This window comes from Staphylococcus sp. MB377, from assembly GCF_001922505.1.
Classification (GTDB): domain Bacteria; phylum Bacillota; class Bacilli; order Staphylococcales; family Staphylococcaceae; genus Staphylococcus; species Staphylococcus haemolyticus.
The window spans coordinates 1-57671 of the sequence record NZ_MAON01000062.1; the positions used below are offsets into that span (position 1 = coordinate 1).

56 protein-coding genes (1 of these 56 running past the window's edge) are annotated in these 57671 nt (G+C 31.9%); 9 read left to right on the forward strand and 47 right to left on the reverse strand.

Going from position 1 to position 57671, the window contains the following annotated elements; all coding sequences use genetic code 11:
- Nucleotides 1–200: 200 nt before the first annotated feature.
- The 7 genes from BB045_RS10825 to BB045_RS10855 form a co-directional block, all read right to left on the reverse strand.
- Nucleotides 201–1205, reverse strand: a complete 1005-nt coding sequence (locus BB045_RS10825; RefSeq protein ID WP_070581128.1) for an inorganic phosphate transporter — start codon at nt 1203–1205, stop codon at nt 201–203.
- A gap of 14 nt (nt 1206–1219) precedes the next feature.
- Nucleotides 1220–1837, reverse strand: a complete 618-nt coding sequence (locus BB045_RS10830) for a DUF47 domain-containing protein (protein WP_070581129.1) — start codon at nt 1835–1837, stop codon at nt 1220–1222.
- Between the two features lie 275 nt (nt 1838–2112).
- On the reverse strand, nt 2113–4002 hold the full coding sequence (locus tag BB045_RS10835) for an ABC transporter permease (RefSeq protein WP_070860942.1): 1890 nt from the start codon (nt 4000–4002) through the stop codon (nt 2113–2115).
- Nucleotides 3992–4753: an ABC transporter ATP-binding protein gene (locus BB045_RS10840; protein WP_070860943.1), complete on the reverse strand. Its 762-nt coding sequence runs from the start codon at nt 4751–4753 to the stop codon at nt 3992–3994. Before BB045_RS10840 ends, BB045_RS10835 begins: the two co-directional genes overlap by 11 nt.
- A 131-nt stretch (nt 4754–4884) precedes the next feature.
- Entirely contained in the window at nt 4885–5925 is a 1041-nt protein-coding gene (locus BB045_RS10845) for a HAMP domain-containing histidine kinase (RefSeq protein ID WP_070860944.1), read from the reverse strand.
- Entirely contained in the window at nt 5918–6592 is a 675-nt protein-coding gene (graR, locus tag BB045_RS10850) for a response regulator transcription factor GraR/ApsR (protein WP_011276495.1), read from the reverse strand. Before graR ends, BB045_RS10845 begins: the two co-directional genes overlap by 8 nt.
- A 14-nt stretch (nt 6593–6606) precedes the next feature.
- Entirely contained in the window at nt 6607–7530 is a 924-nt protein-coding gene (locus BB045_RS10855; protein ID WP_075140757.1) for an NAD(P)H-binding protein, read from the reverse strand.
- A 110-nt stretch (nt 7531–7640) separates the two neighbouring features.
- Between BB045_RS10855 and BB045_RS10860 the strand changes: the two genes are divergently transcribed.
- Complete coding sequence (locus BB045_RS10860) at nt 7641–8147, forward strand: GNAT family N-acetyltransferase (RefSeq protein ID WP_070441937.1); 507 nt, start codon at nt 7641–7643, stop codon at nt 8145–8147.
- A 235-nt stretch (nt 8148–8382) separates the two neighbouring features.
- Here the strand turns inward: BB045_RS10860 and BB045_RS10865 are convergent, their stop codons facing one another.
- From BB045_RS10865 to BB045_RS10930, 14 genes are all read right to left on the reverse strand, one after another.
- Entirely contained in the window at nt 8383–9429 is a 1047-nt protein-coding gene (locus tag BB045_RS10865; RefSeq protein WP_075140758.1) for an alpha/beta hydrolase, read from the reverse strand.
- A 134-nt stretch (nt 9430–9563) separates the two neighbouring features.
- Nucleotides 9564–10631 carry a YkvI family membrane protein gene (locus tag BB045_RS10870; protein WP_070860947.1) on the reverse strand — a complete coding sequence of 356 codons (1068 nt, stop codon included), beginning with the start codon at nt 10629–10631 and terminating at the stop codon, nt 9564–9566.
- 651 nt (nt 10632–11282) lie between these two features.
- Complete coding sequence (locus tag BB045_RS10875; RefSeq protein WP_070441946.1) at nt 11283–11783, reverse strand: hypothetical protein; 501 nt, start codon at nt 11781–11783, stop codon at nt 11283–11285.
- A 144-nt stretch (nt 11784–11927) separates the two neighbouring features.
- Complete coding sequence (gene dhaM / locus BB045_RS10880; RefSeq protein WP_070860948.1) at nt 11928–12308, reverse strand: dihydroxyacetone kinase phosphoryl donor subunit DhaM; 381 nt, start codon at nt 12306–12308, stop codon at nt 11928–11930.
- Entirely contained in the window at nt 12305–12886 is a 582-nt protein-coding gene (gene dhaL, locus BB045_RS10885) for a dihydroxyacetone kinase subunit DhaL (RefSeq protein ID WP_070860949.1), read from the reverse strand. Before dhaL ends, dhaM begins: the two co-directional genes overlap by 4 nt.
- 33 nt (nt 12887–12919) lie before the next feature.
- Nucleotides 12920–13882 (reverse strand): dihydroxyacetone kinase subunit DhaK, encoded by a 963-nt coding sequence (dhaK, locus tag BB045_RS10890; RefSeq protein WP_075140759.1) that lies wholly within the window; start codon nt 13880–13882, stop codon nt 12920–12922.
- A gap of 275 nt (nt 13883–14157) precedes the next feature.
- Entirely contained in the window at nt 14158–15174 is a 1017-nt protein-coding gene (locus BB045_RS10895; protein ID WP_070860951.1) for a FecCD family ABC transporter permease, read from the reverse strand.
- The gene (locus tag BB045_RS10900) at nt 15171–16175 is read right to left on the reverse strand and encodes a FecCD family ABC transporter permease (protein WP_070860952.1); all 1005 of its coding nucleotides are present in this window, start codon (nt 16173–16175) and stop codon (nt 15171–15173) included. Before BB045_RS10900 ends, BB045_RS10895 begins: the two co-directional genes overlap by 4 nt.
- 34 nt (nt 16176–16209) lie before the next feature.
- Nucleotides 16210–17007 carry an ABC transporter ATP-binding protein gene (locus BB045_RS10905; protein ID WP_075140760.1) on the reverse strand — a complete coding sequence of 266 codons (798 nt, stop codon included), beginning with the start codon at nt 17005–17007 and terminating at the stop codon, nt 16210–16212.
- 207 nt (nt 17008–17214) lie between these two features.
- On the reverse strand, nt 17215–18048 hold the full coding sequence (locus tag BB045_RS10910; protein ID WP_070860953.1) for a YitT family protein: 834 nt from the start codon (nt 18046–18048) through the stop codon (nt 17215–17217).
- A gap of 491 nt (nt 18049–18539) precedes the next feature.
- On the reverse strand, nt 18540–19772 hold the full coding sequence (locus tag BB045_RS10915; RefSeq protein WP_011276509.1) for a NupC/NupG family nucleoside CNT transporter: 1233 nt from the start codon (nt 19770–19772) through the stop codon (nt 18540–18542).
- A 219-nt stretch (nt 19773–19991) separates the two neighbouring features.
- Nucleotides 19992–22160 (reverse strand): bifunctional glycosyltransferase/CDP-glycerol:glycerophosphate glycerophosphotransferase, encoded by a 2169-nt coding sequence (locus BB045_RS10920; RefSeq protein ID WP_075140761.1) that lies wholly within the window; start codon nt 22158–22160, stop codon nt 19992–19994.
- A gap of 19 nt (nt 22161–22179) precedes the next feature.
- On the reverse strand, nt 22180–23679 hold the full coding sequence (locus BB045_RS10925) for a glycosyltransferase (RefSeq protein ID WP_070860954.1): 1500 nt from the start codon (nt 23677–23679) through the stop codon (nt 22180–22182).
- A gap of 169 nt (nt 23680–23848) precedes the next feature.
- Entirely contained in the window at nt 23849–25576 is a 1728-nt protein-coding gene (locus tag BB045_RS10930) for an ABC transporter ATP-binding protein (protein WP_070860955.1), read from the reverse strand.
- Between the two features lie 140 nt (nt 25577–25716).
- Here BB045_RS10930 and pbp4 point away from each other — a divergent pair, with 140 nt between their 5' ends.
- Nucleotides 25717–27009: a penicillin-binding protein PBP4 gene (pbp4, locus tag BB045_RS10935; protein WP_070581140.1), complete on the forward strand. Its 1293-nt coding sequence runs from the start codon at nt 25717–25719 to the stop codon at nt 27007–27009.
- Between the two features lie 254 nt (nt 27010–27263).
- Here pbp4 and tagD read toward each other — a convergent pair whose 3' ends face one another.
- From tagD to BB045_RS10955, 4 genes are all read right to left on the reverse strand, one after another.
- Nucleotides 27264–27662: a glycerol-3-phosphate cytidylyltransferase gene (tagD, locus tag BB045_RS10940; RefSeq protein WP_070581141.1), complete on the reverse strand. Its 399-nt coding sequence runs from the start codon at nt 27660–27662 to the stop codon at nt 27264–27266.
- Nucleotides 27663–27760: 98 nt separating this feature from the next.
- The gene (locus tag BB045_RS10945) at nt 27761–28825 is read right to left on the reverse strand and encodes a glycosyltransferase family 2 protein (protein WP_070581142.1); all 1065 of its coding nucleotides are present in this window, start codon (nt 28823–28825) and stop codon (nt 27761–27763) included.
- Entirely contained in the window at nt 28822–29910 is a 1089-nt protein-coding gene (tarB, locus tag BB045_RS10950; protein ID WP_070581143.1) for a teichoic acid glycerol-phosphate primase TarB, read from the reverse strand. Before tarB ends, BB045_RS10945 begins: the two co-directional genes overlap by 4 nt.
- 109 nt (nt 29911–30019) lie before the next feature.
- A complete protein-coding gene (locus tag BB045_RS10955) occupies nt 30020–30832 on the reverse strand; it encodes an ABC transporter permease (protein ID WP_070581144.1) in 813 nt (270 codons plus the stop codon).
- Nucleotides 30833–31158: 326 nt separating this feature from the next.
- Between BB045_RS10955 and tagH the strand changes: the two genes are divergently transcribed.
- A complete protein-coding gene (tagH, locus tag BB045_RS10960) occupies nt 31159–31953 on the forward strand; it encodes a teichoic acids export ABC transporter ATP-binding subunit TagH (protein WP_075140762.1) in 795 nt (264 codons plus the stop codon).
- Nucleotides 31954–32048: 95 nt separating this feature from the next.
- Here the strand turns inward: tagH and tarA are convergent, their stop codons facing one another.
- Nucleotides 32049–32813, reverse strand: coding sequence for an N-acetylglucosaminyldiphosphoundecaprenol N-acetyl-beta-D-mannosaminyltransferase TarA (gene tarA, locus BB045_RS10965; protein ID WP_070678772.1), 765 nt, complete (start codon nt 32811–32813; stop codon nt 32049–32051).
- Nucleotides 32814–33031: 218 nt separating this feature from the next.
- Between tarA and BB045_RS10970 the strand changes: the two genes are divergently transcribed.
- On the forward strand, nt 33032–33775 hold the full coding sequence (locus tag BB045_RS10970) for a M50 family metallopeptidase (protein ID WP_070581146.1): 744 nt from the start codon (nt 33032–33034) through the stop codon (nt 33773–33775).
- A 70-nt stretch (nt 33776–33845) separates the two neighbouring features.
- Here BB045_RS10970 and BB045_RS10975 read toward each other — a convergent pair whose 3' ends face one another.
- The 10 genes from BB045_RS10975 to BB045_RS11025 all read right to left on the reverse strand — a co-directional run bounded on the left by BB045_RS10975 (nt 33846) and on the right by BB045_RS11025 (nt 43949).
- A complete protein-coding gene (locus BB045_RS10975; protein ID WP_070581153.1) occupies nt 33846–34493 on the reverse strand; it encodes a metal-dependent transcriptional regulator in 648 nt (215 codons plus the stop codon).
- 172 nt (nt 34494–34665) lie between these two features.
- Nucleotides 34666–36708 (reverse strand): cation:proton antiporter, encoded by a 2043-nt coding sequence (locus BB045_RS10980; RefSeq protein WP_070581147.1) that lies wholly within the window; start codon nt 36706–36708, stop codon nt 34666–34668.
- A gap of 730 nt (nt 36709–37438) precedes the next feature.
- Nucleotides 37439–37960 carry a Na+/H+ antiporter subunit G gene (locus BB045_RS10990; RefSeq protein WP_070441980.1) on the reverse strand — a complete coding sequence of 174 codons (522 nt, stop codon included), beginning with the start codon at nt 37958–37960 and terminating at the stop codon, nt 37439–37441.
- Nucleotides 37935–38237 carry a Na+/H+ antiporter Mnh2 subunit F gene (mnhF2, locus tag BB045_RS10995; RefSeq protein WP_011276529.1) on the reverse strand — a complete coding sequence of 101 codons (303 nt, stop codon included), beginning with the start codon at nt 38235–38237 and terminating at the stop codon, nt 37935–37937. Before mnhF2 ends, BB045_RS10990 begins: the two co-directional genes overlap by 26 nt.
- Nucleotides 38234–38716 carry a Na+/H+ antiporter Mnh2 subunit E gene (mnhE2, locus tag BB045_RS11000; protein ID WP_070441982.1) on the reverse strand — a complete coding sequence of 161 codons (483 nt, stop codon included), beginning with the start codon at nt 38714–38716 and terminating at the stop codon, nt 38234–38236. Before mnhE2 ends, mnhF2 begins: the two co-directional genes overlap by 4 nt.
- Complete coding sequence (gene mnhD2 / locus BB045_RS11005) at nt 38713–40212, reverse strand: Na+/H+ antiporter Mnh2 subunit D (protein ID WP_037548242.1); 1500 nt, start codon at nt 40210–40212, stop codon at nt 38713–38715. Before mnhD2 ends, mnhE2 begins: the two co-directional genes overlap by 4 nt.
- Nucleotides 40202–40552, reverse strand: a complete 351-nt coding sequence (gene mnhC2 / locus BB045_RS11010; protein ID WP_011276532.1) for a Na+/H+ antiporter Mnh2 subunit C — start codon at nt 40550–40552, stop codon at nt 40202–40204. The genes mnhD2 and mnhC2 overlap by 11 nt, the downstream gene beginning before the upstream one ends.
- Nucleotides 40549–40974, reverse strand: coding sequence for a Na+/H+ antiporter Mnh2 subunit B (gene mnhB2, locus BB045_RS11015; RefSeq protein WP_011276533.1), 426 nt, complete (start codon nt 40972–40974; stop codon nt 40549–40551). Before mnhB2 ends, mnhC2 begins: the two co-directional genes overlap by 4 nt.
- Nucleotides 40961–43363 (reverse strand): DUF4040 family protein, encoded by a 2403-nt coding sequence (locus tag BB045_RS11020; protein ID WP_070441983.1) that lies wholly within the window; start codon nt 43361–43363, stop codon nt 40961–40963. Before BB045_RS11020 ends, mnhB2 begins: the two co-directional genes overlap by 14 nt.
- 28 nt (nt 43364–43391) lie before the next feature.
- Complete coding sequence (locus BB045_RS11025) at nt 43392–43949, reverse strand: tyrosine-type recombinase/integrase (protein WP_011276535.1); 558 nt, start codon at nt 43947–43949, stop codon at nt 43392–43394.
- Between the two features lie 142 nt (nt 43950–44091).
- On the opposite strand from BB045_RS11025, the gene sroA reads away from it, so the two are divergent.
- The 5 genes from sroA (at nt 44092) to sarA (ending at nt 47566) form a co-directional block, all read left to right on the forward strand.
- On the forward strand, nt 44092–44298 hold the full coding sequence (sroA, locus tag BB045_RS11030; RefSeq protein WP_011276536.1) for a sigS mRNA-stabilizing protein SroA: 207 nt from the start codon (nt 44092–44094) through the stop codon (nt 44296–44298).
- 34 nt (nt 44299–44332) lie between these two features.
- A complete protein-coding gene (locus tag BB045_RS11035; protein WP_016930894.1) occupies nt 44333–44554 on the forward strand; it encodes a DUF2922 domain-containing protein in 222 nt (73 codons plus the stop codon).
- Nucleotides 44555–44865: 311 nt separating this feature from the next.
- Nucleotides 44866–45792, forward strand: coding sequence for a DMT family transporter (locus BB045_RS11040; protein ID WP_016930893.1), 927 nt, complete (start codon nt 44866–44868; stop codon nt 45790–45792).
- A gap of 140 nt (nt 45793–45932) precedes the next feature.
- Nucleotides 45933–46868 carry an efflux RND transporter periplasmic adaptor subunit gene (locus BB045_RS11045; RefSeq protein WP_256262278.1) on the forward strand — a complete coding sequence of 312 codons (936 nt, stop codon included), beginning with the start codon at nt 45933–45935 and terminating at the stop codon, nt 46866–46868.
- Nucleotides 46869–47191: 323 nt separating this feature from the next.
- Complete coding sequence (sarA, locus tag BB045_RS11050; RefSeq protein WP_070441987.1) at nt 47192–47566, forward strand: global transcriptional regulator SarA; 375 nt, start codon at nt 47192–47194, stop codon at nt 47564–47566.
- Between the two features lie 243 nt (nt 47567–47809).
- Here the strand turns inward: sarA and BB045_RS11055 are convergent, their stop codons facing one another.
- From BB045_RS11055 to argS, 11 genes are all read right to left on the reverse strand, one after another.
- Nucleotides 47810–48619: an alpha/beta fold hydrolase gene (locus tag BB045_RS11055; RefSeq protein WP_053019395.1), complete on the reverse strand. Its 810-nt coding sequence runs from the start codon at nt 48617–48619 to the stop codon at nt 47810–47812.
- 276 nt (nt 48620–48895) lie between these two features.
- On the reverse strand, nt 48896–49612 hold the full coding sequence (locus BB045_RS11060; protein WP_011276542.1) for a hypothetical protein: 717 nt from the start codon (nt 49610–49612) through the stop codon (nt 48896–48898).
- Nucleotides 49613–49794: 182 nt separating this feature from the next.
- Nucleotides 49795–50301 (reverse strand): SA0570 family protein, encoded by a 507-nt coding sequence (locus BB045_RS11065; RefSeq protein WP_011276543.1) that lies wholly within the window; start codon nt 50299–50301, stop codon nt 49795–49797.
- A gap of 153 nt (nt 50302–50454) precedes the next feature.
- Nucleotides 50455–51249, reverse strand: coding sequence for an alpha/beta fold hydrolase (locus tag BB045_RS11070; protein WP_011276544.1), 795 nt, complete (start codon nt 51247–51249; stop codon nt 50455–50457).
- A 1-nt stretch (nt 51250) separates the two neighbouring features.
- Nucleotides 51251–51955: an HAD family hydrolase gene (locus BB045_RS11075; RefSeq protein WP_011276545.1), complete on the reverse strand. Its 705-nt coding sequence runs from the start codon at nt 51953–51955 to the stop codon at nt 51251–51253.
- 98 nt (nt 51956–52053) lie between these two features.
- On the reverse strand, nt 52054–53007 hold the full coding sequence (locus BB045_RS11080) for a FecCD family ABC transporter permease (protein ID WP_011276546.1): 954 nt from the start codon (nt 53005–53007) through the stop codon (nt 52054–52056).
- Nucleotides 53008–53310: 303 nt separating this feature from the next.
- Entirely contained in the window at nt 53311–54177 is an 867-nt protein-coding gene (locus BB045_RS11085; RefSeq protein ID WP_049425988.1) for an ABC transporter substrate-binding protein, read from the reverse strand.
- Nucleotides 54178–54397: 220 nt separating this feature from the next.
- Nucleotides 54398–54895, reverse strand: a complete 498-nt coding sequence (locus BB045_RS11090; RefSeq protein WP_070441990.1) for a DUF805 domain-containing protein — start codon at nt 54893–54895, stop codon at nt 54398–54400.
- A 65-nt stretch (nt 54896–54960) separates the two neighbouring features.
- A complete protein-coding gene (locus tag BB045_RS11095; RefSeq protein ID WP_075140763.1) occupies nt 54961–55725 on the reverse strand; it encodes a MerR family transcriptional regulator in 765 nt (254 codons plus the stop codon).
- 98 nt (nt 55726–55823) lie between these two features.
- Nucleotides 55824–56462: an endonuclease III domain-containing protein gene (locus BB045_RS11100; RefSeq protein WP_070581152.1), complete on the reverse strand. Its 639-nt coding sequence runs from the start codon at nt 56460–56462 to the stop codon at nt 55824–55826.
- Between the two features lie 84 nt (nt 56463–56546).
- Nucleotides 56547–57671, reverse strand: the 3' portion of a protein-coding gene (argS, locus tag BB045_RS11105) for an arginine--tRNA ligase (protein WP_011276551.1). The gene runs 537 nt beyond the window's last position; 1125 of the gene's 1662 nt are visible here — the last part of the coding sequence; its start codon lies off the right edge, out of view — the gene reads right to left on this strand; its stop codon occupies nt 56547–56549.

Consider the following 57671-nt stretch of genomic DNA (forward strand, 5'->3'; position numbering starts at 1 on the left):
CACTTCATCTGAAAAATTTAGATTTTTATCTTTAATTCTTAATGTATTTAATATAGACTTACACATAGGCGCATTACCTTTCTTTTTTATTTTGTTTGGTAGCTAATAATTATAGAGGTAATTGCGCCATTTTTGTATTCAAACATAAAAATTGGACTGATGATTTTTAGTCATCAGTCCAATTTATTATAGAGCCTATATTATAAGAAAATGTTCATAACCCAGAATATCAATGCTGCTAAAATCGCAGAGATTGGTAATGTAATAACCCATGTAATTATCATACGTTGTGCAGTGTTCCATTTAACACCTTTAGCTCTGTTAGAAGCACCTACACCAAGAATTGATGATGATACAACGTGTGTAGTAGATAATGGGAAATGTAATGATGAAGCTACAAATATTGTTAATGCTGATGATAAGTCAGCAGCAGCACCATTTGCTGGGCGAATTTTCATAATGTTTCCGCCTACTGTTTTAATAATTTTCCATCCACCCATTGCAGTACCTAGACCCATTGCAGTTGCACAGGCAACTTTTACCCATAATGCCGGCTCAACGTTTGTTGGATCTTGAATATTAGCAACGATTAAAGCTAATGTAATGATACCCATTGATTTTTGTGCATCGTTCGTACCATGTGAGAACGATTGCAATGCTGCTGTAAATACTTGGAAGAATCGGAAATTACGATTCGCTCGAGTAAGGTTAGCATTTTTAAAGATAATTTTAACAATCGTGTACATAATGAATCCAACACAAAATGCAATAATTGGTGAAATGATTAAAACAATAATAATCTTAGTAAAACCTTGATAGTGAAGTACACCAAATCCTTGTGCTGCAATCGCTGCACCAGCGATTGAACCTATTAATGCGTGAGATGATGAACTTGGAATACCATAAAACCATGTTAATAAATTCCAAATGATTGCTGCTAAAATAGCGGCTAATACAACTACTAAACCATTATGTAATTTAAATGGATCAACAATATCTTTTGTGATTGTACCAGCAACACCAGTAAATGTTAAAGCACCGATAAAGTTCATAATTGCCGCTAAAAATATTGCAGTTCTAGGCGTCAATGCACGTGTCGATACTGCTGTAGCAATCGCGTTGGCTGTATCATGGAATCCATTGATAAAGTCAAAGATTAAAGAAAATATAACGATAGCTATAGTGATAATTAATACATATTCCATAAATTAAAACTCCCTTAGCTATTTTTCATAATAATCGTTTCGAAATTATTTGCTACAACTTGACATTTATCTGCTATTTCTTCCATGCTTTCATAAATATCTTTTATTTTAATTAGTGTGATTGGATCTGTTTCACTGTTGAAAATGTGTTTAATAGATTGACGTAAAATGCCATCACAATTTGTTTCAAATTCTTTAATATTAATAGAATGAATGCGCATGTGAGATAATTTCTTCTCAACTAATAAACCAACAGCTAATTTCATTTCCGCTACTGCTTTTTGGATATTTTCTACGAATTCTGCCATGTATTCATCTGTATATTCAATTGAATACATTTCAAACATTGCTGAAGTTTCTTCCATTGCGTCAAGAACGTCATCAATTGCATTACATAAAGATAGAATGTCTTCACGTTCAATTGGCGTAATAAATGTTTGATTTAAATCCGCAATAACTTGATGCATTAATTCGTCACCATGTGACTCATATGTCTTGATATTGTCAGAATAAGCTTTTAAATCTAAGTGCGTATTGAAATCCATTTTCCCGAATTCAACTGCAGCACGGTCCAAATTAAATACCATTTCCTCTAATTGAACCATGAACTTATCCTTTTTCTTAGTAAACATTATAAAGCCTCCATTATAGCGATCGTTTCCAATCACATTTGTAAATTTTTATTATTGTAAGACAACTTTAGATAAAGAATACATTTACAATAAGAACATTCAAAGAGTCTATTTTCTGACTATTTGTAAATTTTATGTAAATATAATGTTTTACTGTTATTCACGTAATACTCCATTACTGAATTTGTCCCTATTTGAAAATATCACAGAATTTACATAACCACAATTACATTTACAAATTCTTTACAAATACGAAATATTAGATAAATATTGACTTAAATTGAGTGATTAATCGTTCTTTTAGAGTGATTATAGGCGATAACTGCAAAAATACTATAAATGATTGTATAAATACCCATTACAACGAAAATAGGAACTTTATTATCAAAGCCTATAACCTTCATAAAGACCACTGCCGCAAAGTAAGAATGTAGTAAGGCAATAATTAGTGGTATACCAAAATTAAATGCCACTTTGAGTTTTAACCCTTTTGCCATGTCTTTTTGAATAAAACCTAATTTACGTAATACAGAATAACTTTCTAACTCATCTTCTGTTTCATCAATTTGTTTAATGTAAATAATACACCCTGTAGCGATTAAAAATGCAATTCCTAAAAATGATGTTACAAATAACAATATTCCAGTCAAACTTGATACTTCGCTCACCACTTCACTACGCGTTTGAACATTACCATCAAGACCCTTTGTTATACTCTCAAGTTTTGGTATATCTCTTTTATGTTTTAAATCAAAACCATATTGTGAAACGATATATTTATTTTTCGCATGTGCTTTCAAATAGTTATAATCTGTATCATTTAAAACTAAAGTAGGACCTCCTAAGTCAATACTCTGTTTAAAATAAATTTTATCCATCACTTTATTCAATTTAATATTTGCATGATGCTTTTTAGTTCCTATAGAAGCCGTACCATGGGGTGTATGATTCGATAAATCATGAATTAACCCTTCAGGCATAATTAAATTAGCCTCACCTTTCTCTATAGAAACATTAGGGAAATATTTTTCACTCGTTACAGTAATCGCGTATGGTTGCACCTGATTTTTATCAAATAAATGATCTTTGTATAGTTGAGAATAAACAACTTGTTTAAAGTCGTAATGGTAAGGAATATGATGCCGATTTAATTCAAAACCTAATTCATTAGCTAATTTTTCTTCTTTCAGTGTAACTTCATGAGGAGATTCTAATAGAACTTCATTTGTCAAAGAGCCCCTACTAATCGCAGCGAAACACAATACAGATACAGTTATTGCTGAAATGATTGCCATTACAGTTAATGAAAATGCATTTTTTCTAATTCGAAACATGAGTGATGATGTAAAAATAACATCATTTACAGAAACATTACCACCTTTAAGATATCTAATCGTCTTTAAAATGAGAGAAATCGTACTTCGAAAGAAAAAGTAAGTTCCTAAAACAGTAAGAATTAGAATAACAAACGGTAGTATCACATCATCTACAATCTCGACAAAACGTGTCGATAAATAATAACCTGTTAATATCAATACAATACCTAAAACACCTAATATAACTTCTCCTAATGTAAGTGTGATGTGACTATCTTCTTTACTGTCTTGAGAGGCCATTAAACTTTTAATTGAAGATTTACTTAAATAAATAGACGCTTGAATAATGATAAGTATATAAGCAATGACAAGTATAAATAAAGTTTGCGCAATCGCTTGAAAACTAAAAATGATTGATACAGAAGTATGTATACCTAATAATTTTAAAACAATCATTAATAGTATTTTTGATCCTAAAATACCGATAATCATACCTAATATCGCGGTTATAATAAAAATAAGTAATTGTTCAAGCATTAGCATATAAATAATACTCTTTTTACCTAAACCAATCGTTTGCAATAATCCGAATTCATAGCTACGTCGTTTAATAAACAACATATTCGTATACATAATAAATACAACAATAATGATAAATAAAAAATAACTCCCCACTTGTGTTCCTTGTTGTATCATTGACAACGATTGATGCACATTTAAATGGTGCACATACTTAATTGTTATAAAACTAAAAAACAACACGATACTTAATACAAGTGAAAAGATATAAATCGCGTAATGAATTATATTCTGTTGAAAGTTCTTCCATATAATTTGACTAAAACTCATACATCATGCCACCTAATATACTTTGCGCACGTAAGATCTCCTTGTGAAAGACATTTTTATCGTCTTCACCTTGATAAATTTCAGTAAATATCTGCCCGTCTTTTAACATAATCACACGCTCTGAGAAGCTTGCTGCCAAAGGATCATGCGTTACCATTACTATCGTTGCGTTATAAAGTTCATTGATTTTTTGAAAACGTTGTAATAAATCGCGAGTATTTTTAGAATCAAGTGCCCCTGTTGGCTCATCCGCGAAAATAATCTTAGGATACGTAATAAATGCACGCGCTGCGGATGTTCTTTGTCGCTGTCCACCAGAAATATCTGATGGATATTTATCACTAATTTCAAAAATATTTAAAGCCTGTGTAATACGTTGATAGCGTTCATTCATTTCTTTTTTATCTAACTTTTGAACTGATAAAGGTAACATGATGTTTTCTTTAACTGTTAACGTATGTAATAAATTATATTCTTGAAAAATAAAACCAATATCTTTTTTTCTAATTTCAGACAACACTTTATTAGATAATTTCTCTAATTGTTGACCATCTAAAATAATAGAACCATGTGTTAAATAGTCAATTGAACTTAACACGTTTAATAACGTTGTCTTGCCTGATCCCGATGGCCCCATGATAGCTACAAACTCTCCCGCTTCAATTGACAGATCTATATCTTTTAAAACTTCTTGTTCAGTTTGTTTATTTCCATAAGTTTTGGCAATTTGCTTTGCCTGTAATATTGCCACGGTTTTATTCACCTCGCCATTCATTTTATCTGCATGTGCGTTTACTTTAGAAACATCTCACTACTTTAATCAGTTTAATTATAAAAGTTATCGCTTTTGATGAAATGAAGATGGAGTAACAAATCTAAGTTTTAAGGTAACATTGTTGTCACTTGGGTCATACGGGCCATCAATTCATTCTGTTTTGGAAAAGTTAATACAAAAGTAGTCCCCTGTCCCACTGTAGATTCTACTTGAACATTAATACCTAATTGATCTTTTACACTGTTAACCAGATATAGCCCTATTCCTGAAGAAGTTGTCTCATTACGATTCGCAGTCGAAGTGAAACCACGCTCAAATATACGTGGTAAATCCTTGTGACTGATACCTCTACCAAAATCTTTAATTTCTAATGCTACATGACCATCATTTGTATAAGAACGAATAATAATATCTTGTTCTTGAGAATATTTTAATGAGTTAGATAAAATTTGGCGAATCATCATGCGACACCACTTCACATCCGTGTATACATCTAAGTTTGTTTCTAAATCCAAATCATAGCCTATACCTTTGGCTTGGCTAATGTGACGTGTTAATTGGATCTCATCAATCACAAGACGCTTCAGTGATGTCTCTTCAAAATACATGTCTCTATTTTTAGACTCTAAACGCGTTAAATAAAGTTGCTTATCTAACAACTCATTAATACGTGCCCATTCATACAATAATGACTTTTTACGTGTCCCCTCTTCTTCTTGATCGATTAACAACTTCATCGCTGTCACAGGTGTTTTAATATCATGAACAAATTCTGTTAGAGATTGTTCTGTCGATTGTATGTGTAATTGTTGTTCAACAACACATTCCTTTTGACTCGTTAATTTGCGATAAAGATAATTAACAACTTCCTTTTGAAACGGATCTTCCGCTAAATCTTTATGCTTAATTTCTTCAATTTCTTTATTATTATATAAATGTTGATATAGCTTTACTTCTTTTAAAAAAGTAAAAATTAAAAACATCGCTGTAAGACCGAGATTTAAAGTTACTATAAATCCTATACTCTCGATGGAAATATCATAATCAATGTAAGCCATACCTAATAAAATCACATGTAGAAACACAATCCAAAAAATCCAGTTACTTCGCGTTTTGAGGAATAACCAAAACCACTTCAAGTTACTCATGTGCCATGTAACCTTTACCTACTTTAGTTTCGATCTGTGTATCCATACCGATATCAGATAATTTTTTACGCAAACGGTTAACGTTAACAGTTAACGTATTATCACTTACAAACGCTTCATCATCCCATAGCGCAGTAATTAAGGTATCTCTAGTAACAATTTGATTTTGTTTTTGAATTAACATTTCTAAAATAATCATTTCAGTCTTCGATAAATAGATAACTGAATCACCTTTTTGAATACTATCTTTTGATAAATCCACAAGTGCATCTTGCCAATTCAATGTTCTCTTTTCTTCTGCTCCAAATTCATAAACACGTCGATAAATGGCTTGCAATTTAGCTATTAAGACGTTTGTATGGAATGGTTTTTGCATATAATCATCGGCTCCCAATTCCATGCTCATAACTTGGTCCATCGGATTATCACGTGATGATAAGAATAAGATGGGGACATTAGATACTTGTCTAATCTTTCTGCACCAATAAAACCCATCGTATTTAGGTAATTGAACATCCATAATAACAATCTCAGGATTTGTTTCTTCATAAATATCCATTACTGCACTAAAATCATCTATACCTGTCACAAAGAAATCCCAATGTTCTAATTCTTTTTTCAATTCTTGGAAGAGTGTTTGATCATCTTCTACTAATAATACTTGCATCACTTTATCACCTATTATTTTGTATATTTCATTTTTTCCCCTGATTGAACCCGTCCGTTAAAATGTTTAATTCGGCAATCAATTTCAAACCCTCGCATAATCAAACCTTGTAATGGTGCTTGAACGAAGTAGTAAATTGGCCATAGTAATTTCGGAATATAATCATATAAATGAACAATGACCAATCTTGTCCCTTTAATTTGCCTAAATTCTAATTTACCTTGTTTCTTTTGATTAGATTTTATCATTGAACCTGAAATCAAGTGTAATGTTATAAGTCCCGAGTCGTTTTCAACTTTTTCCATAATTAATAATGGTTTAGACTTTTTTCGTGCATAAACAATGTATCTATCATTATCTTTATATGTGTGCATGAATGTACCACGTGTATCATTAAGCCATTTCATAAAGTAGTCTACTAAATAGGATAATGTCCATTTCCTAGGTAATATCATTCGCATCGCTGTTCTTATATCATCATATTTAGACATCTGTAATTCAGCATTTATATGCGGTCGTTTAATTTGTGTGTTTGTCTTTTCCACAGGAACACCGTAATTCTCTAGCCTTTGTACTGTCTCACTATCAAATCGACTACCACTTATATATACTATTTTAGACACACCTTGTTGAGCTGCTGCTCTGGCAAAGTTATCTGCGGCGATCAAATTTAAATCTCGTGCCGTTGCTTGCGTTAATTTTGCTGAATTCTTATTAGGATCTAAATAAAAAACAGCAATGTCCATACCTTCCATACCTTTTACAACATCAGTATAATTATAAATATCTCTTTTCAACCAAATAATTCGATCATTATCTTCTTTTTTAGTATTTGGATACTTTGATAGGGCATATATGTTTGCATCTTTTTCAATAACACTACTTATATACTTACCAATATAACCACTACCACCTGCTAATAGTACATTCGGTTTCATATTTAAGATTACCCCTTTAGTTTAAAAGTTTTTTATTTTATGTATATCTAAGATTTATTGCTATAATACCACGTAAGACACAATAGTTTATTAATTTGGGAGGAAGCCTTATGGCTCATATTATTCGTGAAATTAGTATAAAAGACGTTGAAGACTTTATTAAATTATTAAGTAAAATTTATGATGAATCTGAATATACATTATATAACCCGGGTGAATATACGCCCAGCATCTCAAGTGTTAGTGATCGTTTAGAACGCATTATCACTTCTCCAAGAAATACTGTTTATGTTGCAGAGCAAGATGATCAACTGGTTGGTTACGCATTCATTACAACTGAAGATTTTGAGCGCAAACGTCACGAAGCAGTTATCACAATTGGTGTTAGACAACTATATCAGAAACATGGCATAGGTATGGCCTTAGTAAATGCGACTGAAGCTTGGTCAATCAACCATGATATTAGGCGTATCGAAGCTTCCGTTGTCCCTGAAAACGCGCGCGCAGTTGAACTCTTTAAAGCTGCTGGATTTAATATTGAGGGCGAATTAAATGATAAGCTATACATTAATGGTCAATACTTCAATAAATATGTCATGGCCAAACTGCTTATTTAGTATTTAAATTTAATATCATTATATTATACTCTAGTCTCAATAATATTAAACAACATTACTAAAATGTTAGATTAAATAACAATATACCTATAGTAATTAAATAGCACTATCATAGATTAATAGAAATTAAAAAGGCTTACTTCCTTAATGATTTAACATTTAGGAAATAAGCCTTTTATTCTTAGCTATAGTGTTGTCACTAATAAAGTTTGATAATTTTATCACTTCATCGTGGTTAGTAAGGTGATAATGAGAAACTTTTATCCGAACTCGTAGAACCATCAAATGGAGATTGCTGATTTTGTTCTACACCAGATGATGAAGTATTTCTGCTTAAGAATGCGAGTACACGTTTCATATTCTCTTTAGATTCTGGCTTCTCTAAATGAAATTGATATTGATGATGTAAATGATGTGAACCATTATAGAACAATGTACTAGCAGGAATGCCTTCTTCCTTCAACTTACGGTAAAATTCAATATTTTGACTGTAGAAAGGATCAGCATCACCTACTGATAGATACGTTGAAGGATAATCTTTAGTCACTTGATTAATTGTTGACATTTGAGAAATATTTTTAAATTCTGATTCCCATTTTGTTGCACCAGTATAACTATGCATAAACATTTGAATTCTTGGGAATTCCGTTTCTCTAACTGTCTTCATATCATAAAAACCACCGAAAAAGATAGCGCCTTTTATTTGTGATGGTGTAAAACGCTGTTCAAATCCCATTTCACTTCGTAGTGAACTATTTGTTTGCATAGCAACATATTGACTTGTAAGTTGTGCACCGGCAGAGTCACCGCCTATAACAACTTGATCTAAATCAATTGGGAAGCGGTCTTTACTATGCTTAATAAATTGAATTGCATCATCAAATTGAATGAGTGGCGTAGGATATTTATAATTAGGTGCTAAAGCATAGTTAACATTCACTACTACATAGCCTTGTTCCACAATTTGCGATAGCAATGGATTTTTATATTGTTTATCACCTGCAACATAACCCCCTCCATGCATCCAGAAGATAACTGGCAATTTAGTATCCTTGTCTATATCGTCAGGCATCATAATGTCGAGTTGGCTTTCAGGAAGATGATTATTATAGGTAATATTTTGAAATAATTTGACGTTAGGATTATTAATTTGAACTTTTTCACGTTGTTGTTTTTTCTTCTCACTCTCTTGTTGATGGTGGTATAGTCCCCAAGCAACTACAACACTCACAATCACTATAATGACACCTGTGATGATCGTCCATTTTTTCTGAGTATTCATTCCCTACGTTCCTTTCAATTGATTATAGAAAGTTTGCTTATTCATTTAATAGAAAAAGCAACCCGTATAATCATACGAATTGCTTTTAAGATTAAAACATTCACTTTCAATTGTAAAGTATTGCTATTTTAAATCTATGCTATATGATCTTTATTATCACTCTTACGTACATAGTATTTAATTAATACTGCAACTACGATAAACAGACCAACAACACCCATAATGTTATATAAGAAGTTAATTAAGTCTGCGAAACCTACAAAGCTTAAAATAAATGCAGCAATCATCATAATAATGATAAAGATGTGATACTTTTTACTATATGGTTCTGTAAAACGTGCTGCGAATGAATAGCATAGCCCTAAGATTGTATTGTACATAACTGCTAACATGATGACAGTTAGAACAAGACCAATCCATGGATGAATAGCATTAGCTAATGTTATTGTTGGAATTTCAGCATCTTTGATTTTAGGATATTCAGATTGTAGTGCAAAGTTAATTAGAGCAAGTAAGATAGTGTAAATCACACCGCCAAACATTGCACCTCCACCTGAAACTTTACGTTTAGAAGCGTCGCCTCCAATTGCAACAACTGTACTAAATCCCACTGCAAAAGCTAGACCACCATACATTAATCCTCTAACTATACCCCAAAATACACTTGTTTTATCAACAGTACTGTTAACTTCATTTAAAGGAACGCTACCTGCAAATAAGTAGTAAATGGCAATAAGTATTACCATAATTATTAAGAATGGTGTAACGATACCAAGTGCCCTCACGATTTTGTTAAAGTCTAATAATAATGTTAAATAAATGACAATAGTCATAATTAAGGCACCTAACCACGTAGGTATGCCAAAACTCTCTTGGAATGTTGAACCTGCCCCTGCAATCATAGTGACTGCTATACCAAATAAGAAGAATACTAATATATAATCGAAGATTTTACTAAACTTTTCTCCGAATAAATATTTTAATGTTGACTCATGATTCGTAGCTTCAAATGCTGTACCTATTTTAGCAACTTGTCTACCTATAAAACCAAGAATCAAACCTGAAATAAGTACACCAATATAAGACCATAAACCATACGGTGTAAAGAATTGCATAACTTCTTGTCCAGTTGAGAATCCGGCACCTACTACAATGCCGACATAGGCGAAACCAATTTTTACAGCTTCTTTATTTAATCCCATGCGAAAATATAACCTCCTTAAATTTGACACATTGTGCATTATAACGCACTTCAAATAATATGCAACAGTGCATAAAGGTTACGAACCGGCGTTTATCGGCTATAAACACTATGCTATATACACTTGTTAAGGATTTAAAATTCTTTAAAAATTATTATGATTATCTTATTTCTCATAAATAAGTAACTAGTAAATCATATTTAATTTTAGATTAATGGTGAACATCATATCTACATCTTTAAACAAATAATAGCGATCATTATAGAGGAGGTAAAAAATAAGTTTAGGAGTAATTGCAGGTTTAATATTGGCTATTATCGCACTAGTCATTAGTTTTTTTAAATAAATAATTAAATTTAAAAATGACTTGAATTAAAAAGGCTGAGACAAAATTAAATGTCTCAGACTTTTTTACCAATTTGGCAATAGCTGACTGATTTGAAATTGACCTTGAATCAAGTTTTCTCAAACCTAGTCATCCTTACCTGGTAGGCGGCCCCAACAAAGAGAATTTCCTAAAGAAATTCTACAAGCTAAGCAAGCTGGGGATACAACGAAATAAATTTTGAAAAATACTATTTCTGTCCCACTACCATATATAAAATCTAGAAAGTAATTATTTGTACAATGATGCAATCATTTACATGCTGATTAATTAGAATTTCCATATTGTTGTAATTCATTAATATCAATAACAACATTATCCATACGTTTAGCTGTTTCTTTAAGTGCATTTCTTGCAACATGATTACTTGGATCTAATTTCAAAATTTGTTTAGCAACTTTGAAAGCTTCAGTATCAGTAATAACAGGTTCTGGAATGGCATGTAATAATAACATTTGTAATAGACTCTTAATTTCTTTACCATTCGTCAACTGAATGGACGCTTGTGCATGGTAATAAGCAGAATCCAATGCCCCTTCTATCTCACTTAGAGGATAGACAAGTAATAGAAATGCTAAATCATGCAATTCAGACGTTTCTTCAAATTTAATCATATCTAAAATACAAGTATAAAACATCATGCTTTCATTTTCATGTGCACATGAAATGTAGGCTTCTTCAAAATCTAAAAAGTCTGCTTTGGTCATTAGTTGTCTAACTTGTTCAAATTCTCCACTTAAAACGTATTCCTTGATGCTACTTTGCATGACCTTGTCCACCTACTCTCTCGCTTTACTATAATAATCTATTTTATCACAATCATTTGTCATTTTCATTTTATAAATTACTTAATTGTAAAATTTATTTTGCGCATTTATTTGATTATTATATTCACCCAGATTATTTAAACATTAGTCAAATGTATTTTCTTTAAATGAAGTTTGACCGACTTCTTGTATCGCTTCATCAGTTGTTCCGCCAACTGAGAGTTTCACTGCAGCAGTAAAACTACCTTCTACTATTGGTGCATCTATCTTCTTAACATGATGTGGTCCTTCATACATCTCAATTGCTAAATCTAAATTCATTTCAGAAGAACCTAGATCATAAAAGCACAATGCGTCATCATCTAAGTTATTGATAATATTTTGAATATCATCAAATGATGTACCTATACCTCCATCGACACCGCCGTGAGCTATAACGTTAACATCTTGCGCCATCTGATTAAGCAATGCTTTAGTACCATTCGCAATGTCTTCACTATGGCTGATAATTATAATTGTTGTCATTCAATCTCATCTCCAATCAGTGCACTTAATACGTAAACCATACTTTGAGCACCAGGATCGATATAACCTATTGAATCCTTTTTAAAGTATGCTGCACGTCCTTTTGTAGCTTCTATCTCTTTCGTATCAGTAGCAAATTGTTGTAGTATCTCTAATGTGATTGTTTCATCATTTTCTAAAGCTTCACGCGCTCGATCTACAACATCAAACATAGTCTTCTCATCTCGTTGTACTTTACCTCTCTGGGCAATCGCAATAGCAAATTCAGTAACAACAGCTTTTAAATTTTCTTTATCCATTTCATCATTAACAACATTAGCCATCTTAACAAAGCTAAATCCATATAATGGACCAGATGCACCACCAATATTTGACATTAATGCCATACCGGTAGATTTAAATAGCGATGACATACTACTATCATCTATCTTATCTTTCAAACTTTTAAATCCACGCAACATATTGACACCATGATCGCCATCACCAATTGCTCTATCTAAATCCGTTAATAATGTTTCTTTCTCTGAAAACACTGCCTCTAAATTTAATAATCGTTGTTTCATATCTTTAACATCCATTTTTAATCACCTCAGTTGAATGTAGTTTTCTTTTTAAAAGTAGCGAGACGTAGTAGGTGCTTGTAAAGCTTTGAGTAGTTCTTCATTATTAGGAAGTAGTGTGATTGAAAAACCTTGCATATCTAATGAAGTCATATAGTCACCAACAAACCATTGCGCTACATCTCTATTTTGTTTTTCTAAATAAAGCGAACAATATTTAGTCACAATATTTAACTCTGATAGTGGTGTACCACCCATCCCATTAACTATAACGATTAATGATTGCTCTTGATTTTCTTTAAGTAATCGGCTTAATAACCGTTCAACGATACTATCGATTTCTTCATAGTGTATTCGTTCAATTCCTTTTTCCCCATGAATACCTATCCCAATTTCTATATCCTCATCATTAATATCAAATCCATATTGGCCTGTTGTCGGAACCATTGGTGGTGTCAGTGCCATACCAATACTTTTAATTTGTGAAGCTATTGTTTCCGCTTTTTCTTTAATATCCTGTAGAACTAAACCTTGTTCAGCTAAATAGCCTACATATTTATGAACGCATACTGTGCCTGCAACACCACGTCTTTGCGTTTCTTCAGACACTGATATGTCATCTTTAACGACAACCATCTCTACTTGAATATCTTCCATTTCTGCCATTTCTTGCGCCATTTCAAAGTTCATTACATCGCCAGCATAATTTTTAACAATTAATAAAACACCATCACCAGTATCGACAGCCTTAATTGCTTCTAACACTTTATCAGGTGTTGGTGAAGTAAATACTTCTCCGCAAACCGCCGCATCAAGCATCCCTTGCGCAACATAACCTGCATGAGCCGGTTCATGTCCACTACCGCCACCTGAAACAATCGCTACGCCTTTAGATTTCTTTTTACGTCGCACGACAACAGTTTCTGCAATGATTTCGATATCATTATTTGCTATTTTTAAACCGTCTAGCATATCTTTTAAAAAGTTTTCTTTTTGTTTTATTAGCTTTTTCATATGTAACCTCCTCCTTTGGCCTATCAATTTAATTATAAATCAAGCGCAATGTATGCGCTATCATTTACATATAAATCGACTTTAATAAAAAAGTGGAAATGGAACAGAATTTGTCCTTATCCAAACACAGAGAATTTCAGCGTAAAATTCATTAATAAGGTCTGTCCACTCCCACGAAGATTACTACAATCGTAAAAAGTTTAATATTTAACTAATTAGAAACGATGTCTTACATATATTTTATCCTTCAGCATCACTATTCAATGCACCAATTTTTAAATACTTTTAGATTTATACATTAAATAAATGAAATAAGGTGCGCCTATAATAGCAACTACAATACCAGCAGGTACCCCTGTCGGTTCAAGAATAACCTTACCAATGGTATCTGATAAAACAAGTAAGAAGGCACCTATAATAATTGAAATTGGTAAAAATAGTTGATGACGCGGTCCAATAATTGATTTTGCAATGTGTGGTCCCATTAAACCAATAAATGTAATAGCACCTGCAACAGCCACGGCAATTGATGATAAAACAACAGCAATAAAGAATAAAATTACACGTTCACGTTCAACCTTAACACCAAGTCCTTTTGCAATATGCTCATGTGTATTAATTAAGTTCAGCACATTAGATTTATATAAAAGAAATGGAATAATAATGATAAGCCATGGAATAGTTGCAATTACAAATGTAAAGTCATCACCCCAGATATTACCAGCAAACCAAGTAGCAATAAATTCTGACTGATCTTCATTAAATTTAGACATAAGCGTAATAGAACCACCGTATAAGGCTGTCTGCATGCCTACACCAATTAGCACCATACTTGAAGGTGTAATGCCATCTCTCTTGTTCACACTAAATAAAAAGATAACAATTGCAGTAGCTACACCACCAATGACACTAATCACTGGTAACACATACACAAAATTATCAGGGTTAATATGTCCTATTGAAATAAATAGCGCTATGGCGAAACCACCGCCAGCATTAATACCTAAAATACCTGGCTCCGCAATTGGATTCTTAGTGACACTTTGAATAATAGCACCACTTAAACTTAACGCAGCACCTGCTAAAATAGTAATTAACATTCGTGGAAAACGAAATTCCATTAAGATTAATTGATCATAATATTCACCTTGACCTATGAGCGTCTTTAAAAAATGATCAACCGGAATTTTATATTCTCCTGAAGACACACTCCATGTACATGCGACTAATAATAATATTGAAAAAATTACTAAAGTAACGATTTGTTTTCGTCTTAATTTAGGATGAATCATATTGTGCGCCCCCCTCTTTTAACTAAGTATAAGAAGTAAGGTACACCGATAAATGAAATAATCGCTCCCACTGGCGCTTCACCTAACATTCGTGCAACAGTATCAGCTAAAATCATAAGTAAACCGCCTGTTAAAGCTGTTAATGGTAATACCTTTGCGTAGTCTGTGCCTACTAAGAATCTGACAATGTGAGGCACCATCAAGCCAACAAAAGCAATTTGTCCTACCATTGAAACGGCTACCCCCGCTAATATCATTGTTAAGAACAAACTTAATCCACGAATCAACGTGATATTTTGTCCCAAGCCCTTAGCAAGTGTCTCTCCTAAATTTAAAATCGTTAATTGTTTACTCATTGTTATGATGATAACAATAGCAATGATAATAACAGGTCCGCTCCACATAAGTTGTTTCCAAGTCGTACCTGAAACACCACCAGCAGTCCAGAAAGTAAGTGTTTGATTCAGCTTAAATGTTAAAGCAATACCTTGACTCAAAGCCGTTAAAAGTGCACTTACAGCAGCACCTGCTAAAATGATTCTCATAGGATTGAAGCCATCACGTCTAGATCGACCTATTGTTAAGACAATAAAGCCACCCAACATCGCACCTAAAAACCCTGCACACATGAGCATTAAGAATGGTGCTGACGGATAAAAAGCAAATGTTAACGCCAATGCAAATGAAGCCCCAGAGTTTAAACCTATTAAACTTGGATCTGCAAGTCCGTTTTTAGTTACGCCTTGAATAACAGCACCAGCAACTGATAATGCCATTCCAACTAATACCGCACCTAAATCACGCGGTATACGTATCTCACTAATAATATTATGTTGTTGATTTTTAGGATTATAATGAAAAATAGCATCCATAATAGTTGAAAAACTAATTTTCGCTTCACCTATCAAGATAGATACAAGCAATGCGCCTACTAACAACACAAAGACTAAAATAATATAGCCAATAAAACCTATGTTTACTTTTTTATCTTTCTCCATCATGATAAAAATTCCCTTTTCTCAGTTTATCTATATATTATGAATAATTACGTTCGAATAAGTCATAGGTCACTAACAATGGTTTACCTGTACGAGGGTCCGTACTAAGTACGACATCAATATTAAACACTTTTTCTAGAATATCTTTAGTCAGCACGTCTTCAGTAGCGCCACAAGCAATGATTTCACCTTTCTTCATAGCGATAAGATGATCAGAAAAACGAATAGCCTGGTTGATGTCGTGTAAGACCATTATGATGGTACAACCTTGTTCTTTATTTAATTGTTGAACTAATTCTAAAATTTCTAATTGATGTGAGATATCTAAATATGTTGTGGGTTCATCTAGGAAAATAATGTCTGTTTTTTGAGCCAATGCCATCGCAATCCAAACTCGTTGACGCTGACCACCACTTAAATCATTAATAGAACGATGTCTAAATTCAGATGTGCCAGTAACATTTAAAGCCCAATTAATCTCTTTTTTATCTTCAGCAGATAGACGGCCGAACCCTTTTTGATGCGGAAAACGACCATAAGATACTAATTCTCCAACTGTAAGACCATCTGCTACTTCTGGTGTTTGTGGTAATATAGCAATTTTTTTAGCAATTTCTTTAGTTGATTGCGTATGAATATTTTCACCATCTAATTGAATTTCGCCATTTTTGATTGTTAATAAGCGTGACAATGCTTTTAATAATGTAGATTTCCCACAACCATTAGGCCCAATGATAGACGTAACCTTGCCATCTGGTATTTCTACATCTAAATTGTTAATAATCGTATGATCCCCATATCCAATTTCCACTTGTTGCGCTTTTAAACGATTCATGCTTCCCCTACTTTCATAATAAATAACTTTGTGTACGATTGAGTTTGCCAATTGATAATAATTATCATAGTCAATAGAGGTATTATAACATCTTTGTAAATAACTGACTATTTGTAATCAACAAAACAAAGGTTAGGTATTTCATTAATTGATGTCGTCATATCACCTTCACCAATATATTGAAACACCTAACCTTATTCATTCTCATTATTCATCTGCTAAAAAGCCATTACCATATACATCTCTCACATCATGCACAACTAAAAAGGCTTGATCATCAATCTTTCGTATAATTTTCTTAGCTCGAGACACTTGTGTTTTTGCAACGACAACATATAATACGTCTTTTTCTTCACGACTATAATAGCCTCGACCATCTAATATTGTGAGACCTCGTCCAACTTGTTCATCTATCGCTTTCGCTACTTGGTCAGGATTACTTGAAATAATTGTCATTGCTTTTTTAGTATTTAAACCTTCTATAACATATTCCATAACTTTGGTACCTATATATAATGATATAACTGTTACTAAGGCCATCTGCAATGGTAATACAGTTAATGATATGAGTACTACAATCAAATCAAAAAACAATAACGCATATGCAGTACTTACATCTAAATATTTATTAGCAATTTGTGCTAGTATCGTTGTCCCTGCAGTTGTACCACCAGCTAAAACAATAATACCAATGCCCAACCCAACACAAGAGCCACCAAATATAGCGTTAATAATGATATTTCCAGTTTCGACGTGCCAAGACTCAGTTAAACTTAAAAACACTGAGATAAGTACAGTTGCCACAATAGTTAATAACATACTTTTTTTACTTAAAAATTTATACCCTACAATGATCAGTAGTGCATTTGCTACAAAGTTCGTGATGGCTGGAGAAATGTGAAACGCATAATATAATACAATGGCTATACCTGTTACGCCACCTTCTCCTAAATTACCTGAGATAACGAATGCATTAACTCCAGCTGAAAATATGAAAGAGCCTAGTATAACTAAAAGTAAATCTTTAATATTTTTATTCACATACACCAACCCCTTTTAATGTAATATCATTAAAAAGGTTATCACAATCACTAGTGAAGCTACAATATGCATTTTAGAAATAGTCTATATCTAGATTATTTTCAAGGTATATTTCTATTTCATCATGTTTAAGTGAACTAATTTAAAAACAAATATAAATTTTCTGAATTTTTTGTTTACTTTGTCGATTACATTTGCTATAATGTGTATAACTTCTTAATAAGAGAAGTTATCTCCTTTGTGTTGTTTATAGTAACAAAACAAATTTTGCTCGAAGTACTGTGACAGTACCTAGTCCTTACCGTTACAAGTACATTAATATTCATTTCCCATAAAAACCAAGTATATAGAGTGTCTCCTCACCCTACATACTTGGTTTTTATCATGTTAACTAAAATCTACTGAAATAATTCAAAAAAATCGTGGAACGAAATTCAAATTGAATGATGTTCCACGATCCTTTTAAATTGTCAAACATGCTATGTATCTTCTTACCAAGCGAATAATCCGACAAACGCTGCAGTAAGTAATGATACTAATATACCTGCTAATAACATCATTGGTACGTATTTAGATACAAAATCTGATGTTTTTTGATCGACAATCCCTTTTAATGTTCCGACAATCATTCCGATTGTAGAGAAGTTAGCAAATGAAACTAAGAATGTTGAAATAACAGCTCTTCTGTGAGGGCTATATGAATCAACGACTTTACTAATTTCACCCATAACTACAAATTCATTAGTAACAATCTTCTTAGCCATTTGTTGAGCAACAATCCATGCTTCTCCCCATGGCAAACCAAGTAAAAGTGCAAATGGATACATAAATAAACCTAAAATTTGATTTAAACCGAAACTTCCTTTTACGCCTATCCATCCACCGACTAGACCTGTAATTAAGTTTATAAAGCGATCAATTAAGTCTGCTAAAGCAACAAAACTAATTACAAATGCAATGATGATTAATACTAATTTACCTGCATTAAGTACAGAATCACCTAAAAATGAGAAGAAAGGTTGACGTTCTACCGTTTCATTATTTTTGATGCTATAAATGATGTCTTCTTGTTCTTCAACACTTACCGGATTCAAAATTGAAGATACAATTATCGCATTAATAATATTTAGCGGTATCGCTGTTAATACGAGATCACCCGGTATCATTTGAACGTATGCACCAACAATAGCTCCAGAGATTGAACTCATTGACATCATAGCCACTGTTAATACACGCATTTCATTCATACGTTTCAATTGTTCGTTTGATACAGCTAAAGCTTCAGTATTACCTAAGAACATCATTTCGATGCCAAAGAATGATTCAAATTTAGGCTGACGCGTAATTTTCGCTAGCACCCAACCAATACCACCTATAATTTTAGGTAAAATATTGAAATACATTAATACGTCAAATAATGGTACTACAAGCAGAATTGGGAAGAGTGCGCTAATCGCCATATCCATCTGTTTACCGCTAGTGAAACTGCTGAATGCAAAGCCTGTTCCAGTATGCGCTGATTGAATTACCCATGCAATTGCTGAAGCTAATCCTTCTACAATCGTTCTCCCGATTTGGAAATAGACGAAGAACCATGCTAAAAACAAGTTTAATACTACAAGAATTAAAATAGATTTCCATTGGATGTTTTTGCGATCTCTTGAAAATAAAACTGCAATTCCCAAAAATGCAAGTAACCCAATGATGTTAACCAATAAAAACATAAGGCACCTACCTGATTAATTTTTTTGCCATTAATATCATAGCATGTCTATACAACAGAACCGTACTTTATTCACTAATTAACCCCAAAAGTTCTGTTAATAATATATTTTTAATTATACCATGAGGTAATGTTCGAGAAAATAAAGATTTTTTAAATAGTACAATAGAAAGCACTAGAGTTAAATTTACTGCTCTAGTGCTTTCTACTTTCAATTTAATTATGATTTTTTCTCAATATCTTTATAAATATAATCACCAATATATTGAGATGCTTTTCCATTTTCTATAGAACAAAAATCATTATAAAATGATTCTATCTTATCTTGATATTTCACTTTATGTTGATCAATTTGTTTTAACTCTTCAGCTAATTTAAACTCGTCTGTAATAATTTCACCTGGTAGGTCGTTCATGTAATCCATATAGAAACCACGAAGTCCTTTATCATATTTTTCGATATCGTATGCAAAGAAAAATTGTGGACGCTTCAAGATACCAAAGTCAAACATAACAGAAGAATAATCAGTAACTAATGCATCAGAAATTAAGTATAATTCCGAAATGTCATTATAATTTGATACATCAATCGCAAAGTCATCATATCCATGTAAATCTAAAGCATTCGCAATTAGATAATGCATTCTTAATAAGATGACATACTCATCTCCTATTTCTTTTTGAAGATTAGCTAAATTAATTTTCAAATCAAATAAGTATTGTCCCTTTTTCACAAACTCATCGTCTCTCCAAGTTGGAGCATACATGATAACTTTCTTATCTGCAGGTAAATTCAAGTCACGCTTAATTTGTTCAATATATTCAGTGTCATTTTGACGGTTAACTAATACATCATTTCTCGGATAACCAATCTCCCATATACGGTCTTCATCCATCCAAAATGCTGATTTAAAAATATCAGAAGAGTATCTATTTGGTGATACTAAACGATCCCAACGTGATGCTTCAGCATAGAAGTTCTTCTTATAGTTTGCAGTTGTCGTGCCAGGCATTCTAACCACTTTCATATCATTAGCTAAACGTTTTAATGGTGTTCCGTGCCAAGTTTGGATATACATTTGATTCTCTTTTTTATTTAAATATAAAGGTAATCTAGCGTTTGTAACCCAATATTTCGCTTTAGCATAGGCATCATAATAAGCTTGAGATCCTTTTTTCACTTTAGTAGCATTACCTGGAATATTGTTATTTTCTGGTTTTGAAAAGACCCAAATATAATTTAAATGAGGATAATGTTTTTGCATGTATTCATAAATATATTTAGGACTATCGCTATAATTTTTACCACCAAACGCTTCAAATACAATTGTATTCGGGTCAACTAAGTCTTCATTATCACTCAGTTGATATTTTGAACGTTCTTTCATCTTGCTATTTAACACAATATTTTTAACTAAACGTGTTTTATTTCGTAAGTCATTAACATATTTGGCATTTTCAACATCATCCATTGATAAGAATAATATTTCTAAATTGTATAATACTTTCCCATCTTTTAGGATGTTCCATTTTAAAGCTTTAACAATTTTAATAAGCGCATCTTCAAGTGACACATATCGAGATTTTATATCTCTAAGTGCAGGATCAAATCCACTTTTAATTTCATTTTTCATTCGTTGAATGAGGAAATTTTTAATTCGCTTATCATTCGTTCTTTGCATAGCATCAAAGAAACTATTAACATGATCTTCAAATTTATTTGTAAAATCTTGATCACTTAATGTATTACCATAAAATGGATCGTATACCTCACCACGATAATAGAATGGGAAATTGGTAATTCTAACAAAACGCTCCGCATATTTTAAATACTCAAGCACAAATGACGTATCTGCATAAATATCTAATGATTCATTAAATTGAATCTGATGCGCTTTAATAATGGCATTTTTAAATAAAATATTACATGCTGATTCTTTTCTCAAAATTGCATTTGGCCTTTTTTGATGAGAAGCATATTGCAAACGTACTTTATCTTTATCTACATACTGTGGTCGTTGACTTCTAAATTTATGAATTGGTGCAATCAGTGTATCTAAACCATTCACATGTTGAAGATAGTAATCAACAGCATATGAGGCCAATTGATCATCGGCATCTAGGAATAGTACGTATTGACCATGCGCTTGTTCCAAAGCTACATTTCGTGCATGTGCATGTCCAGTATTCTCTTGCAATTGAATGAAGTGAACGTCTTTATCATATGATTTTAATGCTTCTTGTAAGATTTCTGTTGAGCGATCAGTTGAACCATCATCGACAACAATAATGTCAAAATCTTGATTTCTCTGGCTTTTTAAACTGTGAATACACTCACTAATATAATCTTCATTATTAAAATACGTAATAATAATCGATAATTTATTCAATATATTTCTCTCCAATTTTCTATTTATTCTCCGCATGTGTTACGTCATCGATGAGTGATTGATAATTATTTGATGCTTGTTCTACACTAAATTTTTCACTTAATTTTACATCTTTGAAATGAATATTTCTAGCCATTTCCATTGCATCCGCAAACCCTTCGATGTCATCTTTTTTCACAAGTATACCATTTTCATGATTAGTAATTAACTCACTCGGTCCATAACGTACGTTATATGAGATAACAGGGCAACCGCTGTTTATACTTTCCATAATCGATAACCCAAAGCCTTCATACCGACTTGTCAATAGTGAAGCTATCACTTTTGAAAAGACTTCTTTAGGATGATTAGTGTGTCCTTTGAATATTACTTTATCTTCAAGTTGAAGTGTTTTAACCAATTGCTTCAATTTGTTTAAATTACCCTCTTTATCTTTTCCATATACAAGCAACGTAGATGAATAACCTTTTTTCAAATAAATATCAAACGCTTTGATAATATGATCAATTTGTTTTTCTTGAGCCAATCTACCAATAAAGCAAAATTGATCTTCTACATCATCTCGACTATTTGATTGCGCTATGCTGACAAAATGAGGTATGACATCTATTTTATTATCATCTATGCCAAACTGTGATTGAATATCATGTTTTTGATATTCTGTTAAAACTATATATTTATCGATTATTTCTTGTTTATCTAGTGCTAATTTATATGAATGACGAACTTTATTCCCTTGTAAATGATTGCTATGAAACATTAATATGCGCTTAATGTCATTTTCACAATCAATCAATGGTCTGTCGAGTAAGCGTGCATCATTAAATACAACACTTCCATTAGGTAAAACATGGTTATAATAATAAGTAAATAACGCTTTTTCATTATTAAAGGTGCGCGTCTCACCGTGCATTGATAGATGTTGAATATCAATCAATTTGTTCTTTTCATCGTTCGTAAAATGTTTCTTTAAGTACACGTTACCCTTTTTATCATAATATTCTTCCATTGTTTTGATTGCCGTTACATCATCAAAGTAATCAATTTTATGTAATCTGCCATTTAGCGTGAATGCCTTACGTTTAGATACCTTTTGTGAATTAGGATTGATTGTATCTTCAAACTTCATAATCTGTCTATTCGCATAATATTTGCGAAATAACACATAAACATTTTCTTTATAGTATTTAACGTTATCGCCTTCTTGAATGGCCTCTAACCCACGTATTTTAACTTTAGTTTGAATTGGTAACTTTCTAAATAATCTGGGTTCAACTGGTTCCTCTAATAAATTATAATTCGCAAGCCAATCGTATATGTTGTCTAATTTTGTATTCTCAGTTATTAATTCTTTATTCCTAAAAATTCGATATACATTTTTATAATTAGCGTTATAGTTCGTCGTTAGAATTGTAGAAGTTTCTCCCAATTGAGTTTCTAAAAACTTTACTCTATGTAACAAAGATTTTGTTCTTCCACCATGTGTAGGAGGTAAAGTGGAAGTTATTGTATATAACATAATTATGCTCCAATCTTAAGTTTTAAAGTGTGAGACTGTATACTCACATACGCCATTTAATTATTGATGATTATTTCACAGTTAACTACATAAGACAAAACATATCCTTCATTTTTTCTTATTAAAAAAGTAGTTGGAACTAACATAAGTCCCAACTACCTAATATTCATTACTCGGTTAAATTTTGAGTAGTAACAAACTGATGGTATTTTTCGTGATTTCTCATTAATTCAACATGTGTACCTTCACCTGTTACCTTACCTTGATCTAGGAATATGATTTTGCCTGCTTTTTTTATAGTTGAGAGACGATGTGCAATAACAATAGTAGTTCTTCCTTCCATAAGAATTTCTAATGCCTCTTGGATTTTTTGTTCGCTCTCACTATCTAAATTTGCGGTAGCTTCATCTAATAATAAAATATCAGGATTTTTCACAAAACTGCGTGCAATATCGATACGTTGTCTTTGACCGCCAGATAACTTCAGACCACGTTCACCTACTAACGTGTCATAGCCATCATCAAACTGCATAATAAAGTCGTGACAATTCGCTAACTTAGCATACTTAACCAATTCTTCATCCAACACTTCACGGTTTATACCATATAAAATATTGTCACGTATCGTACCACTCATCATAGAATTCGATTGCATTACATAACCAATCTTGTTTCGCCAATTTGTAATTGGAACATCATAAATACTTTGCGTTCCATATTTAATATCTCCAGATTCAATGTCATACATACGTTCAATCAAATTAAAAATTGTACTTTTTCCTGAACCCGACGGACCAACAAATGCGCTCACCTCTCCTTGAGGTATAAGGAAAGATACGTTACTAAGAATCGTTTTAATATCATATTTAAAATCAACATTTTCAAATGACAATTCACCATCGTTAATTGAGATATCTTCTATAGGTTGTAAATCTTCCATTGGTTCAATAGGTTCTTGCATGATTTCAAAGATTCTACTACTTGCACCAACTGCTTTTTTATAATCTGTAACTAAGGTTGAAAGATTCATTAATGGCATCGATAACTGCATCACATAAAAAATCATCGCAATTAACGCGCCAGCTGTTATCGCACCTGTAGCTATCCTTATCGCACCGAAACCTAATATAACTGCGATCATTAATAACATAATCACACTTGAAATAGGTTGAATGACAGCTGTAATTTTTGCTTGTCGCAGACCTAAATTATAAATCTCACGTAAATTACTGTGCGCGTTGTTTAATTCTTGTCTTTCTGTATTCGATACTTTTACTAAACGCATTTCAGTTAACACACGACCTAGCAAACCACTAAAGTTAGCAATTTCAGTTTGTGTGTTCATTGATATCTTTTGCATTTTGCGACCTAATGGAATCATTATTGCCATAAATATCGGAATTGCAATAAATGTTAATAATGTCATTTGCCAGTCCATAATAAACAACATAACTATGGATCCAATGAGTGTAATTACTGCGGGAAGTAATTGTGGCAATTTCTGTGAAATAAATTCATTTATAACCTTAGTATCGTCTGTCAAACGACTCATTAACTGCCCACTTTCATTCTTATCGAAAAAAGGCATTTTTAATTTAATGATATGTTCCCAAAGTATTGATCGAATATCGTAAATCATTTTTTCACCAATTTTACTTAGTAGATAAATACCAATACCACTTAGTAGTGCATTAGCTATAAATATTCCTGCAAATAAAAGAACGATATTCCAGTTGATACTACTTGTTGAGAATTTATCAACTAATCGTCCAGTAAATAGAGGAATTAACAGACCACTAATACTCCCTAGCGAAGAAATAATGATTGCCGCAATAATCAGTCCATATGGCCACGACAATCGTTTAAATAAGAAAAATAACGGATTTTGACCTTTCATAAATTAGCCCTCTTTTTATATTCATTTTAAAAATTTAATTATATTATTTTCCAAGTATAAAGCTTTAACAAATAAATTCATATAAACAAGTTTATATGATAAAATATTTTAGTTGAAATTTTGAAAAAGGAAAGATAAGAATGAAACGAAGCTTAATAATTACCTTTGCTCTACTTTTAACCATTGTTATTATAGCACCTAACTCCTACGCTTCCGAATATGAACCAACACCTACTGAAATTGCTAGACAATATGGTTACCCGAATGTAACAGATGCCTATCAACCTGAAGGTAGCATAAATGTAAGTCAAACCGGGCAAATTTTGTACGACTATCAATCTAACCAAAAATGGTACCCCGCTTCAATGACGAAGCTAATGACAATGTATCTTACACTTGAAGCTGTGAATAAAGGAGAGCTTTCTTTAAATGACAAAGTACATATTACGGACAAGCATTATCGCATGTCAACTTTACCAGAATTAAGTAATACGAAATTATATGCTGGTGAAACATATACAATTAGCGAGCTACTCCAAATTACAGTTTCTAACTCAAGTAACGCTGCAGCTTTAATTTTAGCTGATGAGGTTTCGGGAAATGTGAATGATTTTACTGATTTAATGAATAAGAAAGCTAAAGCATTAGGCATGTCAAACACACATTTCGTAAACCCAACAGGTGCTGAAAACAAGCAATTAAAAGAATTTGCGCCATCAAAATATAAAAACCAAGACAATACTACTTCCACTGCGAAAGATTTTGCAATTTTAGATCACCATGTCATCAAAGAGACTCCTAAGATATTACATTTCACTAAACAACTTGCTCCTACACAACACGGTGTCACATATTATACATTCAATCATTCATTAGAAGGAGCCAAAATGAGTTTGCCGGGTACAGATGGTTTAAAGACTGGCTCAAGTGATGTTGCAGATTATAATCATACGATTACAACTAAACGTAACAACTTCCGCATTAACCAAGTTATTATGGGAGCAGGAGATTACGTGAATTTAGGTGGAGAAAAGCAACGTAATATGATGGGAAATGCCATGATGAACCGTTCTTTCGATCAATACAGTTATAAAAAGGTACTTTCAAAAGGCACACATAAAATCAATGGCAAAAAATACTATGTCAAAGACACCTTATATGATGTAGTACCTGAAGGTATGAATAAAAAAGATTATAAATTTATCGTTAAAGATGGTTCAATTCATCTTGACTACAATCGTCAATTTCTTACAAAAGATGATGGACCTCCAAAAGTTGAAGTAACGAAACCTCTATTGCACAAAGCAAATACCATTGCTCAAACGACGTGGAAAGAGCATCCAGTGGTTACCTTTGTCGCATTAGCATTATTAGCAATTGCAATTATACTTATTGTACGTTCAATTATTCATTTATTATTTAAACGTAAATAAAGTGATTGATAACTCTTTGACTATATAGTAACAATATCTTTTACTTTCAGTATTAATATAAAGAACCTAAGTGCTATATCACTTAGGTAAGAAATTCTAAAATGTAAAACAATTAAGAATCACTTTAAAGAACTGCTATAGAGACGTCACCTCAGGAACGCGAAGCAACTTAAGTTAAACAAAGAAGCCAGCAAATGAATTCAAAAAGTTCATTTGCTGGCTCTTTTAATAGGATTAAGACCTTATATTTTTAATTATTTAGCGTCTTTGCCATATAATTCTTGTTTAATCTTAGTTGTTGAAATACCTTCAGTACGTTTTAAGTATACGACTTCACATTTATCTTTTAAGAAGTCGAATTCACCTTGCCAGTCATGTCCCATTACAAAGACATCTACTTCAAAGCGATCCACGTCGATTTCTTTTTGACCCCAATCATTCTCAGGAATAACTAAATCAACATAACGAATTGATTCTAACATCATTTTACGTTTTTCATAATCATAATATGACTTTTTATTCTTAATTTGATTGAATTCATCTGAAGATAAAGCAACTATTAAATAATCGCCCATTTCACGCGCTCTTCTTAGTAATTCAATATGACCATAGTGTAATAAGTCATAAGTACCATAAGTAATAACTCTTCTCATAAACGCTATCTCCTTAACATAGTTTTTAACATTTTTTCATAATCTTAATTTAGCATAAATAAAATTTACATACCATTAATTTTATAAGTTATACTACACTATCTCTTTAAAGTACGCTTAACTAACTGTTTACTGCTAAAGACAAATTTTTTAGGCATAACTTGTGCTTGAAAACGAAAATATCCTGGTCTTCCAATACCAACATCGATAAGCGTTTGACGCCACTTCTCGTAAGTGTCACGTGTCCAATTTGTTGCACCTTGCTCAACTGCTTGAATGATTCTAAACAACGCATCGCCAGAGTAGTTGGTATGTTGCATATCTTTAATGTAATGCGTGACCTTATCAATAAATTCAGGTGTAACTTTACTGTATTTTAATAAGTAAGCTTGGATAAGATAACTAACAATTAAATCATCCATTCGATAACTATAGTATGCTTTCTCATTTGTTAAAAGTAGCATCTCCATGACGCGCTGACGTACTCTTCGAGCATCTTCAATATAAGATATAAATGTATCAGCTCGTTTATCTGTGATTGAACCTTCTTGCTCATTATAGCCATATATAATGAGTGGTAGTAATTGGATATCACGTGCTGTTAAATAAGCTCGTGTGACAAAGGTATGCTCTTCACAAAATACAACGTTTTCATCAAAACGTAATGCACTAAATTTAGAATTAAATAATTTTCCACCAGGCCCAATAGATTGCAAAATTTCAGGCGCTTGAGCTAAAGATACTAGTGATTCACGATTCATTTCTTCATGTGTCGGTACAATTTTCCAATCTCCTTGGACACCTCTACCAATTTGACCAATGACGATATCAATCTCTTGATTACGTTCATAGTAATCTATCATCTTATCTAGTCTTCCCGGTAAAAATTGATCATCTGCATCTAAAAACATAAATGCTTCAACATCATCAGACATTGCAGCTAATCCAAAATTTCTACTTGCAGCTGCACCTTGATTATCTTGATTGTAAATCATAATATTTTTAACTTCTTTTTGTAATTGAGTGAGCTCATGTCTCGAATGGTCTGTAGAACCATCATTCACACAAATGATTTCAGCCTCATGTGTTGTATCGATAGATTTGATTGCTCTACGTATTGTCTTTTCTGCATTATATACAGGTATTATGATAGCTATTTTCATCTTTTCACCATCTTTTCAATAAATTCTGTAACGCGTCGAACACTATCTTCACGATTATACTTATGCCAATTTTTAAATAAAGGTTTGAACATGGCAATATCATTTCTAATTTTTAAAATTAATTCTTCTTCAGTTGTTACTTTATATTGTTGTGGAATTGCTTTATAAAATTGGTTTAAGCCACGAATTTTATCATATTTATGCTCGTCGTACACATAAAATAATGTTGGTTTGTCTAATAAACTCGCCTCAATAGGTAATGAACTATAATCACTAATAATCACATCCGCCATAATCATCAATTCTTGTGTTGTGGCTATAGATTGACTTTTTGAAATAGATGGATGTAATTGATTAATCATTGTGTACTCGGGTAGCGCTTCTTCAAAGCGAGCAACATCTATTTGTCTATTGTTTTCAGAACCTTCACGATAAGTAGGAACATAGACCACCAATTTTTTATGAATATTATAATGCTTTTTCAAACGTTCTTGCTCGGCCTTAAGATTGAATTTTAAATATTTTGATAGACGTGGTAAACCGATTGGCAATAATTGTTCTTCAGTAGCTTCAAATGACTCTTTAAAACATGTTCCCATCTCTTTACCACCAATAAGATAATAATCAGTCGCTTGATACACGCGTTGATATTGTCTAACCATGGTTACATTAGTCAAATCAACTTGATGATCAGTCAGCCCAAAATTTTTCAGTGCGCCAGATGCATGCCACGTTTGAATAATCGTTTGTGTCTTCTTCTTAGTATAACCACCTAGCATTAAATAATACGTATCGATTAAAATGACTTTCGAACTACTTAATGCTTTTATATGTTTGACGATATATTTGTTTCCTGCTGGTATGAAAGTAATGTTGTTAAGATGTTTCAGCCTATATTGTTCTTCAAATTTTGCAATTACAGTTATTTTGTAACCTTTATTGTCTAATTCGTTAATAATCGGCATGACATCTTCAGGAAATGTCATGAGTACCGTAATTTGCTTTTTATCAACTTGTCTCCTTTTGTAAATAAAATTCAATAATGTAATCATCAACATATATACTTTTTTAATAATTAGTCGCATACATTTACCCCTTATATTTTCATTATAAAAATTATAAATCAAAAATTGTCATTATGCTGTATACACAAAATCCTTGATAAACGCATCAACATTTATCAAGGACTTTAAATTATAAGAAATCTGCGAAATGATCGCGATATCTTCGATGTAAAATTGAACCTAGAACAAAGAAAATTAAAATAACTATCACGTTATAAATTAATAATTTCCAATGTTCTATAAAGTACCATTCGTGGAATAAAATCGCTGCACGATATGATTCAGCTAAGAAATAAACTGGATTAAATTTAATAATTTCACCAATTGTTCCACCAATACCTGAATCTTTAGGTACCCATAGAATTGGAGACATATAGAATAAAATTCTTAGCAAAGCCTGCATGATCATTTGTGTATCCCGTACAATAATGCCGAGTGTCGATGTAAATAATGCAACAGATGCTGTAAAGAAAAATGTCAATGGTACATAAATTAATAATTGTACAATATGAATTGAAGGAAAAATACCATTAACGATACAAATTCCTATAATAATTAACAATAAACCTATATGACCATAAAAACGACTGGTTACAGTGTAAGTTGGTATGATAGAAAGTGGGAAATTCATCTTCGCCACTTGATTAAACTTCATAGATACTGATTTAGTACCTTCAAGAATACCTTGGTTTACGAAGAACCACATACTAATCCCTACAAGTAGCCAATAAATAAAAGGTATCCCATGAATAGGTTGGTTACTTCTAATCCCCATACCAAATACAAACCAGTAAACCATGATTTGTAATGCTGGATTCAGTAATTCCCATGCTACACCAAGATAGTTATTCGTATTTGTTATTTTAATTTGAAATTGTGCAAGTCTTTGCACTAAGTAAAAATTCTTGATATGTTCTTTAAAAACAGATCCTACTGCCGACATTGAAATTAACCACACTTTCAATTAAATATCCACAATGTATTTACATTTTTTATTTAAAATTAGGATAACTATATTATATATAACGTTTTCTCAAAAGTTTAATATAATTATTACGTACATACAGTATTATTTTATATTGTAGAGAAGATTACTAGAAAATAAGAACCATAACTATGGACTTAATTTTCCAAAAAAAGTAAAATCTACTTATTGTTTACAAAAAGTTATTCAAAATCTCTTATACACTTTACACTAGGTTAATAAATTTAACAACTATTGTATGATGTATTATAATCTATATAAGTATTTATAAGGAAGGAAATATCATGAGCGTATCTGTAAATATAAATAATGTGACAAAAGAATATCGCATTTATCGTAATAATAAAGAACGCATTAAAGATGCCTTAATCCCTAAAAATAAAAACAATACATTTTTCGCTTTAGATGATGTCTCTATAAAAGCTCACGAAGGTGATGTCATAGGTTTAGTCGGCATTAACGGCTCAGGTAAATCTACATTAAGTAATATGATTGGCGGTTCTATTTCCCCAACTTCTGGAAATATTGAACGTAATGGTGAAGTCAGTGTCATCGCAATCAATGCAGGTCTGAATGGTCGTTTAACTGGTGTAGAAAATATCGAATTTAAAATGTTATGCATGGGATTCAAAAGAAAAGAAATCAAGCAACTTATGCCTCAAGTTATAGAATTTAGTGAACTCGGCGAATTTATCCATCAACCTGTTAAAAATTATTCAAGTGGTATGCGTGCTAAATTAGGATTCTCGATTAATGTTACAATTAATCCTGATATCTTAGTCATTGACGAAGCATTATCTGTTGGTGACCAAACTTTCACTCAAAAATGCTTAGACAAAATTTATGAGTTCAAAGAAGCGAATAAAACGATTTTCTTCGTTAGTCATAATATTCGCCAAGTCCGTGAATTTTGTACTAAAATTGCCTGGATTGAAGGCGGAAAGCTCAAAGAATACGGAGATTTAGAAGAGGTTCTTCCTAAATATGAGCAATTCTTAAAGGACTTTAAGAAAAAATCAAAAGCTGATCAAAAAGCATTTCGCAAAGGTTTAGATGAAAAACGCTTTATTGTTAAATAGCGATAATTAAAACAAAAATTTTAAAGGCGGATTCAGTCCTCTCGACTTGAATCCGCCTTCTTCATATTTAAAATAATTAGTATCAAATTAGCTACTTATTTTTGCTTTTTCATTTTTCGTTGTACTTTAAAAACTTTAAACATAAACTTAGGAATGCTACGCATACGTCCAATACGTTTCCAATCGATTAATAAACGATATACCCATTCGATATTTAATTTAATAAATAGTTTAGGGGCGCGTTTTTTTGTGCCACTATATATTTCAAATGAGCCGCCCACACCCATCATTACAGTTCTTTTAAAGGTGTGTCGATGTTTTTGAATCCACTCTTCTTGTTTAGGGAAACCCATTCCTACAAATATATAATCAGGATTAAAACGTTTTATGCGCTTGATTACCGTCTCATCATTTAAATCTATATAACCATGATGGTAATCGAATTGCGCCTGAGGGTAGTTGTGTTGTAAATTTTTATGTGCTAGTGTGACTACTTCATTTTTGGCACCAAGTAAATATACTTTTTGATAATTTGTATGGGCAATCTTTAAACAATGTTCCATTAATTCAATGCCTGGCACACGTCGTTTCAACGGTGTTCCCAGACGATTTGATGCTTTAATAACACCTGTGCCATCCGGGACAACAAAATCCGCACTATTAATTAACTGTTTATAAGTACTATGCTCTGACGCATAATCAACGATTTCTGGATTAGCTGTCACGATAAACAAATTATCCTCAGTCTCTTGTGTGAAAAATGTTTTGACATGTTCAATCATATCTAACATGGTTACATTATTAAATTGAACACCTAAAATATCCACTTTAGTCGCTGTTGTCTCTTTTTGATCATGCATTTAAGTAATCTCCTTACTGTCTAAACAATTTTCATATGCATATATTATATGAAAATAGAACCATAATAAATAACTATGTAGCTGTCTACATATATTTTCAAATGATTTATCTTCTTTTTTTAGTTCTCTCATTAAAAGATACATCTAAAGTCTAAACGCTAAATCATCAAATTTACTTTATAATAAATACTATAATCTTACACTCGACGAGGTCAACTATGGTCTATTTAGAAAACTTTTTTACTACAACTATTAATTTAAATATATATTTAATCTGTATTATAGCAATTATCTATATTATGATTCATCAAAATAGACATCGTCAATTCAATCAATATTTAGATGTTTATTTAAACTATATTCCTGTACTTACACATGAATTCGGTCATGTATTATTCAATAAAATCAGTGGTGGACGCGCAAAAGATTTAGTCATCATCACACGGCCTTCGGAACGACTTCAAACGATGCAACAAGGCTATGCCATTACCCAATCCAAGGGGCTCATTGGACAATTCATTACTACTCTAGGTGGCTATATTATGCCTCCATTAATGCTTTTAATTGGTCTAAGTGCTGCGTATTATGGTCACCCTAGTTTGTTCTTAAGCGCTTATATCATCATTTTCATTTATTTTTTAATGCTTACATCACGCAAACTATCACCTATCATTGTACTAATTATATTTATTGCACTTCTATACTTCTTAGTACAACATGATAATCAATTATTATTTTATTATCTAGTCACATTTATTTATCACCTTATACTAGGTGTCTTATTAGGTGAAGTTTTACAATCAAGTTGTACGATATTCAAACTGACTTTTCAGCGACCAATTCCAAGTTGGGATGGACGCACATTGACAGAACTTACACGCATACCAACTTCCTTATTCAGTACATTATGGATAGCGATTAACATATTATCGATATACTTAATGCTTATCTTTACAATTTAATAAATTCATTCAAAAAATCTCCAATAAAAAGGTATTATTGAACCTTTTATTGGAGATTTTATTATCTGATTTAAACATGCTCTACGAAAATATTCATTGCATTATCATAACTTAGTATCGTTACAATATCATTTCGTTTCACAATCATTACTTTATTTGTTTCATCTTTAGTTACGATCTCAACATCATTTCCAATTGAAATATTTTTGCTAGAAAGGTATACCAAAAGTTCGGTCTTATCACGCACTCGCTTAATCGTCACTTTATCACCAGGTTCAAATTCTAATAAAGATACCGTGAATTTCTCTTCAAAATGCTGATTTCTAGGAATAATACCACCGTGTGGACATGTTTCAGGATAATCAAGTATCTTATCCAAGCGTTCTACAAATAAATCTGAAATGCGATGTTCCAAAATTTCCGCTTCTTGATGGACTTCTTCCCAATTATATTGTAAAACTTCTATTAAAAATAACTCCAACAGGCGGTGACGCTTAATGATATCCAACGTATGTTTCAAGCCCTCATCTGAGAGTTTCACACCTTTATAGTGTTTCGTTTCAACATAACCAGCCTTTTCCAAGCGTCCAACCATTTCACTAACTGAAGGAGGTTTTATATTTAAGTACTGAGATAACTTTTTATTTGAGACAAAGGATGTATCCCCATCATTGGCTAATATTGCTTTTAGATAATCCTCTTTTTCTTCAGTTAACATCATTTCACCTCACCCATACATTCACTTTATTGTATCATGAATTGATAACGAATGTTATTCACCTTATTTAAACAAACCGTACCTTAATAAAAAAAGTGAGGCTAGGATAGAATTCCATTTGAATTCATTATCCCGACCACACTCTATTATATCTTCAATCATATTTATTAAGTTAGTCAGTTAAGCTATCAACGATAACCATTTCATCATAGTTTATCGCTTCTCTTAATTTCAATGCCGTACTTTCAGTAATCTCTCCATCGTCAGTTAAATTAGATAAAACACGGCGTTGTTCTCTTAAAGCATTTAATTTTATCTTCGTAATTGAATCTTCGGCACGCGTATTAAAGAAATTAGATGGCGATAAGTTATCTATTCTCATAAGATAACCGTCACAAATCATACCAACTTCTAATTTGTTATCTTCATTCGCTTCATCTACAAGACGACTCACAACATTATAATGAACAATCTTATTGATTTTAGAAAGTTCCATTAAGTTATCAGTAACACTTAATGATGATGCCGCATTGGTACGTGTACGTATACGACGTTTTAATAGTACAGCTCTCGCACCAACAATCATACGACGTATCAATGACGCTTGACGATACACTTGTGTACGTTCTGCATAACGCATGTAGTTTTCTAATACACTCGCAGTTATTTCACCATCATCGGCAAGTCGTTCTAACGTTTTCGTTTCAACCTTAAAAGCTAAACTCTGTAATCTTTCGAGTTCTTTTGAGTTCTCATCATCCTTTTCAACAGATTTCAAGAACGTTAATTTATCGTGATACTCTTTAATAACATTACCATAACGATAACTTGTTTCAAATGATGAATGATGATTCAAGTAATCTATGACATGTTCAAGAATATATATTCTAGCTTCTTTAAAATTCATACTTCCAATCTTAGCCTTAGGTGCACTAGATGTTACAAACGGCAATACAACTTGTGCAATCACAAGACTTATAATAACCATACCTGATGAAATAAATAGTAAATCATTACGATATGTAAACGCATGATGATCTGCTAAAAAGTATGGTAATGTTAATGCGATTGCTAACGAAATAGTTCCGTGCACGCCACATAGTGTCATGATAAGCGCATACATGCTTCGTTTAGGTGGCTTCTCTTTCTTCTTGTCTTCTCCTTCTTCATTCATTAATTTTTGGAAAGGACTGACAGATAAATAGAATAGAGGATAGAGCACATACACCCATATGAATCTAAATAAGTATACCGCTAACGCGACGAGTGCTGTTATCACAACTAAGAACAATAAATTGTGTGGTTCAGTCTTTACAATATTTCCAATTACTTCTGGAACTAAAAATCCTAATATTGAAAAAACAAAACCATTCAATGCATATCCTAGAATGTTCCAAGTGTGATTGTAACTCATTTGAAGTCGAGTACGTGTTTGAGCGATACGATCACGTTCAAAACCATGTACTAAACCTGCTACAACGGCAGCAATAATACCTGACGCATGAAACATTTCAGCAACAAGATAAATAACAAATGGCGTTAATAGTTGTAAAAAAGTAAACATATTAATGTTTTCTATGCCACGTCTTGTAAGTGTTAAACGGAATCTAACAAGCGCAATACCAATAAGCAAACCAATAATCGCACCACCGATTGACGCGATTAGAAATTGTTGCACCGCTTCAAATAATGAGAATGAACCAGTAATTAAAACACCTACCGCTATTTTGAATGAGATGATACCTGCTGCATCATTAAGTAACGATTCACCTTCAAGGATAGTCATAGCACCTTTAGGTAAAACCTTACCTTTTGTAATAGCTTGCACTGCCACAGCATCAGTTGGACATAATATTGCGGCTACGGCAAAAGCTGCACCAATAGGAAGTGTCGGCCAAATCCAATGAATAAATAGACCTACACCAATAACAGTTGTAATAACGAGTCCTAAAGCCATTAACATCACTGGTTTAATATAACGACGTAAATGAGCTCTCGAAACGTTAACACCTTCCACAAAAAGTAACGGTGCAATCGTTGCTACCATAAAAAGTTCTGAATCGAAGTTAAATTCTACAGGTACTGGCGTTAAAAAGAGGAGCATTCCTAAAGCAATTTGAATGAATGCCAGAGGCACTTTGGGTAAAAAAGTATGAACAAAGGAGCTTACAATAACTACTGCTAGAAATATGAGAATCGTTTCAAATATTTCCAAACTTCCACCCCATTTTATACTTCATATTTAATTGGAGAAATAAGACTTGCCTAATATAAAAATAAGTTTTATGTCTATTTATATCCTGATAAAATACATCTTAAACTCACAATCGGTTAATTATAATTTTACCATTAAAGTTACAATGAATTAACTAACTTGCATTCATTTCTAATCTATTTTAATTAAATTGAAGACACTATAATTCACTTCTAAACCATACATACATTTTTCATTCCCTATTACAATAAAATTCAGTAATAGAAGTCATTTATTATGAATAAATTTAAATTAGTTCTTCTTATATGGTCTTTTGTACTAATGATTGCAACCTTGTTCTTTTGGACATTATTTCTGCCACCATTGTCTGAACTTGAAAGCGAGAATGCATTGGCACAAATGGTTGTGTTTGTCCCATTTATAATTGCGTACCCAATTTTATTTCTGATTATATGGCTTTTAGAAATCTTTTATCTTTTTACAACGAAACACTGGTCTTATATGGACTTATTATTTTTATTACTTAGTTTAATAACGCCAATCTTATTATTGGTTATTCATTTTATAATCGCTACATCCCCCATACCTTTCCTACTTCTTTACATTTATTTAAGTATATCGACCGTGTTAATGACACTGGTCTCTTATATAAATTTAAAAAAATGAGATTGAGCATTTCAAAGTAGTAGTCTTAACTATTACTCATTCTTGTTCAATCTCATTGATTTAATCAATCTTTAGTTTCTCTTCTAGTTTCTGATAAACTTTCGATTTTTTCTTCTTGCTGTTTTTCTTTTTCTTTCTGTCGCTGCTTTTGAACATCGTAATAAATTTTTTCACGACGCTCTTCTCGAATTCGAGCTCGATTTTTAAGTTCTTCTGTAGAATTGTATTCTTTAGAACTTAATAAAATGGAAGATCGACTTAGTGCATCATCTTTGCGATACATGTATGCACCTGTCCGATATGCTGCTCTGGCAACTAAATGCATACCTACCGGTGATGTTAAATTAATAAAAACAATTGATAATAATAATCTAACACTAAAGAAGCTTTGTTCATTCGTAAAGTAAATTAATACACCCACTAATGTTAGTAAGACAGATAGCGTAGAACTCTTGGTAGATGCATGACTTCGTAAAAAGACATCTTGAAATTTTACAATTCCAATTGCACTAATTACGGCAATGATACTGCCTAGAAATATGAGGAAAGCGGCAATCAAATCAATGATTTCGTTTATTTGTGCCATTGAATACTCGACCTCCCCCTATAAATCTAGAAATAGATACAGAACTTACAAATGAAATAATTGCAACAAGCATTATGGAATCAAGGAACGAAACAGTATTATAAATAACACTAACTATACCTATAATGCACATGATGACAGCACTGGAAGCATCGAATGCCACAACCCTATCAGCTGTAGTAGGTCCTTTGATTAAACGGAATAATCCAATTATGAACGCTATGCCAAATAATACTAATGCACTTGTAATAAAAAAATTCGTGAGCGTTTCAATCATTGTGACACCTCCGTAATCAAGTTTTCATATTGTTTTATGCTTTTAAGCAGACTTTCTTTTTCTTTTTCTGAAACATCTATACTGTGTATAAAGAATTTATTAGTAGTCTTCGAAATACGAATAACTGTTGAACCAGGCGTAATAATGATTAGAATAGTTAAAAACGTAATTGCCCAATCATTTTTTAAATTCGTTTCATATGTTAATAACCCAGGGTTCATATGTCTCGTTTTAAATAGAATATAATTAATAATACTAATACTAGAAGTAATTAATTGGTATAAATACACACCTAAGAACTTTATAGCAATCCATATCTTCTTAGGATAAAAAGATTGCCCAAAGAAACGATGTAATATATAAATTACGATTAAACCAATGATGAAGCCAGATACGAAGGTAGAGAATTGAAATGAGTCTTCATCTTGAAACAGTACCCATAAAAATGCGATTAATATGTTCAATACAACTTGTCTCATTTATTCCCCTCCTTCAAATGTGAATTGACAATGCTATGGAAATAATTATCATCCATATTCAATTTTGTTGCATTTTCAGTAGCATTCATCACAACTGGCGCTGCAATACCCATTGCAAGTACGACTGCGACTAAAATACCCAGAATCGTTTTACGGTGCTTAGGTAGTGGATTGAAATCAACCTGTTCACCATCATTGTCTCCAAAGTACATAATAAATAAAATTCTAAACAGACTATACATTGCTAATAGACTTGTGATAATCATTAACGCTAAGCCAATGTAGTTACCATTTTCAATCGCACCTTGGAAGATGAGTACTTTTCCTGGGAAACCACTAAATGGCGGTACGCCTCCAATCGCAAATATCATAACAACAAATGCAACACCAAAGAATGGTTCTTTCTTAGCTAATCCACATAAATATTTATATTCGCGGTAACCAGACATATAAACTAAACTACCTATAATAAAGAACAACATTGTCTTCACAATAATGTCATTCGCTAGATAGAAGATAGCACCATGTACACCTGCAAAGGTATTGGAACCTAGACCTAAAATGACAAAACCTATCGATAATATAACTTGATATGAAGCCACTTTCTTAATATCACGATATGCAATAACACCGAAAGCGCCTATAAGCATTGTGATACATGACATAAATACTAACAATGGATGTGTCACACCCGTATGTTGATCAAATAGAAGTGTAAAGAAACGAATGAGTGCATATGCACCTACCTTCGTCATTAACGCTGCAAATAAAGCGGCAAGTTCAGTGTTAAGCACTGCATAAGCTTTAGGCAACCACATAAATAGTACTAAGGCAGCTTTCGAACCAAAGGCCACTATAAATACAATTGAAATAATAATAATCGCTTTATTATCATGGATTTGATCTAAACGTAAAGCAACTTGTGAGAAATTTAATGTTCCAACCATCTTGTATAATAAACCAATACCTAACAAGAATAACCATGATCCTACGATATTCAGTACAACATAAATAATGGCTGCTCTTAATTGTTCGACAGATTGTCCTAACGTTACTAATACAAATGAAGCTAGTAACATGATTTCAAACATAACATACAGGTTAAATAAATCAGATGTTAAGAAAGAGCCAATAACGCCTGTTGTTAAGAATAAGATAAAAGTAGGCAAGTAGTATCGATTAACACGATCTTCCCCACGACCAAATCCGTATGACATAATGAGTGTCACAACAAATGACGCCACTGTAACCATAACTAAACTCAGTGAATCACCTAAGAATTGGATACCATAAGGTGCTGCCCAACCACCAAAATCAAGCGTAATGGGTTTATGTTGTAAGACGTATATCAATAAACATAATGAAATAATTGTATTAACAGACATTGTTCCAATGTACAAAATTTTAGATAGCCTGTTCTTTTCTTTAGTAAAAACAAGGACTAATGCACATAACAATGGTAATAGGATTGGAAGGACTAATAAATTACTGTTCATTTTCATCCTCCTCTCCTCTTAATACATCAATATTTGCTTCTTTAGTAACACGGTATGTTCGATAAACTAATACTAGTAAGAAGGCAGTCATTGCAAATCCGATAACGATTGCAGTTAAAACAATAGCCTGCAATAATGGATCCACATAATTAGTATTAGAACCGTGAATTAAAGGTTCCGTCATCTTATTACTATAATGACCCATACTCATAATAATTAGATTTCCCGCATGCGTATAAATCGAAATACCTATAACAATTCGAATTAAGTTGAGTGATAGTATCATGTACGTTCCTATAAATACTAAAAATCCTATCACAAGTAATAATATTAAATTCATGATTTACCACCACTCAAAGCCAACATAATTGTTACGATGACGCCGACAACCGTTAACAATATCCCTAATTCAAATAATGTAATTGTCGTTACATGTAATTCACCTAATAATGGAAAATGGATGTATGCTTCACTTTGGTATAGGAACGATTTACCAAAGAAAACCGGAACGATTGCAGTAAGTGCTGAGATTATGGCACCAACAATCATTAACTTTTTAAAATCAATAGGTAAACTTTCTAATACTTCATGTACATCAAAAGCTAGGAACATTAGGATAAAGGCCGAACTAAAGATAAGACCACCTATAAAACCGCCACCAGGATTGTTATGTCCCGCAAAGAAAACATAAAAGCCGAATGTTAATAAAATAAATACGACGATTTTAGTAACGGTTCTTAACACAACATCATTTTCTTTCATCTTGGCCCCTCCTATCTTTGTAATGTAATAATGTATAAATACCTAAACCGGCAATAATTAAGACGATACCTTCAAACATTGTATCTAAGGCTCTGAAATCTCCTAAAATAGCATTTACAATGTTTTTACCACCAGTCAATTCATAGGCATTCGTATAATATTTAGAAATTGACTCTAGACCATCACCTTGTTGCGCAATAAATATGAGCGTTACTACGGCTCCAGCCATAATAAATGATACGATAATTTTGATTGCTTCTTTTTTCATATTCGCTGTTGTACGAGCGATATTTGGCAATCTAGAGAAACTTACAATAAAGAGAATGGTCGTAATTGTTTCTACTACTAATTGAGTTAACGCTAAATCTGGTGCTCTCATTAATAAGAAGAATAATGCAACACTGTAACCAATAATTCCATTTAAAATAACCATTGTTAAACGTTGTCGAATAAACACTAACGCTATACCGACAACACTAATCATAATGCCTAAAATAACTTCCAATGGACCAAATTCTGAAACTTCTATTTGATGTAACTTTGGCAAACCTACTTGGAATATGCCATATGCAATTAATATAGAGAAAATAAGAACCGTTATAATATTATAATGGTTTAATCTGTTATTCATTAAACCTCGAATCATTTGACCTGAATAACGTTCAAATCCTCGATACACGTTGCGATAAGAATTTGTAATAGAAGCATATTTAATGACTTGATGCGTAATAGCTTTCCAGTTTACTTTTAACGCTACAATGAGACCAACTATAATAACAATCACACTAAAAATGAGTGGCAAATTAACACCATGCCATTGAGAAACATGCGGTGCTATTGCATCTACGCTACTACCCAAATTGGTAACATTTCGTAGTGCCGGCAATACTAAGTGCTCAGTGAAAAAGTTGGGAATAAAGAAAATGATTGGTATCATAACCATTAAAATTATTGCAGGTAAACTGAACAACCAAGGTTCATGAATATGTTTCTTTGGCACTTTCTTTTCATCAAATTCTCCCCAATAAGTTTCTTTAAGCATGTAAACTGCATACACAAAAGTAAAGATACTTGCTATAACACCAATAGCTACAACAATAATCGTTAACGTTAAACCAAATTGTTGAAGTTCGATTGCGCTAACTAAAGAATCGAAGAACATCTCTTTACTTAAGAAACCATTTAACAACGGCACACCTGCCATTGATAACGCAGCAAGTGTCATAACTAAATTCATTTTCGGGAAGAATTTACGCATTCCACTTAGTCGGCGAATATCTCTCGTACCAGCTTCATGATCAATGATTCCGACACCCATAAATAGAGCACATTTAAATATTGCGTGATTCATTAAATGGAATAAACCGGCGAATAAAATTAATGTATACGTCTCTGACATTGGACCTGATGAGTGTTGCGCAACACCTCCACCTAGACCAACCATCGACATAATCATTCCTAGTTGGCTAATTGTTGAATACGCTAAGATACCTTTTAAATCATATTGTCTTACGGCCGTTACAGAGCCAAATATCATTGTAATCAAACCTACAAAAGTAACAATATAAATATAACTATCACTTAAACCTAAGATAGGCGTGAATTTAAATAGTAAAAAGATACCAGCTTTAACCATAGTAGCTGAGTGTAAATAGGCACTTACAGGGGTTGGTGCAGCCATGGCTTTAGGTAGCCAAATATGGAATGGAAATTGGGCTGATTTCGTAAATGCACCTATTAACAACATTATCATCATTGGTATAAATAGAGCATGTTTACTAATGCTATGACTTTGAGTAAGTAATTCTGAAATCGTATTTGTACCAGTAATGATATACAACATAATGAATCCTGTTAATAAGGCTAAACCACCTAAAACAGTGATAATAAATGATTGAATGGCGCCTAATTGACTTTCGGCATTGCTATACCAGTATGAAATTAATAAGAATGACGATACACTTGTTAATTCCCAGGAAACATACATTAAGATAGTATTATTTGAGACTACAATACCCAACATACTAAACATGAATAATAATAAATATAAGAAGAAACGCGGTAAGTTATCTATATTAACAGATAAATACTGAGTAGCATAAAAGAATACTGCCACCCCTATAATGGAGATAATTAATCCAAACATTAATCCTAGACCATCTAATCGAAAATCTAGATTAACATCAATAGCGGGCATCCATGGAATTTTAAATTCTACAAATTTTCCATGTAGAACATTAGGAATTTGGGCTAAGAAATATCCCGAAGCTAAAATAGGCGCTAACAAAGCAATATATCCAGCGAACCGTCTCAATGGCTTAATAAACAACGTCATTAAGACGATTAACATAATAACTATTAGTCCACCTAGTAAATATACTAAGCTCATCAAAAGCCTCCTTTTCAGTGAAAATCAATTATAAATTTAAAGCGATAATTGTATGAAGTTCATCATCGGCAGACAACCCGATAAATTTCACCGTTTCTTGAGTTGTCTGATGACCTAAATATTTTTGTATGATTGCAATAGAAATACCCGATTGATAAGCATGATAAGCAAATGTTTTTCGCAAAGTGGTCAATCCAATATGACACAAACCTAACTCTTCAGCGGCATGATGAATGATTCGGTAAGCTTGTTGTCTAGATAACTCTTTATGTGTTCTTATCGATTGGAATAATAAATGATCATCCATAAGCTTATTATATTCAATAAATCTTCTAACCTCTTCACGTAAATCGTTTGGTAACAAGATTTTGATTGCAGGCGCACACGACTCAATCCAAGATGATTTTATTTCATCTTGATCAATCATTTTGACGTCTTTCACTTTTAGATTTAATAAATCTGTTAAACGTATACCCGTATGTATAGCTAATTTAAATAAAAGATAATCTCTATCAGATTTCTTTTTTAATACATCATACATCTTTTTTATATCATCTTTATTTCTGATCGGTTCAACTTGATTCATTTATCCACCTCATAAAAGTTTCTTATTTAATGATAAACCATATTTTAGTAACATTAAATATTTTTGCTCAAATTTCTTTATATAAATGTGTCCCTTTTATGAATGGATTTCGATATATAGAGTGAAAGGAGGTGACAAACATATGAATGAAATTTCACAATTATCTGTTGTTTGCACGCATATCACTCACGACGCAAGTGGTAAAGCGAAAGAAACAAAACGTCGTTTTACTAACTTAAACACTAAAGCCACAGATTCAGAAATCAGATCATTCGTCAATATCATTGCACATCTGATTAATGAAACATTCGATAAAGTTGAGGTGGTTAAAACACAAGTTTTAGCCTAATTTAACTTAAAAATTAAGAAAGGAGGTATTCTACATTTCAAAGACTTTAGAACTTGCTTTTAAAACAAATTTAAATAAAACTGCTAAATTGCAATTCCCACAAGTTAACGTTGCTGTGTCTGAGGCTGATGCTAAAGCTGCTATGGATAATATTATTAAACTTAATATTCTACAACCTACAGTTGGCACACCTATTAAAGCCACTTATGCTAAATTAATAGACGTTACGAGTACTACTCTATTTGAAACTAAATAACACATTCTGATGTTTCAATGAGTGTGAGACAAAAAATGTTTCATGACTACTGCGTATATTCGTAATAGTTGACTAAGCTGACAAGACGCTTAAATCAAGCTTTTCTCACTTCTAGTCAACCTTGCGAAGCTAGGATGAAGAATTCGAAAAGAATTCTGTCCTAGCTTCTTTTTTTATAATTAATACTTCAATAATTTATATTCTGAGTCCACCATTAGTAAAATGCGTTGATATTCGTATTTTGAAATTGGAAACTAAAATGCGTATAATAATGATGTTTTAGTTATGAAAGAAAATATAGGGGGTCTATCGTGGCATTTTTATTTATACTCGGTATTGTGGCTGGTATGATGGTCCCAATCCAAACCTCAATCAATTCTCGCCTAGGACGATATACAGAATCATCTTTTTATGCATCTACCATTTCATTTTTCGTAGGTACACTATTTTTATTTATTTTAAATATGATTTTTAATCCTAAATTATTTGACGCTTCATTTTATAGTGGACATACAATTGACTATCATTGGTGGGTTGGTGGTCTACTAGGTGTTTGTTTCTTAACAGGAAACTTATTATTACTGCCTCGTTTAGGCGCAGCGTTAACTGTTGTCATGACAGTAGCTGGCCAAATCATCATGGGGGTCTTCATAGATACTTTCGGTCTACTTGGCGCAAGCAATCATTCATTCACTTTCCTAAAAGCAGTAGGCATCATAATCCTATTCTTCGGTATCTTATTAATGAACTATATACCTAAAAATAAACTCCAAGAAAAAACAAATCATATGTTTTATGTTTGGCTTATCATCGGCTTTATATTTGGGTTTGCGCCACCATTACAAACTACAATTAACAGTGGTCTAGCTCAGCAAATGCATAATTCGCTATTTGCCGCACTCGTATCTTTCACTGTTGGTACATTAGCATTATTCATTTTAACGTTAATATTTAACAGAAGTCTCAAAATTAAAATCACACATCCTGATATCGGTAAAATCAAGCCAATACATTTTATTGGTGGTGTTCTAGGCGTTGTATTTGTCACATCAAATATAATTCTGATGCCGTTTTTAGGTGCAGCACTGACAACTATCGTCGCAATGTTAGGTCAAATGTTAATGGGCGTTATCATTGATCATTTCGGTTTAGGCGTTCGCAAGAATCCAATAACACTTCGCAAGTTTAGTGGGCTAATTGCCATAGCTATAGGAATTATTTTGTTACGCCTCTTTTAGTTTTTACAACACTATATTAATATCTTTATTTAAAATGTCTTCTTTTCTTAGTAATTGAGAAGACATTTTTTTATTTATACGATATTACACTTATTCGTTATATCTCCATTGTATAATAGTTGTATAAAAATTTTATAGAGGTGATCTTATTGAAGACATTTTTTACCCCGTTAAGAATTTTAATTGCCACACTTATCCTCCTCGTCATATCCTTTGTATGTCATATTTATGCAAAAATTCCAACAGAACCTGACACATCTAAAATAGAAACCATTACTGCAAAACCTCAATACTCTCTTTCATTCATTGGCGAACAACAACCTCAAGAAAGTTTCACTTTATATTTCAATCCATCTTTAGGAAATGTTTCTTCCTTACTTGTCAAAAATGATGAAATCATCCATTCTGATACACCTTTATTAGAGTATTATAATCCGCTCCTTGAAAAGCTTATTGTAGATAAAAAGAAGGCCCTATCCTCACTTATCAACCATTCACCGAAACAATCAATTAGTCAACAGTTAACGCTAAACAGCCAAATATTAGAACTCCAAACTCGACTTCAAACACGCATTAATTCCCCTATTCCTGGAAAAGTAACTATCCTAGAAGCACATCCTTCTAAATTAAATACAAAAATAATGCAAATTAATAGCGAAAAACATATTATTCGTGCTAGTATAACTGAATCTCAATTGGAACATATTAAAGCGAATCAAGATGTAAACGTTACAAGAAATCACTCCAAATTATTTACTGGTAAAATTCTTTCTATCATTCAAATCCCTTATAAAGTAGAAAAAGGTGAATCAATTTATCAAGTAGATATTTCGACTCAAGATCAATACCCTCTTGGACGCCACTTTGATATCGATGTTGGAACTTCTAAAATAGAACTACCTATAAGTGCAATTTATGAAAATTATTATGTTTTAATTACACAAAATAACAAAATTATTAAAAGAAGAATAGAATATACTAAAAGTCAAAAAAATGGGTATATTATGGTATCCAATGGATTAAATATTGGAGATAAAGTGATTGTGCATCCTTCATCATCACTTCTACAAAAATAGCAGTGATTTTTTGCAATTGTATATTCATATTAAAATTTATTATATAGAGCGAAATAATAATTGTTCTTAATTAATTGATTTTTATAAATTGCTTTGAAATTCAAACAAAGAATATAATAATCAAAATATTGTTTTATTAAGTACTTCTTTGTTTACTTCTTAATTTTATTTAGTTATAATTAACTAAATAATATAGCATTAAATTAATTTAATAAAATTCTTTTAATCTAAATTATTTAAGTAATTTTAACTATTATAAGACGTTATATATAATTTAACGGGCAAAATAGAAAAAGTGCACAATTAGTTGGGGAGGTTTCAAAATGGCAATTTCAAAAATCAATGATTGTTTCGAATTATTATCAATGATCACATACGCAGATAAATTAAAAAACATCATCAAAAAAGAATTTTCAATTAGCTTTGAAGAATTCGCAGTTTTAACATATATTAGTCAAAGTAAAGAAGAGGCATATTATTTAAAAGATATCATTAATCACTTAAACTACAAACAACCACAAGTAGTTAAAGCAGTGAAAAATTTATCTCAAGAAGATTATTTTGATAAAAAACGTAATGAACACGATGAAAGAACTGTATTAATTCTTGTAAATAGTACACAACGTAAAAAAATCGATTCATTATTAAATAAAGTAAATACTCGTATCGAAGAAGCTAACAAAGAAACTGAATTATAATTTCTTTGTGGCTTTTCTAATTCTATTCGTTTCGATATGAATTTATAACCCTGAGATATTATTTTTAAATAACAAAGCCAATAAATGAAATCCGTAAATTTCACTTACTGGCTTTTTTGTATATCATATGTCGTATTACAAATGTATTTTAAATTATAATATTTCCATCTAATATATTAATGTAAAAGCTTTATATCATGATTCATCAAACAGGCATCCACTTATAAAAATAACTAATATCATTTAATGATTCACTTCTGTTACCTGTTCAACATTTTCTAAAAAACTTAAATATAAGACTAGAAACTTATCTTCTTCTTCAACATAGGGTGCATGTCCAGATTCTTCAAATAAAACCTTCTCAACATTTTGATAACGCTCTTCTATTTTATAATGATTCTTATCATTTATAATTGGATCATAGCGTCCGTTTATAATTAATGTAGGAACTTTAACATAATGTGTGTACCCTTTATTCGCATAAGCCGTATCTAAAAGTGCTCTGCTTGCTATAGCACTATCCTCGGAATTTTGTTTACTGTATAAGCGTTGCCGTTGAATCCATTTCATTGCTGATTCTTGTTCTTTATAGATATACGGGAATAATAAAAGTAATGCTTCAGATTTATTAAACCCTGCAATTTCGTCTTGGTGCTCAATCATTAATTTCGTAAAACCATGAACGATATCCTCAGCTTTTGAAGAGATAATTGTTAAAGATAATAAATGATTTTCATGTTTTTCGGTAAATTCTCTAGCAATAACCCCTCCCATATCATGACCTAATAGATGCGCTTTCTTTAAGTTTAATTTATTGATAAGTACATATAAATCTTTCACATGATCTTCTAAGTTATATGAATCTGGACGTGACGATTTACCATGTCCTCGAACATCATACGCAATCACTCTATAGTTTTGTTGGAGTTGTTTGTTTAATAAATCAAACGCTGCCGAATTACCATCTAAGCCATGAATTAAGATAACGGGGCTGCCATGTCCTTCATCTTGATAAGCTAATTTTGTTTGGTTTAACGTTTCGATTTTTTTCATATTGGCACCTCCCTTAATTGTTACTATACCCACTTCATTAAAAGTTACGCTATGAATGTTCTTAACTTTATTAAAATCATTATTATATAAATATTTTTTAAATTAAAAAAGCACTTGTAACAAGTGCTTTTTAACTCAGTCAATGACTGCCAATATAATAACTCCTGAGACATTGCTTATGTCCCAGGCCCTACTCTCAAGTTAATTTGCTTATCTATTTTGAACTGGGAATGTAAACTCAAATAATATTTATTTCAAGCTTATGTTAATTAAGCGTTACACCCTCGTCCTTGATGATAATTTAATTGTATAAAAAACGATCAATGCCACTATCATGATCCATATAATAAGAGAAATGATTTGTGCAATTTCAGGTTTTGTCACTACTGCATCAATCGTCTTTTGACAGAATAATAAACCAATTGCTGTGTACTCTATTTTTTTAAAAAAGACACCGATCAAGCTTAGTATAATACCTATAAAAAAAACGACTTGATGACTATAAATAGTGATGGGAATGATTCCCCAATTTAGATTAAAAGCACGCATAATGATTAAAATTAGTGCAATTATCGCAACGATATATCCTAGTATCATTTCAAAACGATTGCTATATAGAAACTTCTTCTTATCAATACGAATATTAATAAAAATCGATAATGGAAAAATGATTATACAATAGAATATAGAAATTGCTGTAGCCGCTTGAAATGGCACATATTGCTTATCATAAAGATATGATATTAAGATAAAATTCATAATAAAGAAAATAACAGGATTCGTTTGTAAACCGAATAAATTTCGTTGAATAATCAAAATAATTTGTGCTGGAGATTTGCCACGATAATCTAAATAATCTTCATCTTTTGATTCAGACCTTTTCAAATCATTGCGCAAATTTTCTTTTATATCATCGATTAAATTAGGTGCCATCCCTTTGTGGCTAAAGTAATCGTTAATATTTTCAAGTAACACTTTATCGTTGGTTCTCATGAGTTACTCCTTTGCTATAGTTTAATAACATCTATACGATTGTTAATTGTTCAATTTAAAATTTTATCATACATTGACATTATTTTCTGTTTAATGACGAAAAATAAGAGCATGACGTTATTCAAAAGTTAGAATTTAACGTCATGCTCCTAGTGATGAAATTATAAAATTTGTTATTTTTATTATTTAGCAAGATCAATACGATATAATTTTAAGTTTTTATCTTGAGGTGAATTTGAGCCAAATTGATAGCTTGTTTTACCTTTTTGAATATATCCAAAATTGCCGCTTACTTTATTATATTGAACTCGTGCCACTGCATTTTGGCCTAAATTTTTCTTAACTTGATTATAAGTTGGGCCATTAGCTTCATTATAAGTCATAGAAATTCTAGTAACATAACCTTGGTTCTTTTTACCTACTGCAGTTACAACTAATAAACCTTTATTTGTGCGATACTCATAATAACCTTCATTGTTGCTTGGATTTTTAGAATAAATCGGTGTACCATATTTGTTTGAAACATTTTTGATTGATTCGCCAAGTGTAATATTTTCTAATGATTTTTCACCTTGAGTTAATTGTTGAACTGTTTGAATTGTATTACCGCTAGCTGCTTCAGCATGATTAACGCCTACTCCTGTCATTACTAGTCCAGAGACTAAAAATGCCGCTACTAATTTTTTCATAAGCACTCTCTCCTTTATCTCGTTTCTCGTCTTGTGCTTATTCATAGTATACCCCATTTATTACTAAAATAACAGTATTGTTACGAAAATATTACAAAATAAGTTATTTTATGTAACAAATCAGGATGACGACTGAAGATATCCTAACAACAATTAGTGTTCAGGCATATATTTCTTAATAAATGGTGTTACATCTTCAATAAACTTATCTTTCTCTTCCTCAAAAGGATATAAACTTGATTGAGCATACACATCAAATTGTGACTCTTTAACTAAATCGGCTACTTCTTTAGATTCAAGTGTTGTAATACGCTCACCATGTTCTCCCGCAATAATTAACGTCGGTTTCGTTACATGTTCAAATACGCTTGAAATCGCAGTTTCTTTGAACACATCTTCAATCGCTTGTGTCTCCTCTTTTGTAGAAATTGCATTCGTATCCTCAACATGTTTTAAAAACTTATTAACTTTTCTCGGCTTATGATAACGATGCTTTTCTAAAAACTTATTTTGTTTTTCGTCATCCCAGTTTCTAATTTTATGTGAATATTTTCTGAATAAACGTTCTTCAGGTAATTCACCCTCAATAGATGTTGGTGTTACCATTATGAGGGATGACACATAATTAGGATAACGTTCTGCCAAATCCGCAATTATGGCTGCGCCCATTTCATGACCTATTAATGCTGATTCATCAATATACAAATAATCTAGTAATTGTATGATATCATCGGCAAATTCTTTGAAATCAATTTGCCTTGGTTTATCTGAATAGCCATGTCCTCTTAAATCTAGTAAAACTACTTGAAAAGATTTTGCCAATTCTTTTGCTAAATTTTGAAATATAGAAGCATTTTCATATGCTGTATGTACTAAGACAACAGGATATCCCTCACCCATCGTATTGTAATGTAAGGATAAACCACCTTTTCTAGTAAATAAATCCATCTTATGAATCTCCTCCTTGTTTTATATGAATCGGTAATATTGATAATAACTCTTCACTTGTAGTAATAATAAAGTCAACCTCTTCTTCTAAAGGTTCTAATTCAGCGTCATCATGTTTAAACCACACACTTACCATGCCCATTGCGCGAGCTGGTGCTACATCATTTAAAGCATCATCACCCACATACATTATCTCTTCAGGTTGAACATTTAATTGATTAATCATATCTTCAAATATTTTAGGATGAGGCTTACGGAATCCTACAGTTTCAGAAGTTGATAAATAATTGATTACATGCCCTAATCCTAATGATTGTAAACGAAATTGTTTAATTTTAGATTTACCATTTGCGATAACACCTAAAACATAATTATTTTGCGATAATTTCTCCAAAGTATATAGCGTGTCATAATAAGGGAATACGTAACGATAGAAATGCATTTCAAAATCATTAAATAAATCTTTCCATGTTAAACGATCAATATGGAACTGCTTAATAATTGCTTTATATAAATCAGGTTTATCATTATCTTCATCGTCATCTAATTCTATAAATTTTTGTTTAAAATCTGCTAATTGAACATGTACGAAGTAATCATGAAATCGTTCATATTGTTCCTCAATGAATTTATCTCGAGATTTTGTTCTATCTAATAATGTACCTTCTAAATCAAACACGATTGCTTTTATATGACTTAAGTCCATTGTCAATTCCCTCTTAACTCTATAATTATTCTCATTTTATCAAAAAGTCTTCCATAAAATAATAACGTAACATCCATGTGATACAGTTAAATGTATGTTTAAATATCTTTAGATTGCTTAAGCAAAATGTAAAATAATGTTGGAATACCTATTAAAGCCAAAATAATACTAGCTGGTATTTGCACTGGATGAATTAACACACTACCAATCCAATCTGCAATCAACATCATTGTAGCACCGATTAAAATATTTAATATCATTTGAATGCCTAACGTAAATCTCCAATAATAGCGTCTTATCAGTTGAGGCACTATCATGCCGATGAAACCAATAATACCTGTATATGCTATCGCGACTGCTGTTATTATAGATGCTAGTGTTAGTATCAAAAACATGACTTGTTGGACGTTTAAACCTAATGACCGGCTCTTCAATTCACCTAATTGTAATAACTTAATCGCTGGCACCATACTAAGTAGAATCAATATAATAGGTATAGCTATTAGACCGATGTATATGACCTCTCGCGTTTCAGCCGCTGCAAATCCTCCGAAAAAGTAGTTAGCTATTTGGTTCATCTTATTAGGTTTAATTAAAACTAGAATATACAATAATGCATTAAAGAGTGCACCTATCATCAAACCAGTAATAATAAGAATTTTAAGTGGATAACCACGTGAGATTTTGGCAGCAATCATTAAGACGATCAACAATGCGATTAAACTAGTGCTAATTGAAAAGATGGGCACCCAAATAAAAGATAATCCTAGAAATATCGCCAATCCAGAACCGAATGTAGCACCACTTGCCAGTCCTAATGTAAAACTATCGGCTAGAGGATTATTTAAAACAGTCTGAAACATCTGACCTGCTAGTGTTAATATTGCTCCTGTTAATAAGGCCTCAATAATTCTTGGCAACCGAACTTTAAGCAATATCATTTGATTAAATGAATCCGTTAAGCTCCCTAAGTCCCATAGTAAATAAAGTCCTATGGCACCGATTAAACATATGCACCAACTTAGAAATGTTAAATATATATTTCTTGTCATTTTATCAACTCATCAATAATCTTTCTATTATTTCTTCTATTATAACTGATGATATAAAAGAATGGGACTGAGGGCAGCATTCTTTTATATTCGTAGACTTAGCTTGCATTAGTTATAGCATTTCTATATAACATTCTTTTTGCTAGGTCCCGTAGTTGCATAGTCGCAAAAATAATTAAAACTGAGAAAAGCTTGATTTAAAGCTCTTCTCAGTTCAGTCAGCTACAGGGGATTTGTAATGTAACTTTTCAATATAAATTGTACTAATCTCACTTTTACAATAACTATTTAATTCATATGAATTTATCTTTTATAAATAGCGTCTCTTAATTGTTTTAAACCTTCATCAATACGAGGGCCTGGACGTGAAATTTCATCACCGTTCACAGTTTCAATACGTCCATTTTTCACAGCTTTAATTTGACGGAAACCATCACGTTTTTTAATCACTTTATAGTAATCTGATTTAGATAGACCTTCTGTAGAAATGAGGATATCTGGATTCTTTTTAATGATACCTTCTTTATCCACTGGTTTCCAACCTTCTATATTTGAAAAGCTATTTTTAGCATCTAATTGGGATAACATGTCATCAAAAAATGTATGTTTGCCTGCTGTATATATTTCAGGTTTAGAAGAGACTTCCATAAAAACAGATTGTGACCTATGATGTCTTGGCACCGACTTTATTACTTTTTCAACATTGTGCTTCGTCTCATCAATAAGTTCGTTAGCTTCATGTTCACGTCCCGTTACTTTACCTATTTGTTTAAAAGTTTCATACGTTTGATCCAATGATTGTGCATCTTTCACATAAACCACTTTTACGCCATTTTTTTCAAGACTATCTAACACTTTCTTTGAAGTTCCTTTTTGAGATTCATGTGCTAAAATTAAATCGGGTTTGACTTTTAATAAGGCTTCTTTATTTAAATTCATTGTATTAAATTGTTCTTTCCCCTTTTTAACATCTTTAGGGTAATCGTCCACTGTAGAAACACCTACAACATCTTTTCCGAGACCTAATTCATAAAGAATTTCCGTATTACTTGGCATAAGCGACACGATACGTTTGTATGAATGCTCTTTCGAGTTGGAATCAGATTGATTACTTTGTTTATCTTCTTGTTTATGTTGGTCGTTTTGTCCACAAGCGACAAGAATCAACATGACTAAACTAAGTAATATCCATAACTTTTTATTTAACACGTTCACACATTCCTTTCTAGATTATGTATGCATATATCATAACAAATAATATTAAATATTAATTTAGTTTTTTATATTTAATTGTGTAATTTTATATTATTATTTGTTTCATGGAAAATTTTAAATATTAAAAAGCATTGAATATCTCTAAATTTAGAAATACTCAATGCTTTTCTTAACATTACGTTGCCTTGGGATTAGTTCCATACTCATTTGTACCTTTTTCACTATCTGTAACACAATAAATCAATGCGAAAATTGATACAATTAATAATACGATCGAAATAACTAATACAACTACCGTTGCAATCATCAACGATACGTCAGAATAAAAATTACTCAAATACACATTAGATATTGTTTCTAATAATACAATTAATCCTCGTAACAGCATCGATATTAACATAATTAACGGAATTAACATTGTGCGCCCAACATCATGAAATCGACGTACTGACATAGTAAATGTACCTATTACAATGATGACATCAATCGTTTCATAAACAATGTTAAAAAACGTATCTCCACCGCCAAACACCCATTTAAGTAAGTCTGCAAGTAAACTTAATAATACAAGTACGATGATATTAGCTAATGTTGCAAACCAATAATGTCGTCTACGAGTTCGACCTTGTACATTGAAATAATTTTTCCAGAATAGCTGATACGACTCAATCATTATAGCGTCTCCTTTAAATATGATTCACTATAATCATTACACAATAAAGAATTGAAGAGAATACTTTATTTAATATAAGCTCGAATTGCTCTTGCAATATATTCATTTAAATAATCATTACGATTTTTATTTATATTTTTAGCAAAACGTTCATCACTTTCATAAGTGAGTGTCATATATTCTAAGAATTGATTGTCCGCATTTGGTACTTGTCGTTGTAATATCTTTTTTAACGTTTCGATATTTTGATACGTAAATGCGTCATCCGCTGAATAGCCATCTTCCAATAGTTGATTCATCTCATTAAAAAATTGATTGAATTGTTCATTAGTATGATCATCATTATCTTGCTTCTCAGAATCACTAAATTGAGTTCTATTAACTTTATATGACTGATAGTAATCCGTGTCACCATATTTTAGCGCCGCTTCTTTATCATATTGTTCATTCACATCAAATTGATTAAATTTGTCCATATTAATCTCCTCATTTCTATGATTAATTAGATGATGATTGAGGTAATCAATGATTTGATTCAGGTGATTTCGTTGATGAATAATTTGAGCATAACTTTCTTCTAATATTACATTTTTATCATTAATACTTTGCTGAAAATAGTTTTGAATGTTCTCAATTGATAAATTGAGTTGTCTAAGAAATAAAATTGTTTGTAATTTTGATATATCTTGAGAATGATAATAGCGATACCCGTTATCATCAATATAACTAGGCACAAGTAAACCAATCTCATGATAATAACGTAAAGTTCTTGTACTAACCGACGTCACTTTGCTCACTTCATTAGGTGTAAAATAGTCATGATTTAGCATTATTTTATTCTCCACTTTCCTTTATTTTTAATATCATTAATACCTCATTCATCTATTTAAGAGTGTGGACTATGACATAACGTTAAAGTCAATCATTCTTAATTAAAATGATCTTCTAAAAATGTGTATTTTTGAGTCCCATTTCCATTAAAATAGTTTTTCCCAAAATTATCTAATAAGGCATGAAACTCGTTAGCATCTTGATTCGTAAAATGAGGAGGCAATGAAATTTGCTTTTTAAATTTATCATAACTTTCTGTATGGGCGTAACCTAACTTACTATACAAACGTCTCGTATAACTATCAGGAATAAACTCGATACCTTTAAAGATATAGACGAGTAAAACATCAGCTGTTTCGCTACCGATGCCACGAATTTTTAGTAATTCTCTTCTTAGATTATCTCCATAATGTTGAGCAATATTTTCATAATCAAAATTAAATTGATTTAACCACTGAAACAAAGCATGAATGGCTTTCCCTTTATTCCTATAAAAGCCGCTGGAACGGATCGTTTCTTGTAGTTCAGTTAATGGCAACGATAAAATTTTTTGAGGATCAAAGTTTGTTTTTTCTTTTAACCGAAGTAAAGCCATGTCTGCATTTTTCCAATTCGTATTTTGGACTAATATAGCACCGAGCATCATTTCTTCCGAGCTCTCAGCGGGCCACCAATGTTGCGGTCCCATATGCTCTAATAAAGTTTCGTAAAGTTCTTCTGTCGTAAGCGTTGGCATACTCTCACTCCAATCTTTACATAATAATACCCTCACAAATCGAAATTTATGAGGGTGTTATCAAAATTTATATAATTCTCTTGATTACATAGATTCAGGTGCAGAGACACCAACCAGTGCTAATGCATTGTGTAACGTAATTCTTACTGCATCTACTAAAGCTATATGAGCTTTCGTCTTTTCTGCATCATCTGTTAATACTTTTTCAGCATTATAGAATTTGTGGAATGCAGAAGCTAAATCTTGAATATAGTTTGTTAAACGATGTGGTGCGCGATTTTCTGCTGCACTTTCAATAGTTGGTTCAAATTCAGCAACCTTCTTCAATAAGTCGATTGCTTTTTCATTTGTAATCGTTGAAAAGTCAGCATCAGCAGTAACTTCAACACCTTGTTCTTTCGCTTGTTTTAAGATTGAGCAAATACGTGCATGCGCGTATTGAGCATAGTAAATTGGATTATCTTGTGACTTTTCTTTGGCAAGTTCCAAATCAAAGTCGAAATGAGAATCAGGACTACGCATTGTTAAGAAATAACGTGCAGCATCAATGCCTACTTCATCCATAATTTCACGTAAAGTAATCGCATTACCTGTACGTTTACTCATCTTCACTTCGACTCCATCTTGCATTAAACGAACCATTTGCATGATTTGAATTTCAAGACGATTACTATCCACACCAAATGTTTCAAGACTAGCTTTCAAACGATTAATATAACCATGATGATCGGCACCCATTAAATCGATTAGGATATCATTACCACGATTAATTTTATTGTAATGATATGCTGTATCTGGCGTAAAGTATGTGTAAGTACCATCTTTCTTAATTAATACTCGGTCTTTATCATCTTTAAAGTCAGATGTACGTAGCCATGTCGCACCATCCGCTTCATACGTATAACCTAGTTCATTCATTTTAGCTAATGTGTTATCAATGGCACCATTTTCATATAATGATGTTTCACTGAACCAGTTATCAAAGTGGACGTTGAAATCAGCTAAATCTTTTTTCAATTTATCCATTTCATAATCGACACCTAATTGTCTGAATGTTTTAAGACGTTCTTCATCAGAGTAGTCTTTCATTTCAGGGTGTTTATCAGCTAAATCTTTACCAATTTCGATGATATCTTTTCCGTTATAACCATCAGCTGGCATTTCATGACTTGTATCACCAAGTGCCTCGAAGAAACGCGTTTCAATAGA

What these genes read in the sequence shown, in the direction of transcription:
- mnhF2 (WP_011276529.1), bottom strand. Translation starts at nt 38,237, where the DNA reads ATGATTGAAACGCTCACGAATTTTTTTATTACAAGTGCATTAGTATTA.
- BB045_RS11025 (WP_011276535.1), bottom strand. Translation starts at nt 43,949, where the DNA reads ATGAATCAAGTTGAACCGATCAGAAATAAAGATGATATAAAAAAGATG.
- BB045_RS11065 (WP_011276543.1), bottom strand. Translation starts at nt 50,301, where the DNA reads ATGAAAAAATTAGTAGCGGCATTTTTAGTCTCTGGACTAGTAATGACA.
- BB045_RS10865 (WP_075140758.1), bottom strand. Translation starts at nt 9,429, where the DNA reads ATGAATACTCAGAAAAAATGGACGATCATCACAGGTGTCATTATAGTG.
- tagH (WP_075140762.1), top strand. Translation starts at nt 31,159, where the DNA reads ATGAGCGTATCTGTAAATATAAATAATGTGACAAAAGAATATCGCATT.
- BB045_RS11085 (WP_049425988.1), bottom strand. Translation starts at nt 54,177, where the DNA reads ATGTTGATTCTTGTCGCTTGTGGACAAAACGACCAACATAAACAAGAA.
- sroA (WP_011276536.1), top strand. Translation starts at nt 44,092, where the DNA reads ATGAATGAAATTTCACAATTATCTGTTGTTTGCACGCATATCACTCAC.
- BB045_RS10925 (WP_070860954.1), bottom strand. Translation starts at nt 23,679, where the DNA reads ATGTTATATACAATAACTTCCACTTTACCTCCTACACATGGTGGAAGA.
- mnhE2 (WP_070441982.1), bottom strand. Translation starts at nt 38,716, where the DNA reads ATGAGACAAGTTGTATTGAACATATTAATCGCATTTTTATGGGTACTG.
- BB045_RS11055 (WP_053019395.1), bottom strand. Translation starts at nt 48,619, where the DNA reads ATGAAAAAAATCGAAACGTTAAACCAAACAAAATTAGCTTATCAAGAT.
- BB045_RS10860 (WP_070441937.1), top strand. Translation starts at nt 7,641, where the DNA reads ATGGCTCATATTATTCGTGAAATTAGTATAAAAGACGTTGAAGACTTT.
- BB045_RS10835 (WP_070860942.1), bottom strand. Translation starts at nt 4,002, where the DNA reads ATGAGTTTTAGTCAAATTATATGGAAGAACTTTCAACAGAATATAATT.
- BB045_RS11095 (WP_075140763.1), bottom strand. Translation starts at nt 55,725, where the DNA reads ATGCTAAATCATGACTATTTTACACCTAATGAAGTGAGCAAAGTGACG.
- dhaK (WP_075140759.1), bottom strand. Translation starts at nt 13,882, where the DNA reads ATGAAAAAGCTAATAAAACAAAAAGAAAACTTTTTAAAAGATATGCTA.
- BB045_RS10895 (WP_070860951.1), bottom strand. Translation starts at nt 15,174, where the DNA reads ATGATTCATCCTAAATTAAGACGAAAACAAATCGTTACTTTAGTAATT.
- BB045_RS10970 (WP_070581146.1), top strand. Translation starts at nt 33,032, where the DNA reads ATGGTCTATTTAGAAAACTTTTTTACTACAACTATTAATTTAAATATA.
- BB045_RS10990 (WP_070441980.1), bottom strand. Translation starts at nt 37,960, where the DNA reads ATGGCACAAATAAACGAAATCATTGATTTGATTGCCGCTTTCCTCATA.
- graR (WP_011276495.1), bottom strand. Translation starts at nt 6,592, where the DNA reads ATGCAAGTATTATTAGTAGAAGATGATCAAACACTCTTCCAAGAATTG.
- BB045_RS10905 (WP_075140760.1), bottom strand. Translation starts at nt 17,007, where the DNA reads ATGAATCGTTTAAAAGCGCAACAAGTGGAAATTGGATATGGGGATCAT.
- dhaL (WP_070860949.1), bottom strand. Translation starts at nt 12,886, where the DNA reads ATGGATGTTAAAGATATGAAACAACGATTATTAAATTTAGAGGCAGTG.
- BB045_RS10830 (WP_070581129.1), bottom strand. Translation starts at nt 1,837, where the DNA reads ATGTTTACTAAGAAAAAGGATAAGTTCATGGTTCAATTAGAGGAAATG.
- pbp4 (WP_070581140.1), top strand. Translation starts at nt 25,717, where the DNA reads ATGAAACGAAGCTTAATAATTACCTTTGCTCTACTTTTAACCATTGTT.
- mnhC2 (WP_011276532.1), bottom strand. Translation starts at nt 40,552, where the DNA reads ATGAATTTAATATTATTACTTGTGATAGGATTTTTAGTATTTATAGGA.
- BB045_RS10825 (WP_070581128.1), bottom strand. Translation starts at nt 1,205, where the DNA reads ATGGAATATGTATTAATTATCACTATAGCTATCGTTATATTTTCTTTA.
- BB045_RS10855 (WP_075140757.1), bottom strand. Translation starts at nt 7,530, where the DNA reads ATGAAACCGAATGTACTATTAGCAGGTGGTAGTGGTTATATTGGTAAG.
- mnhD2 (WP_037548242.1), bottom strand. Translation starts at nt 40,212, where the DNA reads ATGAACAGTAATTTATTAGTCCTTCCAATCCTATTACCATTGTTATGT.
- tarB (WP_070581143.1), bottom strand. Translation starts at nt 29,910, where the DNA reads ATGCGACTAATTATTAAAAAAGTATATATGTTGATGATTACATTATTG.
- BB045_RS10975 (WP_070581153.1), bottom strand. Translation starts at nt 34,493, where the DNA reads ATGTTAACTGAAGAAAAAGAGGATTATCTAAAAGCAATATTAGCCAAT.
- BB045_RS10875 (WP_070441946.1), bottom strand. Translation starts at nt 11,783, where the DNA reads ATGCAAAGTAGCATCAAGGAATACGTTTTAAGTGGAGAATTTGAACAA.
- BB045_RS11070 (WP_011276544.1), bottom strand. Translation starts at nt 51,249, where the DNA reads ATGGATTTATTTACTAGAAAAGGTGGTTTATCCTTACATTACAATACG.
- BB045_RS11075 (WP_011276545.1), bottom strand. Translation starts at nt 51,955, where the DNA reads ATGGACTTAAGTCATATAAAAGCAATCGTGTTTGATTTAGAAGGTACA.
- sarA (WP_070441987.1), top strand. Translation starts at nt 47,192, where the DNA reads ATGGCAATTTCAAAAATCAATGATTGTTTCGAATTATTATCAATGATC.
- BB045_RS11090 (WP_070441990.1), bottom strand. Translation starts at nt 54,895, where the DNA reads ATGATTGAGTCGTATCAGCTATTCTGGAAAAATTATTTCAATGTACAA.
- mnhB2 (WP_011276533.1), bottom strand. Translation starts at nt 40,974, where the DNA reads ATGAAAGAAAATGATGTTGTGTTAAGAACCGTTACTAAAATCGTCGTA.
- BB045_RS10845 (WP_070860944.1), bottom strand. Translation starts at nt 5,925, where the DNA reads ATGAGTAACTTGAAGTGGTTTTGGTTATTCCTCAAAACGCGAAGTAAC.
- BB045_RS10900 (WP_070860952.1), bottom strand. Translation starts at nt 16,175, where the DNA reads ATGATGGAGAAAGATAAAAAAGTAAACATAGGTTTTATTGGCTATATT.
- BB045_RS10870 (WP_070860947.1), bottom strand. Translation starts at nt 10,631, where the DNA reads ATGGGATTAAATAAAGAAGCTGTAAAAATTGGTTTCGCCTATGTCGGC.
- BB045_RS10945 (WP_070581142.1), bottom strand. Translation starts at nt 28,825, where the DNA reads ATGAAAATAGCTATCATAATACCTGTATATAATGCAGAAAAGACAATA.
- tagD (WP_070581141.1), bottom strand. Translation starts at nt 27,662, where the DNA reads ATGAGAAGAGTTATTACTTATGGTACTTATGACTTATTACACTATGGT.
- BB045_RS10930 (WP_070860955.1), bottom strand. Translation starts at nt 25,576, where the DNA reads ATGAAAGGTCAAAATCCGTTATTTTTCTTATTTAAACGATTGTCGTGG.
- dhaM (WP_070860948.1), bottom strand. Translation starts at nt 12,308, where the DNA reads ATGACAACAATTATAATTATCAGCCATAGTGAAGACATTGCGAATGGT.
- tarA (WP_070678772.1), bottom strand. Translation starts at nt 32,813, where the DNA reads ATGCATGATCAAAAAGAGACAACAGCGACTAAAGTGGATATTTTAGGT.
- BB045_RS10915 (WP_011276509.1), bottom strand. Translation starts at nt 19,772, where the DNA reads ATGTTTTTATTGGTTAACATCATTGGGTTACTTGCATTTTTGGGAATT.
- BB045_RS11080 (WP_011276546.1), bottom strand. Translation starts at nt 53,007, where the DNA reads ATGACAAGAAATATATATTTAACATTTCTAAGTTGGTGCATATGTTTA.
- BB045_RS10955 (WP_070581144.1), bottom strand. Translation starts at nt 30,832, where the DNA reads ATGTCGGCAGTAGGATCTGTTTTTAAAGAACATATCAAGAATTTTTAC.
- BB045_RS11100 (WP_070581152.1), bottom strand. Translation starts at nt 56,462, where the DNA reads ATGCCAACGCTTACGACAGAAGAACTTTACGAAACTTTATTAGAGCAT.
- BB045_RS11020 (WP_070441983.1), bottom strand. Translation starts at nt 43,363, where the DNA reads ATGAGCTTAGTATATTTACTAGGTGGACTAATAGTTATTATGTTAATC.
- BB045_RS11060 (WP_011276542.1), bottom strand. Translation starts at nt 49,612, where the DNA reads ATGAGAACCAACGATAAAGTGTTACTTGAAAATATTAACGATTACTTT.